This is a genomic window from Pontibacter sp. GD13, assembly GCF_058216355.1.
Genome location: NZ_JBYZMQ010000014.1, coordinates 1 through 57,671, shown reverse-complemented (window position 1 = coordinate 57,671; position 57,671 = coordinate 1). Strand labels below are relative to the sequence as shown.

At 49.7% G+C, this 57,671-nt stretch carries 40 protein-coding genes and 1 rRNA gene (1 of these 41 running past the window's edge); 29 read left to right on the top strand and 12 right to left on the bottom strand.

Annotation, left to right across the window (positions count from 1 at the left end; translation table 11 throughout):
• Both cysS and AC4BAN_RS16055 read right to left on the bottom strand, forming a co-directional pair.
• Nucleotides 1-685, bottom strand: partial view of a cysteine--tRNA ligase gene (gene cysS, locus AC4BAN_RS16060; protein ID WP_490565433.1) — the start only. It extends 812 nt beyond the left edge of the window; only the first 685 of its 1,497 coding nucleotides appear in the window; the start codon lies at nucleotides 683-685; its stop codon lies off the left edge, out of view.
• Between the two features lie 105 nt (nucleotides 686-790).
• Nucleotides 791-1,921, bottom strand: coding sequence for an endonuclease/exonuclease/phosphatase family protein (locus AC4BAN_RS16055; protein ID WP_490565432.1), 1,131 nt, complete (start codon nucleotides 1,919-1,921; stop codon nucleotides 791-793).
• A gap of 326 nt (nucleotides 1,922-2,247) precedes the next feature.
• Between AC4BAN_RS16055 and rimP the strand changes: the two genes are divergently transcribed.
• From rimP to infB, 3 genes are all read left to right on the top strand, one after another.
• The gene (rimP, locus tag AC4BAN_RS16050) at nucleotides 2,248-2,721 is read left to right on the top strand and encodes a ribosome maturation factor RimP (RefSeq protein WP_490565431.1); all 474 of its coding nucleotides are present in this window, start codon (nucleotides 2,248-2,250) and stop codon (nucleotides 2,719-2,721) included.
• Between the two features lie 7 nt (nucleotides 2,722-2,728).
• Nucleotides 2,729-3,985: a transcription termination factor NusA gene (gene nusA / locus AC4BAN_RS16045; protein ID WP_490565430.1), complete on the top strand. Its 1,257-nt coding sequence runs from the start codon at nucleotides 2,729-2,731 to the stop codon at nucleotides 3,983-3,985.
• A gap of 119 nt (nucleotides 3,986-4,104) precedes the next feature.
• Nucleotides 4,105-7,206 carry a translation initiation factor IF-2 gene (gene infB / locus AC4BAN_RS16040; protein WP_490565429.1) on the top strand — a complete coding sequence of 1,034 codons (3,102 nt, stop codon included), beginning with the start codon at nucleotides 4,105-4,107 and terminating at the stop codon, nucleotides 7,204-7,206.
• Nucleotides 7,207-7,356: 150 nt separating this feature from the next.
• Here infB and AC4BAN_RS16035 read toward each other — a convergent pair whose 3' ends face one another.
• From AC4BAN_RS16035 to mscL, 3 genes are all read right to left on the bottom strand, one after another.
• Entirely contained in the window at nucleotides 7,357-7,704 is a 348-nt protein-coding gene (locus tag AC4BAN_RS16035) for a hypothetical protein (protein WP_490565428.1), read from the bottom strand.
• Nucleotides 7,705-7,796: 92 nt separating this feature from the next.
• Nucleotides 7,797-8,681, bottom strand: a complete 885-nt coding sequence (locus tag AC4BAN_RS16030; protein ID WP_490565427.1) for a DUF3078 domain-containing protein — start codon at nucleotides 8,679-8,681, stop codon at nucleotides 7,797-7,799.
• A gap of 131 nt (nucleotides 8,682-8,812) precedes the next feature.
• A complete protein-coding gene (gene mscL / locus AC4BAN_RS16025; protein ID WP_490565426.1) occupies nucleotides 8,813-9,256 on the bottom strand; it encodes a large-conductance mechanosensitive channel protein MscL in 444 nt (147 codons plus the stop codon).
• 179 nt (nucleotides 9,257-9,435) lie between these two features.
• Here mscL and AC4BAN_RS16020 point away from each other — a divergent pair, with 179 nt between their 5' ends.
• From AC4BAN_RS16020 to AC4BAN_RS15935, 18 genes are all read left to right on the top strand, one after another.
• Entirely contained in the window at nucleotides 9,436-10,218 is a 783-nt protein-coding gene (locus AC4BAN_RS16020; protein ID WP_490565425.1) for an enoyl-CoA hydratase/isomerase family protein, read from the top strand.
• 25 nt (nucleotides 10,219-10,243) lie between these two features.
• Entirely contained in the window at nucleotides 10,244-11,737 is a 1,494-nt protein-coding gene (locus AC4BAN_RS16015) for a lipopolysaccharide biosynthesis protein (RefSeq protein ID WP_490565424.1), read from the top strand.
• Nucleotides 11,738-11,752: 15 nt separating this feature from the next.
• Nucleotides 11,753-12,202, top strand: a complete 450-nt coding sequence (dut, locus tag AC4BAN_RS16010; RefSeq protein ID WP_490565423.1) for a dUTP diphosphatase — start codon at nucleotides 11,753-11,755, stop codon at nucleotides 12,200-12,202.
• A gap of 108 nt (nucleotides 12,203-12,310) precedes the next feature.
• Nucleotides 12,311-13,318 carry a sugar phosphate nucleotidyltransferase gene (locus AC4BAN_RS16005; RefSeq protein WP_490565422.1) on the top strand — a complete coding sequence of 336 codons (1,008 nt, stop codon included), beginning with the start codon at nucleotides 12,311-12,313 and terminating at the stop codon, nucleotides 13,316-13,318.
• Nucleotides 13,319-13,324: 6 nt separating this feature from the next.
• Nucleotides 13,325-15,088: a tetratricopeptide repeat protein gene (locus AC4BAN_RS16000; RefSeq protein WP_490565421.1), complete on the top strand. Its 1,764-nt coding sequence runs from the start codon at nucleotides 13,325-13,327 to the stop codon at nucleotides 15,086-15,088.
• Entirely contained in the window at nucleotides 15,081-15,833 is a 753-nt protein-coding gene (gene lolB1 / locus AC4BAN_RS15995) for a lipoprotein insertase outer membrane protein LolB1 (protein WP_490565420.1), read from the top strand. Before AC4BAN_RS16000 ends, lolB1 begins: the two co-directional genes overlap by 8 nt.
• A gap of 231 nt (nucleotides 15,834-16,064) precedes the next feature.
• A complete protein-coding gene (locus tag AC4BAN_RS15990; protein WP_490565419.1) occupies nucleotides 16,065-17,240 on the top strand; it encodes a murein hydrolase activator EnvC family protein in 1,176 nt (391 codons plus the stop codon).
• Between the two features lie 811 nt (nucleotides 17,241-18,051).
• Nucleotides 18,052-18,264 carry a Sec-independent protein translocase subunit TatA/TatB gene (locus AC4BAN_RS15985; RefSeq protein WP_490565418.1) on the top strand — a complete coding sequence of 71 codons (213 nt, stop codon included), beginning with the start codon at nucleotides 18,052-18,054 and terminating at the stop codon, nucleotides 18,262-18,264.
• Between the two features lie 29 nt (nucleotides 18,265-18,293).
• On the top strand, nucleotides 18,294-18,506 hold the full coding sequence (locus tag AC4BAN_RS15980) for a Sec-independent protein translocase subunit TatA/TatB (RefSeq protein ID WP_490565417.1): 213 nt from the start codon (nucleotides 18,294-18,296) through the stop codon (nucleotides 18,504-18,506).
• Between the two features lies 1 nt (nucleotide 18,507).
• A complete protein-coding gene (gatA, locus tag AC4BAN_RS15975; protein ID WP_490565416.1) occupies nucleotides 18,508-19,944 on the top strand; it encodes an Asp-tRNA(Asn)/Glu-tRNA(Gln) amidotransferase subunit GatA in 1,437 nt (478 codons plus the stop codon).
• Nucleotides 19,945-19,952: 8 nt separating this feature from the next.
• A complete protein-coding gene (locus tag AC4BAN_RS15970; RefSeq protein ID WP_490565415.1) occupies nucleotides 19,953-21,485 on the top strand; it encodes a lytic transglycosylase domain-containing protein in 1,533 nt (510 codons plus the stop codon).
• A gap of 275 nt (nucleotides 21,486-21,760) precedes the next feature.
• Nucleotides 21,761-24,034, top strand: a complete 2,274-nt coding sequence (locus tag AC4BAN_RS15965; RefSeq protein WP_490565414.1) for an NADP-dependent malic enzyme — start codon at nucleotides 21,761-21,763, stop codon at nucleotides 24,032-24,034.
• The gene (gene ruvA / locus AC4BAN_RS15960) at nucleotides 24,035-24,625 is read left to right on the top strand and encodes a Holliday junction branch migration protein RuvA (protein WP_490565413.1); all 591 of its coding nucleotides are present in this window, start codon (nucleotides 24,035-24,037) and stop codon (nucleotides 24,623-24,625) included. It abuts the gene before it with no gap.
• Nucleotides 24,626-24,854: 229 nt separating this feature from the next.
• Entirely contained in the window at nucleotides 24,855-32,030 is a 7,176-nt protein-coding gene (gene sov / locus AC4BAN_RS15955; RefSeq protein ID WP_490565412.1) for a T9SS outer membrane translocon Sov/SprA, read from the top strand.
• A gap of 59 nt (nucleotides 32,031-32,089) precedes the next feature.
• A complete protein-coding gene (gene gcvH, locus AC4BAN_RS15950) occupies nucleotides 32,090-32,470 on the top strand; it encodes a glycine cleavage system protein GcvH (RefSeq protein ID WP_490565411.1) in 381 nt (126 codons plus the stop codon).
• Between the two features lie 31 nt (nucleotides 32,471-32,501).
• A complete protein-coding gene (locus AC4BAN_RS15945; protein ID WP_490565410.1) occupies nucleotides 32,502-32,876 on the top strand; it encodes a VanZ family protein in 375 nt (124 codons plus the stop codon).
• Nucleotides 32,877-32,895: 19 nt separating this feature from the next.
• Nucleotides 32,896-34,170 (top strand): M28 family metallopeptidase, encoded by a 1,275-nt coding sequence (locus AC4BAN_RS15940; protein WP_490565409.1) that lies wholly within the window; start codon nucleotides 32,896-32,898, stop codon nucleotides 34,168-34,170.
• A gap of 184 nt (nucleotides 34,171-34,354) precedes the next feature.
• Nucleotides 34,355-37,003 carry a S8 family serine peptidase gene (locus tag AC4BAN_RS15935; protein WP_490565408.1) on the top strand — a complete coding sequence of 883 codons (2,649 nt, stop codon included), beginning with the start codon at nucleotides 34,355-34,357 and terminating at the stop codon, nucleotides 37,001-37,003.
• 322 nt (nucleotides 37,004-37,325) lie between these two features.
• Here AC4BAN_RS15935 and AC4BAN_RS15930 read toward each other — a convergent pair whose 3' ends face one another.
• The 3 genes from AC4BAN_RS15930 to AC4BAN_RS15920 form a co-directional block, all read right to left on the bottom strand.
• Nucleotides 37,326-38,129, bottom strand: coding sequence for a M57 family metalloprotease (locus AC4BAN_RS15930; RefSeq protein ID WP_490565407.1), 804 nt, complete (start codon nucleotides 38,127-38,129; stop codon nucleotides 37,326-37,328).
• 316 nt (nucleotides 38,130-38,445) lie between these two features.
• Complete coding sequence (locus tag AC4BAN_RS15925) at nucleotides 38,446-39,246, bottom strand: M57 family metalloprotease (RefSeq protein ID WP_490565406.1); 801 nt, start codon at nucleotides 39,244-39,246, stop codon at nucleotides 38,446-38,448.
• Nucleotides 39,247-39,724: 478 nt separating this feature from the next.
• The gene (locus AC4BAN_RS15920; RefSeq protein WP_490565405.1) at nucleotides 39,725-40,603 is read right to left on the bottom strand and encodes a YicC/YloC family endoribonuclease; all 879 of its coding nucleotides are present in this window, start codon (nucleotides 40,601-40,603) and stop codon (nucleotides 39,725-39,727) included.
• Nucleotides 40,604-40,731: 128 nt separating this feature from the next.
• Between AC4BAN_RS15920 and purQ the strand changes: the two genes are divergently transcribed.
• Together purQ and AC4BAN_RS15910 are read left to right on the top strand one after the other, a co-directional pair.
• Nucleotides 40,732-41,424 (top strand): phosphoribosylformylglycinamidine synthase subunit PurQ, encoded by a 693-nt coding sequence (gene purQ / locus AC4BAN_RS15915; protein ID WP_490565404.1) that lies wholly within the window; start codon nucleotides 40,732-40,734, stop codon nucleotides 41,422-41,424.
• Nucleotides 41,425-41,937: 513 nt separating this feature from the next.
• Nucleotides 41,938-43,479 (top strand): SulP family inorganic anion transporter, encoded by a 1,542-nt coding sequence (locus AC4BAN_RS15910; protein ID WP_490565403.1) that lies wholly within the window; start codon nucleotides 41,938-41,940, stop codon nucleotides 43,477-43,479.
• A gap of 107 nt (nucleotides 43,480-43,586) precedes the next feature.
• Here the strand turns inward: AC4BAN_RS15910 and AC4BAN_RS15905 are convergent, their stop codons facing one another.
• The 3 genes from AC4BAN_RS15905 to AC4BAN_RS15895 are packed head-to-tail and all read right to left on the bottom strand — an operon-like array spanning nucleotide 43,587 to nucleotide 49,019.
• The gene (locus tag AC4BAN_RS15905; protein ID WP_490565402.1) at nucleotides 43,587-44,738 is read right to left on the bottom strand and encodes a serine hydrolase domain-containing protein; all 1,152 of its coding nucleotides are present in this window, start codon (nucleotides 44,736-44,738) and stop codon (nucleotides 43,587-43,589) included.
• 8 nt (nucleotides 44,739-44,746) lie between these two features.
• The gene (locus AC4BAN_RS15900) at nucleotides 44,747-47,926 is read right to left on the bottom strand and encodes a hypothetical protein (protein ID WP_490565401.1); all 3,180 of its coding nucleotides are present in this window, start codon (nucleotides 47,924-47,926) and stop codon (nucleotides 44,747-44,749) included.
• A gap of 19 nt (nucleotides 47,927-47,945) precedes the next feature.
• Nucleotides 47,946-49,019, bottom strand: a complete 1,074-nt coding sequence (locus tag AC4BAN_RS15895; RefSeq protein ID WP_490565400.1) for an NAD(P)/FAD-dependent oxidoreductase — start codon at nucleotides 49,017-49,019, stop codon at nucleotides 47,946-47,948.
• Nucleotides 49,020-49,102: 83 nt separating this feature from the next.
• Here AC4BAN_RS15895 and AC4BAN_RS15890 point away from each other — a divergent pair, with 83 nt between their 5' ends.
• The 6 genes from AC4BAN_RS15890 to AC4BAN_RS15865 all read left to right on the top strand — a co-directional run bounded on the left by AC4BAN_RS15890 (nucleotide 49,103) and on the right by AC4BAN_RS15865 (nucleotide 57,133).
• On the top strand, nucleotides 49,103-49,738 hold the full coding sequence (locus AC4BAN_RS15890; protein WP_490565399.1) for an MBL fold metallo-hydrolase: 636 nt from the start codon (nucleotides 49,103-49,105) through the stop codon (nucleotides 49,736-49,738).
• Nucleotides 49,739-49,759: 21 nt separating this feature from the next.
• Nucleotides 49,760-50,464 (top strand): CDP-alcohol phosphatidyltransferase family protein, encoded by a 705-nt coding sequence (locus AC4BAN_RS15885; RefSeq protein ID WP_490565398.1) that lies wholly within the window; start codon nucleotides 49,760-49,762, stop codon nucleotides 50,462-50,464.
• Nucleotides 50,461-50,712, top strand: a complete 252-nt coding sequence (gene purS, locus AC4BAN_RS15880) for a phosphoribosylformylglycinamidine synthase subunit PurS (RefSeq protein ID WP_490565397.1) — start codon at nucleotides 50,461-50,463, stop codon at nucleotides 50,710-50,712. Before AC4BAN_RS15885 ends, purS begins: the two co-directional genes overlap by 4 nt.
• Before the next feature lie 104 nt (nucleotides 50,713-50,816).
• On the top strand, nucleotides 50,817-54,656 hold the full coding sequence (porU, locus tag AC4BAN_RS15875; RefSeq protein WP_490565396.1) for a type IX secretion system sortase PorU: 3,840 nt from the start codon (nucleotides 50,817-50,819) through the stop codon (nucleotides 54,654-54,656).
• A 49-nt stretch (nucleotides 54,657-54,705) separates the two neighbouring features.
• A complete protein-coding gene (gene porV / locus AC4BAN_RS15870) occupies nucleotides 54,706-55,821 on the top strand; it encodes a type IX secretion system outer membrane channel protein PorV (RefSeq protein WP_490565395.1) in 1,116 nt (371 codons plus the stop codon).
• A gap of 19 nt (nucleotides 55,822-55,840) precedes the next feature.
• Complete coding sequence (locus AC4BAN_RS15865) at nucleotides 55,841-57,133, top strand: M16 family metallopeptidase (RefSeq protein WP_490565394.1); 1,293 nt, start codon at nucleotides 55,841-55,843, stop codon at nucleotides 57,131-57,133.
• A 423-nt stretch (nucleotides 57,134-57,556) separates the two neighbouring features.
• Here the strand turns inward: AC4BAN_RS15865 and rrf are convergent.
• Nucleotides 57,557-57,668, bottom strand: a 5S ribosomal RNA gene (rrf, locus tag AC4BAN_RS15860).
• Nucleotides 57,669-57,671 lie beyond the last annotated feature (3 nt).

Below are 57,671 nucleotides of genomic sequence, written 5' to 3'. Positions count from 1 at the left end.
TGGCCGAGCACTCCAGGTGCCAGCCCGGGAAGCCTTCGCTCCAGGGCGAGGGCCAGCGCATGATGTGGCTGGCAGAGGCTTTTTTCCAGAGCGCAAAATCCAGGGGCGAGCGTTTTTCCTCCTGCCCTTCTGTGGCGCGGGTGTTGCTCATCAGGTCCTCGATCACGCGCCCGGACAGCTTGCCGTAGTTATGGTGCTGGTTGTAAGCGGGCACATCAAAGTATACCGACCCGTTCGACACGTAGGCCATGCCGTTGTCGAGGATCTCCCGTATCATCTCGATCTGCTCGATGATATGGCCGGAGGCGCGGGGCTCAATATCAGGGCGCAGCACGTTTAGCTTATCCATTTCCTGGTGGTACACATTGGTGTAGTGCTGCACCACCTCCATCGGCTCCAGGTGCTCTATTTTCGCTCTCTTCTGGATCTTATCCTCTCCCTCGTCGGCGTCATTCTCCAGGTGGCCCACATCTGTAATGTTGCGCACGAAGCGCACTTTATACCCTACAAACTTCAGGTAGCGGTACAGCACATCAAACGTGACGGCACTGCGCGCGTGCCCCAGGTGCGGTTCGCCGTAAACAGTTGGCCCGCAGAGGTACATGCCTACAAAGGGTGCGTGCAGCGGTTCAAAATCCTCTTTCTTTCGCGTGAGCGTGTTGTATAGTTTCAGTTTCTGTTGCATGTTTCGTATAAAGTATAAACACCTGCTGGTGCCGCGCCCCTGTTTATGAATGGCGTCGGTTGCTGCGGGCCATAGTTCAAAATTACCACACGCCGGCCCTATCTCCTACTGGGTTTCTGTGGCCTTCGGCTCCAGCAGATACCGGGCAGAAATCGGGAAATGGTCTGAAAGCCCCATCTCGTAATGCGTTTCAAAATCATAAGCCTGCAGCGATTTGCTGTAAAACTGGTTGTCAATGCGCAGAAACGGGAGCGGCCCGTTGTATGTTGCCCCTACCCCGTTGCCGGCCCTTACAAAAGCATTGTCCAGCTCCTCAGCCAGTTGGTTGTAAGTATAACTGAACGGAATATCGTTAAAATCGCCGCACACAATAACCGGGTAAGGCGACTCCCGGATGTGCTCCAGCAGCAGGTTTACCTGGTGCCCACGGGCAATAAACCCTTTCTTCAGACGCCTGGCCAGGTTGCGGCCTTCTTTCTTAAAGCTTTCTTCGTTGCCAATGGCCGAGTAGGTGTTTTCGATGTCCTGTGATTTGATGCTCATCGATTGCAGGTGCGCGGTGTACACGCGCAGGGTGTCGCCGGCCACGTCCACATCCACCCAGATCCCCCGGTTTGAGTTGGACTCTCCGAAACGGATCACTCCCTTGTTAATGATCGGGTACCTGGAGAAGACAACAATCCCTATATCGGCCTTGTTCCGGTCCACATACGAGACCGAGAAAAATCGTTGCTTGTTGTAACGCGTGCCTATTTTACTGATCGTGTTGTAAGTGTTGGAGCCCCGGTTGCTGTAAAACTCCTGCAGGCAGATAATGTCTGCGGGATGCGTGGCCACCCAGTCCACCATATCCATCGAGGCCTGCCCCTCGCTTCCGTCCTTATCGGCATAGGCATTGAATACGTGGGTATTGAAGCTCAGCACTTGCAGCGTTTTGCTGCTGGGGGCGATGTCCTGGGCAAAATTAATGGCGACAAAGCGCGCGTAGTAATTCCAGCCCAGCATCAGCACCGCCAGGGGCAACACAAACAACCAGGACCGGCGCACAGCCCAATACAGCAGGAACAGAAAGTTGCAAACCAGCGCAGCAGGCAGTGAAAAGGCGATGAATGCGGCAGGCCAGAATTCGTACGGGGGCACCTGCAGGCAGAGCACGCCCACCAGCACCCAAAACACCACCCCCATGTTCAGGATGAGCCAGATTCGTCGTCTTATTTTTTTGAAGGAGGCCGCCACAGGGGCAAACTTACAAATTATGCCATTATCTATACCATGTCCTCTGCCAGAATATCTTTATAGCTGCATGGGCGAGCTGCTCAATCAATGTGTATTTCCTGTATCCCCGAACCATGGCGCTTACTTTTTTGTTGATTTTTAGTTAGCACCTGAAAAGTGGAAACGGCGGGGCATAACTTTTAAAAAAACTGGAAATTATTATTTCCTTAGCTATACTAAAGGCACTATGTTGTTTATATAATGTTTTTGTAGTAAATTTGCAGCGTTATATCCAAAGAGGTGAGGGGACATAAAAAGTCCCCTTCTTTATTTCTCAAGCAGCAACTATGGCACTTACCGCGCAAGTAATAAGAGAGATGGCAGAGGCAAGCCTCCCCGAAGAGGACTTGTTCGTCGTAGATGTGTCTGTTTCGTCTTCGGCTGTTCGCCCTAAAATTGTGGTGCTGGCCGATGGAGAGCATGGAATCACCATTGAGCAGTGCGCCAAGATCAGCCGCCGCATCAACAAGCAGATTGAGGAGCAGGAGGGAGAAGAAATCAGTTATGTACTGGAGGTGAGCTCGCCGGGCGTTGACTTTCCACTGACGCAGCCCAAGCAGTTTCAGCGAAACATAGGGCGCAGCCTGAAGCTAAAAATGCAGGACGAGACAGAGAAGACAGGCAAACTGGAGGAGGTCACAGAAACCGGCATTAACCTGCTGGAGGAGAAAAAACAAAAAGGCAAAAAGGCAACGTATGAGCCTGTGCAAATACCCTTCGGGGAGATTGTAAAAGCAAATGTTGTAATATCTTTTAAATGATAAACAAATGAACAGTTCAGTCCTGATCGAGTCGTTCGCTGAATTCGCGAAATTCAAGAACATTGACCGTCCGACCATGATGCGCATTCTGGAGGATGTTTTCCGCACTATGATCCGCAAGAAGTGGAGCACCGACGAGAACTTTGACATTATCCTTAACGTGGAGAAAGGTGACCTGGAGATCTGGCGTAACCGCGAAATCGTGGACGACAACTCAGAGGATATCTGGGACTATGACAAGATCAGCCTTTCTGAGGCCCGCAAAATTGAGGCTGACTTTGAGGTTGGCGAGGAAGTGTCGGAGGAGATACAGCTAGAGGATTTTGGCCGCCGTGCCGTTCTGACAGCCCGCCAGACGCTGATCCAGCGCATCAAGGACATGGAGAAGGAATTGCTTTTCCAGAAGTATAAAGACCAGGTGGGTGAGATCATATCGGGCGAAGTATACCAGGTATGGAACCGTGAGGTGCTGCTGCTGGACCAGGAGGAGAATGAGCTGCTGATTCCGAAGGCAGAGCAGATACCAAAAGACCGCTACCGTAAAGGCGACCAGGTGCGTGCCGTTGTACAACGTGTTGAGATTGTGAATGGTAACCCCAAGATCATACTTTCGCGTACCTCTCCTACTTTCCTGGAGCGCTTGTTCGAGAACGAAGTACCGGAGATCTTCGACGGCCTGATCGCGATCAAGAAAATTGTGCGTGAGCCGGGTGAGCGCGCCAAGGTGGCTGTAGAATCTTTCGATGACCGCATTGACCCGGTGGGTGCCTGCGTAGGCATGAAAGGATCGCGTATCCACAGCATCGTGCGGGAGTTGGAGAACGAGAACATTGACGTCATTAACTATACCGACAACCTGGAGCTCTACATTCAGCGCGCGCTTAGCCCTGCTAAGATCAGCAGCATGAAGATTGACGACGAAACAGGTCGTGTGTCTGTTTTCCTGAAGCCTGACCAGGTTTCCCTGGCCATTGGAAAGGGAGGCCAGAACATCAAGCTTGCCAGTAAGCTGGTGGACCTGGAGATCGACGTTTTCCGTGAGTCCGAATCGTATGAAGAGGATATCAGCCTGGAAGAATTTACGGATGAGATCGAGGATTGGGTAATTGCCGAGTTAAGGCGAATTGGCCTTGACACAGCCAAGAGCGTATTGGCTGTAAGCAAAGAAGACCTGCTTCGCCGCACAGAACTGGAAGAGGAAACTATCGAAGATGTGCTAACCGTTCTTCGCGAAGAGCTGGAGGAAGAAGAAGAGAATCAATAGTTGCTTGTTGTGCGGTGTTAGTATAATTTTGAAGAAGTTTTACGGCACCGCATAATAGATCGTCTGGCAGGGCAGCTATACGTAATATTAGAATTAAAAAGACAGCATATTAGAACAACATGGCAGAAGAAAAAACAAGGAGGCTTAAACAGGTTGCAACTACGTTAAACATTGGTACATCTACCATTGTGGACTACCTCTCTGCTAAGGGTTTTGACGTAGACAACAAGCCTACGTCTAAAATCACAGCGGAGCAGTTCGGTATGCTGGCTAAAGAATTCGCCTCCTCTATGCAGGACAAGCAAGAGGCTGAGGAACTGAATATCGGCAAGAAACCGCAGAGCAACCAGGTTATCGAGTCGGAGAAGCAGCCTGAAGTTACAAATAGCAGCGAGCCAGAGGAAGAACTTCAGATAAAAACAGTACACCAGCCTAAGGCTGCCGCTGAAGAAGCAAAGCCAGTTCCAGCAGCGCCTGCTACACCAGAGGCCCCTGCCGTTGAAGCCAAGCTTCCGGGCATTAAAGTAATGGGCAAAATTGAACTGGATGCCAAAGGGCGTCCGGTAGCGCCGAAGCCTGCCGTAAAGCAGGACGAGACACCAGCGCCAGCCGCGGCACCGGCACCTGCTGAAAAGGCCGCTCCAGCGCCTGAGGCTCCGAAAGCAGCGGAAACTTCGAAAGTTGAGGCTCCGAAGGCAGAAGAGGCCAAGGCAGCTACACCGAAACCGGAAGAATCTCCTACAACAGTAACAAAGGCAACAGAGGCCCCTCAGGCAGAAACACCTGCCGCTGCCCCTGTTGTCGCAAAAGAAAATGCAACTGAGCAGCCTGCCGCTACGGCTCCAGCCGCAAAGGCTCCGCAAACACCGGAAGCCGCGAAGCCAGAGGCGGCAAAAGCAGAGACAACAACACCGCCTGCTGCACAGCAAGCACCTGCAGCACAGGAACCCGCTACGCCGGCAACTCCTGGTACAGATAACGATAAGGAAAGACCAATAGAAACGATTACAGGAAAAGCCGACCAGCTGAAAGGCCTGACGGTGCTCGGTAAGATAGAATTACCAACCGAGTCCCGCAGGAAAGGATCGAAGCCGGTAGCATCTTCGGACGAGAAGAAAGGCAAGAAGAAGAAGCGCAAGCGCATCATGGTTGCTACCGAAGGGCAGCAGCCCGGACAGCAGGGCCAACGCCCAACCGGACCGCCACAGGCAGGAGGCGCACCTCGCCCCGCCGACAGAGGGAACCAACGCCCTGTTAAACCAGCAAAAGGACGTGGCAACATGCCTGTTGGAAGACCAGAGAAGAAAGAGGTTACCGATAAAGAAATTCAGGAGCAGATCAAGGCTACGCTGGCGAAGCTTAGCGGTGGCAAAGGCAGCGGAGGAAACCGCGCCAAATATCGCCGTGAAAAGCGCTCGGCCATTGCAGATGCAACGGAAGAGCGCCGCATGGCAGAGCAGGCAGACTCTAAGACACTGCGTGTAACAGAGTTCGTTTCTGCTAACGACTTAGCCGCCCTGATGGATGTGAGTGTGAACGACGTCATCAAGGTGTGTATGCAACTGGGCATGTTCGTTTCCATCAACCAGCGCCTCGACGCCGAAGCCATCACCATCATTACAGATGAGTTTGGCTACGACGTAGAGTTTATTACTGCCGAGGAAGAGCAGGGGCTAGAGGATATTATTGAGGAAAACGAGGAAGACCTGGCCGACCGTGCCCCGATCGTGACCATCATGGGTCACGTTGACCACGGTAAGACCTCGCTTCTGGACTACATCCGAAACGCCAACGTAACAGCCGGCGAAGCAGGTGGTATCACGCAGCACATTGGTGCCTACAAAGTGAAGACAGAAAGCGGCCGTACGGTTACTTTCCTGGATACACCGGGTCACGAGGCCTTTACAGCCATGCGTGCCCGTGGTGCCAAGGTAACAGACGTTGTTATCATTGTGGTAGCAGCAGACGACTCGGTGATGCCTCAGACAAAAGAAGCCATCAACCATGCACAGGCTGCCGGTTCACCTATCATCATTGCGCTTAACAAAATAGATAAGCCTGGCGCCAACCCGGATAAAGTTCGCGAGGAACTTTCTCAGATGAACATCCTGGTGGAAGAATGGGGCGGTAAATACCAGTCGCAGGAGGTTTCAGCGAAAACCGGACAGGGTATATCAGACCTGTTAGAGAAAGTGTTGCTGGAAGCAGAACTGTTAGAACTTAAAGCAAACCCGAACCGCCAGGCAATTGGTACTGTGATCGAAGCCTCTCTGGACAAAGGCCGTGGCTATGTGGCCACCATGCTGGTGCAGACAGGTACCCTCCACATTGGCGATATTGTGTTGGCCGGCTCGCACTTTGGTAGAGTAAAAGCCATGACAGACCACCGTGGCCGAAAAATGAAAGAAGCCGACCCATCTACACCGGTACAGTTGTTAGGTTTAGATGGTGCCCCGCAGGCAGGTGATAAGTTTGTGGTGATGGAATCAGAGCGTGAAGCACGCGAGATCGCCTCCAACCGTTCGCAGATGCAGCGTGAGCAAAGCTTGCGTACCCGTAAGCACATTACCCTGGATGAGATCGGTCGCCGTTTGGCAATCGGCACGTTCAAGGAACTCAACGTGATTGTGAAAGGTGACGTGGACGGGTCAGTGGAAGCACTTTCTGACTCTTTACTGAAACTGTCAACCAACGAGATCCAGGTCAACATCATTACAAAGGGTGTGGGAGCCATCTCCGAATCCGATGTACTGCTTGCTTCCGCATCAGATGCCATTATCATTGGTTTCCAGGTACGCCCTTCTCAGAATGCGCGTAGGCTGGCCGAGCAGGAGCAAATTGATGTGCGCCTGTACTCTATCATCTACGATGCGATAAACGAGGTGAAGGATGCCATGGAAGGCATGCTGGCCCCAACGCTGAAAGAAGAGATCCTGGGTAACGCCGAGGTAAGGGATGTGTTCAAGATCACGAAAGTGGGTACCATCGCAGGTTGTATGGTTACCGATGGCACGATCCAGCGAAATGCCAAAGTACGCCTGGTGCGGGATGGCATAGTGGTGTTGGATGGCGAGATCCTGGCACTGAAGCGTTTCAAAGACGATGTATCTGAGGTAAGACAAGGGTACGAGTGCGGTATCAGCCTGAAGAATTACAATGACATTCAGGAAGGTGATATTATTGAGGCATACGAAGAGAAAGAAGTGAAGCGTAAGCTTTAACCAGAACATATCTTAAACAGGGGCGCCCCTGTTGTGTATTCAGCCGGGGCGCCCCTGTTTAAGATAGCCTACAAGTATAAGCACTAAAAAAAGGAAAGGCTGCCCAACTCACGGGCAGCCTTTCCTTTTTTTGACGGTATTGAATGAGGGTTAATGTCTTCTCCTTTTCTTGCGCTCCAGCCTTTTTTTATCGCGCTCGTGCTTTTTCATCATCTCCTTTTCCTTCTTCATAATTTCCTTCATCTTCTTACTGTTCCTGATCCGGAGTTTATCGTAGCTTCGCTTTCGGTTAGAGGTTTCTTCGTAGGTATTGAACCGCTTGTCAAGGCCTTGCCCCCTGTTGCCCACAGCATCAGCTGTGCTGCCTTTGTCCTCCAGCTTAGCTGTTCCCCAATACTCATCCTTCGATTTACTGCTTTTAGAGGTCGACTGCGCCTTAGCTTCGGGAAAAGCGAAGAAACAGATGAGGGTCAGGGTAAGTAAGGCTATTTTTTTCATTCTTGTTCTATGGGTTCAGCTTATACAACGCAAAAAACGTGCATAGTATATATTTTTTGTTTACAACATGCTGTAGGAGTGCAAAAGTTCACCTACTTAAAGTTGTAGGAAATCCCAATCCCCAGGGTTTCCTTTACCTGTAAGCGGGGTCCCTTCCCATCAATTTTATTATCGTTATTCCTGTCTACATCAATGTTGATATCATCATCATAAATAAGATGCAGGAACAAGCTGGCGGATATGAGTTTGTTTACTTTAAAATTCAGTAAATTCTCCCAGTTAACATCTACATTTTCTGGGTTTCGGAGATAGTTGGAGAACAGGTCGAGCTTAGACTGGAAGATGATGTTCTGCAGGATCTCATTTTTATAGCGCACGTTCACATACCCTCCGAACTCTTTGCGCAGGTGCTGCCCTGTGCCCGGTATAATGTTACCAAAAGCATCTGTATCGGCTGCGTTTACACCAAAAGCGCCCCGATCTGCCAATCGCTGGCTTTGCACGAAGGTAAACTTACCGGTAAGCGGGGAAATGAACACCGACAGCTTTTCATTTGGCTTGTAATCCATACCGAGAGAGGCCAGCACAAAGGCCGGTGAAAAGAAGCTGGAGATCAGGGTGTCGCGGGAGGCCGTGTACGTGGGAGAAAGCTGCGTTTTCAGGTTCAGCTGGGCCGTATAGAACCAGTGCTCGGTGGCCCGGTGGCCATACTTCAGGTTAAGCTCCAGCTTGTCGTCGCTTTTCTGCACGCGCTGTTTCTCCAGCTTTACCAGCCCGTAGATCACATCCAGCGAGTTATTCCAGGTATTGTCGCCGTGCTCGTAGTTGGCATATAGCCCGGCAATGCCCAAAACGGAAATCGTATTTTGGCCACCGGCAGCCCAATTATTCAGGCTTACCTGGCTAAAGTTCAGCGTGCCGGTGCCGCCCAGGTCCCAGACGGTGCTGGTATCCGGTTCGGCGGTGGTCTGAGCCAAGGCTTGAGAAGAGATTGTCAGGCAAAGTATAAAAGCAAGAATAAAATAATAACGTGTAAAAAAAACCATAGGCAGTCATAAAGTATAAGTGCGCGGGCGCACAGTTGGGTAAAAAGAAGGGATACGTGCGCTTATACCACCTTGTTTTCGGGTGCCACGGCGCCATCGGTGTTACGGAGTATATCCCGGATCTCTGCCAGCAGCACCTCCTGCTTGTTAACCGGAGGGGCCGGCTTGGCAGCCTCCTTTTCGCGCAACCGGTTCACCGACCTCACCAACAGGAAGATAGCCAGGGCAATGATCAGAAAATTAAATATGGCCTGAATGAAGTTGCCGTAGTTCACTGTTACGGCTTCCGATACGACATCCCCGTTCTGGACCACAGCCTCTTTAAGCACGAGCTTCAGCCGGGTAAGGTCTACGTTACTCACCACAAGCCCTAGTGGCGGCATAATAATATCCTTCACCAAAGAATTGGTAACTCCACTGAAGGCGGCACCAATCACCACACCAACTGCCAGGTCGATCACGTTGCCTTTGACTGCAAACTTCTTGAATTCTGAAAAAAAACTCATTGGGTTATGTGTAAATTAAAAATTAAACATTCCTGAAGCTAACTATGCGACATCTTTGACCTTCTGTGCAGGCTTTCTAGCGTTATAAGATAACGTCATTACCAGATTGCCGCCAAAGGATTTGATGAAATTACTATATTTGTAAGAGAAACCAAGAATCTAAAAGAGCTAAAGAAACTATGGCCATATACGAAAACCTGCTGCTGGAGCTGAACAACGGCATTCTAACGATTACAGTTAACAGGGCAGAAAAACTGAATGCGCTGAACATTGATACCATCAAGGAAATAAAAAATGCGATTCAGCACGTGTATGACGACGCGGAGGTAAAGGGAGCCATTTTTACTGGCGCGGGTACCAAAGCGTTTGTCGCCGGTGCGGATATCGCTGAAATAGCAGAGCTGAACGAGGTTACCGCGCGTAATTTTGCCGAACGTGGACAGGAGGTTTTTGCCATGATCGAGCGTTGCAATAAACCTGTGATTGCGGCAGTAAACGGCTTTGCACTCGGCGGCGGATGCGAACTGGCCATGGCCTGCCATATGCGCATTGCCAGTGAGAATGCCCGTTTTGGCCAACCCGAAGTAAACCTTGGGGTTATACCCGGCTACGGCGGCACGCAGCGCATGACCCAGCTTATAGGTAAAGGGAAAGCCATGGAGCTCATGATGACCGGCGACATGCTCACGGCAGAGGAGGCCAGGGCACTTGGCCTGGTGAACCATGTAGTGCCCCAGGAGAACCTATTGCCGAAATGCACGGAGCTGATGGAGAAAATCATGGGCAAGGCGCCCCTGGCTGTGGGCCTGGTGATTGAGTGCGTGAATGCCGTTTACAACAAAGATGAGAACGGCTACCAGACAGAGGCTAATTCTTTTGCCCGCTGCTGTACCTCCGCCGATTTTGTGGAAGGCACCAATGCCTTCCTCGAGAAACGCAAGCCTGCTTTCAAAGGAATCTGATCATTCGCCATCCGACCCTTTCTATATGAGTGTAGCCAAAAACCTGGTCGGACAAACTGCTGCCTACGGTTTAAGCAGTATTGTAGGCAGAGCCCTTAATTACCTGCTGGTTCCCATTTACACGGCTGTATTCCTCCCCGAGGAGTATGGGGTGGTCTCGTACCTGTACGCTTTTGTGGCTTTCTTCAACATCCTGTACACCTACGGAATGGAGACGGCCTTTTTCCGTTTCGCCAATAAACCAGGGGCAGACCGGAAGCAGCTTTACAACCAGGTGCTTAGCATTATAATGTGTAGCAGCGTGGTGCTGTCTGGCATCATCATACTGGCCTCCGGCACCATCGCGCAATACATCGGTTACCCCGAACAACAGAAGTACATCGCTTGGCTGGCTGTGGTTTTGGCCATCGATGCCACCGTGGCCATACCCTTTGCCTGGCTGCGCCTCCAGAACAAAGCCATTAAATTCGCCTCCTTAAAACTGGTGAATATCCTGCTTACGGTGGGGGCAAATTTATTCTTTCTGGTGCTGTGCCACGGTATTTACCAGGGGGAGTATCTACAGAGCCTCAGACCATGGGTCGAGAAGATTTACAACCCAGCGTTTGGAATAGGCTACATTTTCCTGATCAACCTGATCGCCAATGCCCTCCTGATCCCGATGCTCTGGAAGGAGTTCTCGATCTTTCGGGTTCAGCTGAACAAAGCGCTGCTCAAGCCCATGCTGGTCTATGCCTACCCCCTCCTGTTTATGGGGCTGGCAGGCATGGTGAATGAGGTGATCGATAGAATACTGTTGGAGGAGTGGCTTCCTGAAAGCTTTTACCCGGGTATGAGCAACATGGCCGCTGTCGGTATTTACAGTGCCTGTTACAAGCTCTCCATTTTCATGACACTGGCTATACAGGCTTTCCGGTATGCAGCAGAGCCCTTTTTCTTCTCGCAGGCACAAGACAAGAACTCGCCCAACACCTTTGCCTTGATCATGAAATGGTTTGTGATCGCCTGCGCCTTCATTTTCCTGTTCATCTCTGCCAACCTCGAAGACTTCGCCTTGCTGTTGCGGCGTGAGTCGTATCGGACAGGCATCATGGTGGTGCCTGTTCTGCTGCTGGCTAACCTGTTCCTGGGCGTCTACTATAACCTGTCGGTGTGGTTTAAACTAACTGACAAAACAAAGTATGGCACCTACATCAGTTTCGGCGGAGCCGCCATCACAGTCATTTTTAACCTGGCGCTTATTCCCCTACTAGGGTACCTGGGCTCAGCCATTGCCACTTTTGTCTGCTACTTCAGCATGGCCCTGATCAGTTACCTGATGGGGAACCGCCACTACCCTATTCCTTATCCCGTAAAAACCATTTTGGGCTATATCGTGTTTGCTATAGCATTGGTGTGGCTGGCACTGGGCCTCGAAATAGATAACTTCTGGCTGCGCCATGCGTTTCACCTGGCAGTATGCGCTGTTTTCCTGGCCGCTGTCTGGGTTCGTGAGCGCCCCCGCTTCCTAAAATTTTAGACCTTATTTTCAAAGATGAGCAAAAGAAACCCGGTGGTAAACGTCATTAACCAATCCAAGCACCCACTACCCTCTTACCAAACACCGCAGGCGGCAGGCATGGACCTGCGGGCCAACCTGGAGGCCCCGGTAACCCTAAAGCCCCTGCAAAGGGCCCTGTTACCCACAGGGCTGTACATCGAATTGCCCGAAGGGCACGAGGCGCAGATCCGGCCACGGAGCGGGCTGGCCTACAAGCATGGCATTTCTATTGTGAACAGCCCGGGCACCATTGATGCCGATTACCGCGGAGAGATCAAGGTACTGCTTGTAAACCTCTCTGACCAGGATTTCGTGGTAGAGGACGGGGAGCGCATTGCCCAAATGGTGGTAGCTGAATATGCCCGTATCACGTGGTCGGAGGCACAGGCCCTGAGCGATACCGAACGGGGCGCAGGGGGCTATGGCAGCACAGGCACCAAATAAATCTTCTGCACCCCTTTTTCATCAGGGATTAAAAAGAAGAAACACTACGTATACATGCTACCGCAGCAGCGGTGGTCCTAAATAAAGTTTGAAACCAAATAATCAGTTATGAGGATCATAATACCGATGGCAGGGATGGGCAAGCGCATGCGCCCCCACACCTTAACCGTTCCGAAACCACTTATCCCGATTGCAGGCAAGCCTATTGTGCAGCGCCTGGTAGAGGACATTGCCAAAGTATGCCAGGAGCCTATCGAGGAGGTAGCTTTTATCATTGGCCACTTTGGGGAAGCAGTAGAAAAAGACCTGGTGCGCATTGCCGAGAAAGTAGGCGCTAAAGGAAGCATCCATTACCAGGAGGAAGCGTTGGGCACGGCCCATGCTATACTCTGCGCCCAGCAAGCCTTGGAGGGCAAAGTAGTGGTTGCTTTTGCAGATACCCTTTTTAAAGCCGACTTTAAGCTGGACACCGATGCAGACGGCACCATCTGGGTGCAGCGCGTAGAGGATCCGCGCCCATTTGGCGTTATCAAGCTGAACGATCAAAACGAGATCACCGACTTTGTAGAAAAACCGCAGGAGTTTGTTTCTGATCTGGCGATCATCGGCATTTACTATTTCCGCGACGGGGAATACCTGCGCAGCGAGCTGCAGTACCTCCTCGACAACGACATCAAAGACAAAGGGGAGTACCAGTTAACCAACGCGCTGGAGAACATGAAGAACAAAGGCACTACCTTTATTCCGGCCGTGATCTCAGAATGGCTCGACTGCGGAAATAAAAACGCCACAGTTTATACTAATCAACGCTATTTGGAGTATATAAAAGATGAGGAAGGCTTAGTAGCCGCATCGGCGAAGCTAGAGAACACAGTGATCATCCCTCCAGTGTATATTGGTGAGAACGCCCGGATAACGAACGCTGTTATCGGGCCGCATGTTTCTATAGGAAGCGGCACCATTATAGCTGACTCGGTGGTGAGCAACTCTATTATTCAGGAGAACACGAACCTCAAAAACGGCAACATTGCAAACTCAATGCTAGGCAATTTTGTTGTGTATGAGGGACGCCCTACTGATCTCAGCTTAGGCGACTATAACACGCTTATAGACTAGTATACCATGAATACTTTCAGAAATTTTCTCCTGGCAACCAGCTGCATGGCTGTGCTTACAGCAGGAGGCGCCAATGCACAATCTTCCCGCAAAAAAGGCAAGGCTCAAAAAGAGGCCGCCGCTGGTGTTATACAGCAGGCACCGCAGCCCACCGAGCAGGAATTACAGATCAGCGAGGCGTTATTTCTGGATGGTATGAAGTATTTTATGCTGGAGGACTACCAACAAGCCCTCCAGCTATTTCAGAAAGCCTATACGATTACGCCAAGCAACTCCGGCCTGAACTACAAGCTGGGCGAAACCTACCTGGTGCTGAAAGACCCCAAGTCGGCCATGCCGTTTGCGCAGGCGGCCGTGTTACAAGACGCCAGCAATCCCTATTACTACCTCCTGTTAGCTCAACTGAATACAGAGCAGCAACAGTACGATGCCGCGGCACAAGCCTACAACGACTTGCTGCGCAACGTGCCCGGATCCGATCAGTACCTTTTCAACCTGGCCGATTTATACTTGTCGCAGTCGCGCTACGAGGATGCCCTAAAGACCTATGAGCGCATCGAGAAGCAGTTTGGCGCGGTTGAGCAACTGTCGGTAAGCAGGCAACAGATTTACCTCAGGCAAAAAAACATGCCCAAAGCCATTGAAGAGGGCGAAAAGTTAATTGCCGCTAACCCCGACGAAGCCCGCTATTATCTTGCGCAAGCCGAGCTATATAACGCCTCCAAAAAGTTAGATCAGGCGATTGCCACCATTGATAAGGCGCTGCGTGTTGAGCCCAACAACCCCTTTGCGCACCTGATGCTGTCGGACCTGAACCGGCAGAAAGGCAATACCAAAGAGGCTGAAAAACAAGTGAAGCTAGCCTTCGCCAGCACCGACCTCGACATAGATACCAAGGTCCGCATCCTGGTGGACTTTATCCGCCAGCTTCCGAACCCTGCCATTGAGGGCGTATCGCTTGAACTGGTAGACCTGACCATCGCAAACCACCCGGATGAGGCCAAGGCATATGCTGTGGCCGGCGACCTGCAAACGATTGTCGGCAAAAAAGAGACTGCTCGCAACAATTACCTGAAAGCCGTAAAGCTTGATGACTCACATTTTAAGATCTGGCAGCAGATCGTGCTCCTGGATGCGGAGCTCTCGCAGGCTGACTCTATGGTGGTGCACTCCGAGCAAGCCTTGGAGCTTTTCCCGAACCAAGCCGTATTCTGGTTTTACAGCGGCACAGGCCACATGATCGAGAAGAACTATGCCAAGGCAGTGAAGGCTCTGGAACACGGCAAGCGTCTTTCGAGTGGGGAGGCCGAGCTTCTCACGCAGTTCAACATGCAGCTCGGCGACAGCTATAATTCCTTAAAAGATTACGCCAAGTCTGATGAGGCTTATGATGCAGTGCTCACACAAGACGCCGACAACGAGCACGTATTAAACAATTACAGTTATTTTTTATCATTACGCAACGTAAAAATGGACAAGGCTAAAAGAATGGCCGAGCGTCTTGTAAAGCAACATCCCAACAACCCCACTTACCTGGATACCTATGCCTGGGTGCTCTATAAAATGGGTGCCTACGCGGAGGCGCGCAAATACCTGGAGCAGGCAGTGGCTATTTCAGACGATGCCACCATTGTAGAGCATTATGGCGATGTGTTGTTTAAAATGGGTAAGAAAGAAGAAGCCGTTAGCCAGTGGCAGAAAGCCAAGTTAAAAGGAGAAGCCTCCGCCTATATCGACAAAAAAATAAAAGACCGAAAACTTTATGAGTAAACACCTTTTGCTTTGCCTGTGCACGCTTCTTTTGCTGGCAGGCTGCAAAAAAGACAACGTTCCCACCACGGCCACGGAGGCACCCACTACGGTAGGGCGCGTAACAGTAAATAACCTGAACTTTAACTTTTTCAGCTCAAAGGGCCAGATCACCTTCAACGATAAAAACGACAACCTTTCTTCGGGCATTTCGCTGCGCATCAAAAAAGACAGCGTTATCTGGGTATCGGTGCAGCCTGGCCTCGGCATTGAGGCCGCCCGCATGATGCTTACCCAGGACTCTGTGTTTATGATCAACCGGCTGCACAAGGAATACATTGCCACCGACTACCGTTTTCTGCGAAGCAAACTGAATGTAGATGTTACATTTGATGTACTGCAGGCAATATTGTTAGGCAATTACCAGTCGCAGGGCATAGAGAAAATATTGGACGAAGGCAGTTTGCAACACATACAGCAAATGCGCGAGAATCTGCTTTTCGATTATTTTATTGGTTTGCAGAACAGCAAGCTCCAGCAACTGAACGTGCAGGATAAAAACACCAGCAACACCATTACGGTAAAGTATAATAGTTTCGATGCCATTGGCGCTGTACCTTTTGCCCATGCGCTGGCAGCCCAGGTGCTGCAGCAGGGGCAAGTCACTGATTTTACGCTAAAGCACAGCCGCGTTTCCATAACCGACGAAGTACTTGCCTTTCCGTTCGCCGTGCCTACGGATTATAAACACCTATCTTTTAATTAAATCGGAGGTGCTGTTGGTTCTTCATTCATAGTTTTAGCATATTTGTAGCGAAGCGTGCACTTGCACTTCACTTCCGGGGCAAAATTTAATCTGATAGGTTTCTTACTGCCCGTTTACCTGCGCAAGTGAAGCAACTTAAACATACGCTCCTATAGACCAATCCCTAGTTAGATGAAGGCCCTTTACAGATTCGCCTTTTTTTTGCTTCTACTGTCCTTTCCCCTGGCCACTTTGGCACAGAAACATAAATCAAAGGCACAGCTGGAAAAAGAGAAAAAGGAAAACCTTACCCGCATAAAGCAGGCAAACCAGATCTTACAACAGACCAAGAAGCAAAAAGAAGCTTCTTTGGGCCAACTTACGGCCATCAAGGAAAAAATTGATGTTCAGAAGGGGGTGATCACGAATATTTCCCGCGAAATAAATTACATAGCCTCTGATGTGCAGCAAACGGAAGGGATGGTAAAGGCCCTGCAAAACGACCTGGCAAAGCTAAAGGCCGAGTATGCAACGATGGTGTACGCTGCCGCTAAAACAGCCAATAGCTACAACAAGTTGATGTTTCTGTTTGCCTCTGATTCCTTTAACCAGTTGGTGATGCGCCTGCGCTATTTGCAACAGTACACGGAAGCCAGAAAGCAACAGGTAGAGCAGATCAACAAAGTACAAGTGGTACTTACAAGCCAGTTGGCCAGCCTGGAGTCTAAGAAACAGCAAAAGCAGAACTTACTCAACAAACAATTAACAGAGAGTAAGAACCTATTGAGCTTAAAAGTACAACAGGACAGCGTGATTAACCGGCTCAGCAAACAGGAAAACAACCTGATGGAGGAGGTGGCCCGGCGCCAGCAGTCTGTAAAGAAACTGGACAAGTTAATTGCCGACATTGTACGGGAAGAAATAGCACGGGCCGCCAGAGCGGCCCGCGAAGCCGGCAAGAAGTCGAGTGGCAGCACCAGTAAAATGACCTTAACGCCCGAGGCTGCTCTTATATCCTCTTCTTTTGCAGGCAACAAAGGTCGCTTTTCGTGGCCCGTTGAAAGGGGCTTCGTTTCGCAGAAGTTTGGCCGGCAAAACCATCCGGTGTTAAAAGGAGTGATCGTAGAAAACCGGGGGGTGGATATCCAGACCTCCCAAGGCGCAACAGCCCGGGCCATATTTGAGGGCAAAGTGCTGACTGTGGCCAGTGTGCCGGGCATGAATAACATTGTGATGGTGCAGCATGGGGAGTACTTTACGGTATATGCCAAACTAAAATCAGTGAGTGTAACAACCGGGCAAACCGTGCACGTGAAGGATGTGATCGGCACTGTTTACACAGACGCTGATGGAACGACAGAACTCCAGTTCCAAATTTGGAAAAACAGCAGTAACATGAATCCTGAGTCCTGGCTTAGCAGCAAATAAGACTTTAACCAGCCTAAAATCAAGAAGATCAAATTCGGAGCCAGGGCCCCGAATTTGATCTTCTTGATTTTAGGGGAATACGATAGCCTGGAAACAAAAAAACACCCTACAGTGCAGGGTGCCTTTCCAAGCTATGAAAACAAACTTAATATTTTATATTAATTAGTGTCTTGGTTTCCTGTCAACACCAATCTTATATTCTAATTTTAATTTATAACCTTTTCAACCAATAAACAAACCGTTAGTATGTATGGTTTTAGGTTAATTACTCTATTGCTATACTACTATTCTTAACTTTTGTTTCAACCCTATCGCGCTTTATTATTAGCTAGCGGGTTTCCAGAATAATTTAGCTTCAGAAATTGAAAAAAAGTGGCGTATCCACTATTTTTGACTTGGGTCAGGGACAGGTAAGCAGCTTATGTGTCCATGTTCTGAATAGCACATATTCAAGTTTGGTGCCAAAAACAGCCAAACTTGTAACCCCTTGACCAGTAGCATAAAACTCATGATAGCACCTCTCAGAATTTCCCAAATATGGAGTCATTCTCCTTCACGATTCCCATTTTGAAAACCAGCTTATAACAGAAGCTAGAGCGAGGCCTATGTCCGTTGAAAAAACCTTTTCCTCTGCCAGCCCTCTGGCAACCAGTGCATCAGGAAAGTATAGGGTGCATATACAATCTGTATCTTGTTTCATTACGTACCTATCTACACAACATCGGTTACAGATTAAACTTATCTGCGCTGTTGTGGGTTTAATTAAAATATTAACTCTAATTTTGTACCATACATTTTAAATATTAAGAACATGGTTTTAACTAACATTTTCTTGTTTCTTGGAGGCCTTGGAGGCACAGAGGTCCTATTAATCCTGTTAGCTATCTTGCTGCTTTTCGGAGCCAAGCGCATACCGGAACTTGCCAAAGGTCTTGGCCGTGGCATTAGAGAATTCAAAGACGCCACGAAAGAAGTAAAGAACGAGATCGAATCTTCCGTTAAGGACGACAACCACTCTAAGTAATCCTCTTATCATAAGCGTTTTATAAGGCTATGTACTTAGGTACTGTTTTCCTTTTCCTGGGGGACTTGGGAGGAGGAGAGATGCTCGTTATATTAACAGCAGTGCTATTATTGTTTGGGGCAGATCGCATTCCTGGCCTGGCCCGCTCTTTAGGCCGGGGAATCAGGGAATTTAAGGAGGCCACCAATGAAATCAAAAACGAACTAGAACGTTCTATCGACGACGACAAGAAGTCTAATTAGATTGAAACAGTATAACTCGCTACACGACATTCGCGCTGCCATTACCGGGGGGCAACTGACCTGCCGACAATTGGTGGAGCATTACCTTCAGAATATTAAAGAAAAAGCAGGATTGAACGCTTTTTTAGAGGTGTTTGAACAAGAGGCTTTTACACAGGCAGATATTGCAGACCATAAAATTGCCAACGGCACTGCCGGTAAACTGGCGGGCATGGTTATCGGTATCAAAGATGTGCTTGCCCTGGAGGGGCATAGCCTGCAGGCCTCCAGTCAGATCCTGAACGGTTTTAAGTCGTTGTACACAGCTACAGCTATCCAGCGCCTGCTTGCCGAAGACGCCATTATTATTGGTCGCCAGAACTGCGATGAATTTGCCATGGGCGCCTCGAACGAGAACTCTTCCTTCGGGCCTGTGCTTAACGCAGACGACAACAGCCGTGTGCCCGGAGGATCTTCGGGTGGATCGGCAGTGGCAGTGCAGGCAGATCTGTGCCTGGCCTCTATCGGTTCCGATACGGGGGGCTCTGTGCGTCAGCCGGCGTCTTTCTGCGGAGTGGTCGGTTTAAAGCCCACCTATTCCCGCATTTCCCGCTATGGCCTCATCGCCTACGCATCCTCTTTTGATCAGGTAGGCATCATCACCAAAAGCGTGGCCGATGCGGCCCTGTTGCTCGAGGTGATGGCTGGCAAGGATGACTTCGATAGCACAGTAAGCGCGCGCGCGGTTCCTGCTTACAGCGAGTTGTTGCAGACCGACAAGAAGTATAAGATTGGCTATATCCGCGATTGTTTCGAAAGCGAGGGCCTGGAAACAGAAGTAAAAGATGCCATCCTGGGTGTAAAGGACATGCTAAAGGATGCCGGGCACGAGGTGGAGGCGGTAGAGTTTCCGTACCTGGACTACATGGTACCTACCTATTATATCCTGACAACGGCAGAGGCCAGCTCTAACCTGGGCCGCTACGATGGCATAAAGTATGGCTACCGTTCAGACAATGCCACAGACCTTACGTCGTTATACAAAAAGACCAGAGCCGAGGGCTTTGGTCCTGAAGTACAGCGGCGCATTATCCTGGGTACCTTTGTGCTGAGTGCTGACTATTACGATGCCTACTACACCAAGGCGCAGAAAGTAAGGCGACTGATCAAAGAGAAAACGGACGAGTTGCTTCAGGCATATGATTTTCTTATATTGCCTACCGCTCCTACCACAGCATTCAAAATAGGAGAGAATACAGCAAATCCTTTGGCTATGTATTTAGCCGATATTTTTACCGTACAGGCCTCGTTAGCGGGCGTACCGGCCATATCTATACCAGTTGGCCGAGATGCCAACGGCCTTTCCATCGGGTTACAGTTGATGACCCGCTCATTTGAGGAGCCGCAACTGCTTGCTTTCTCGAATTACATCCTGGATAAGATAACCGTTGAAGCATAAAGTTAATCATGATTTACACCAGACTCTTTACAGTTTTGGCGGCTATAGTCGGCAGCTGTTGGGCCGTATGCGCTCAGGCTACCGACTATAGCCGTTTTATTGACCCGTCTGCAGCCAAGGACACCCTCAAACCCCTGCTCGGCACCTCCCCCCTTTCGCCTGAAGAGCTTGCGCTGCTGATCGAGTACATCCCCAATGAACCTAATGAGGTCATTCAGGACCGAATCAGCTGCATTGAGTCAGATATCCCAATGGAGTTCAATACTTTTGTCAGGAGCCATATCGATTACTTCACCATCCGGAACAGAAAGTATACCCGCACCATGATCACGCGGCAGAACGTATACTTCCCGCTGTTTGAGAAGTACCTGCAAAAGTATGACATGCCCCAGGACCTTAAGTACCTGGCTATTGTAGAGTCCGGGCTTAAGCCAACGGCCAAATCGCCGGCTGCCGCCGTGGGATTGTGGCAATTTATCAGAACCACGGGCCTGGAGTACGGCCTCGAGCAAAATCAGTATGTGGATGAGCGCATGGACCCTGAAAAGTCGACGGATGCGGCCCTGCGTTTCCTGCGCCGTTTGCATAAAACCTACGGGGACTGGGAACTGGCCCTGGCCGCTTACAACTGCGGCCCCGGTAACGTGAACAAAGCTATCCGGAAAGCTGGCGGGGGCCAGAGATCTTTCTGGGAAATATTCCCTTACCTGCCGCGCGAAACCCGCAGCTATGTGCCTAACATGACAGCGGTGATCTACTCGATGAACTACGCGGCCGAGCATAATATTTTCTCTGACTCCCTTCTCTACGAGCCCAAAGTGGCCTACCTGGAGGTTACCAAGGCAATAGACCTGGATAAATTAGCCCTGGAACTGCATTTGAAGCCGGAGGAACTGATGGCGCTGAATCCAGAACTGCAGAAAAGGGAAGTTCCCGAGCATCTGCGCAACTACAAGTTGCGCATTCCGGCACAGCGTGCCCAGTTGCTAGCCTCGGCATCCGACAAAGAATGTATCCTGATCGCCTCTGCTCCGGTCAAAACCCCGGAAAAACTTTCTGAACCAGCTAAGAACCCGGTTATGCTGGCCACTACAAAGGTTGAAAAAGAAGCTCCGGCACCCACCCCGGCTGAAAAGGACCTTCCTGAAAAAATAAGCTATACGGTAGTGCGCGGCGACAACCTGACCGCCATCGCCAACAAACACGGGGTCACCATCGAGCAGCTGAAAGATTGGAATGATCTGAAAGGAAACACCATCAAGTATGGTCAGAAACTTGCTGTGCTACAACAGCCCTCTGTTCAAGAGGAGGTTGTAGTGGTCACCGCCCAGCAGGCAGCTACCGCTTCTAAACAGGCAGGTGCTAAATTAGCCGTTGAAAAGAAGATACAGCAAGAGCAAACGATTTACCATGTTCAGCCCGGCGACACGCTCTGGAATATTTCGCAGCGCCACAACGGCATTACGGTAGAGCAGATCAAAAAACTTAACAAGCTCAGAACAAATGAAATAAAGCCCGGCCAAAAGCTTATTTTAAGCTGAACGCCATCGGCAATAATTCTAAAAGGGCACCCTGGTAAACAGGGTGCCCTTTTGTTTAGGATGCTTAGCCATTCCCTTGTCCTGCAGCAGCTGGAGATGCACTAAAAATTTGCATTTTCTGCTTTGCAATGCCTTCAGAGCGCTTATCTTTGAAGGTTGGCTTTTGGATTAACGCTTATTTCTTATGAAATTGGTCTTTAGCCTCCCAATCAGGCTAATACTGACTAAAGCCTTACCAAGGCCGAACATAAATTACACGAACAACAGCGCACAAAATGATCAAAGTAAATAGAGAAGACGCCTTAAATTACCATTCGCAGGGGCAACCCGGCAAAATAGAAGTGGTGCCAACCAAAATGCTGAGCACACAGCACGATCTTGCCCTCGCCTACTCTCCTGGCGTTGCCGAGCCGTGTAAGGAAATTCACGCCGACAAAGACAACGTGTACAAGTACACGGCAAAGGGGAACCTGGTAGGCGTGATCTCTAACGGCACTGCCGTTTTGGGGCTCGGCAACATCGGGCCAGACGCTTCAAAGCCGGTGATGGAGGGCAAGGGTGTGCTGTTCAAAAAATTTGCGGGCATCGATGTTTTCGACATTGAGATAGACTGTTCTGACCCGGAAGAGTTCATACGGATCGTAAAATCGCTGGAGCCTACTTTTGGCGGCATTAACCTGGAAGACATAAAGGCCCCGGAGAGCTTTAAAATCGAGAACGCCTTGAAGGAACAGATGACGATTCCGCTGATGCACGATGATCAGCACGGGACGGCCATCATCTCGGCGGCGGCACTCTTAAATGCCCTGGAGATAACCGGCAAAAAGATAGAGGAGATACGCATGGTTATGAACGGGGCTGGTGCCGCGGCCATTGCCTGCGCCAAGCTTTACGTGGCCCTGGGTGTGAAGATGGATAACATTGTCATGCTGGATAAAGAAGGCATTATACGCCCGGAGCGAAACGATCTGGACATATACAAAGCCCAGTTTGTAACCATGCGAAAGGTAGACACCCTGGAAGACGCCATGCGCGACGCCGATGTTTTCGTAGGCTTGTCGGCTGGCAATGTGCTACCCGCCGAATACGTGAAACTTATGGCCAACGACCCCATCATTTTCGCGCTGGCAAACCCCGACCCTGAGATTGCCTACGACACCGCCATGGCCACCCGCGAAGACCTGATCATGGCTACCGGCCGCTCCGACCATCCGAACCAGGTAAACAATGTGCTGGGCTTCCCCTACATTTTCAGAGGGGCGCTGGACGTGCGCGCAAAAGAAATAAATGAGGCCATGAAGCTGGCTGCCGTGCGGGCACTGGCAGACCTGGCCAAAGAAACCGTGCCCGAGATGGTGCACAAGGCCTACGGAGACAATACCATCGCCTTCGGGCGCTTTTACCTGATCCCTAAACCCCTGGACCCACGCCTGATCACGACTGTATCGCCGGCGGTGGCGAAAGCAGCCATGGACAGCGGCGTTGCCCGCTTGCCGATCACGAACTGGGAGCTGTACGAGCAGGAGCTGCAGGAGCGCATCGGTGCAGACCAGAAGCTGATGACCCGTATCACCAACCAGGCGAAGAAGAACCCGAAAACGGTTGTTTTCGCAGAGGCGGATCATTACAAGATTCTGAAAGCAGCCCAAACGGTTAACGACCAGCGTATCGCCCACCCCATCCTGTTGGGTAACCGGAAGCGTATCCAGGCCATCATCGAGGAAAACAACCTCGACCTGGATGGAGTGCGGATCATCGACACCTTCGAGGAAGACGAGAAGCGGGAAGAATACGCGCACTTGCTGTATGAGAAGCGTAAGCGCAAGGGCCTGACCCTTTTTGATGCAAGGCGCCTGATGCGCGATCGCAACTATTTTGGCAGCATGATGTTGAATACCGGCGAGGCAGACGCCCTGATCTCCGGCCTTACCCGCGACTATTCTAAAACCATTGCCCCAGCGCTACAAGTAGTTGGTGTGGAGGAAGGCATTAACAAGGTGGCGGGCATGTACATCATCCTCAATAAAAAAGAGCCATACTTTTTTGCTGATACCACTGTAAACGTGAACCCGACCGCCGACGAACTGGTGGATATCATTGGCCTGACCGCCCGCACGGTACGTTTCTTCGACACTGAACCGCGCATAGCCATGCTGTCGTACTCAAACTTTGGCTCTGTGATGGGGGATATACCCAATAAAGCGGCCGAAGCGGTGCGCAAAGCGAAAGAAAGATATCCTAACCTGTTGATTGATGGTGAAATGCAGGCAAATACAGCGCTGAACCGTCAGTTACTACGCGAGCACTACCCATTTAGCGAATTGGCAGAAAAGGGGGCAAACACCCTTGTGTTCCCTACACTGGCCTCTGGCAACGTGGCATATAAGGTGCTTCAGGAAATCGGCGGGGCTGAGGCCATTGGTCCAATCCTGATGGGGATGCGCAAGCCGGTGCATATTTTGCAGTTGGGCAGCTCAATACGTGAAATTATAAATATGGTGGCAATAGCTGTTGTAGATGCACAGAATTATAACAATCAACATATATAGATGATAGCCTATATTGATGGTAAACTCGCGCATAAAGACCCGACGTATGTTATAATTGACATCAATGGCCTGGGTTACCAAATCAAAATCTCGCTGAGCACGTATTCTTCGCTACCAACCGGAGAGCGTTGTAAGCTATACACCTACTTAAATATTAAGGAGGATGCGCACACCCTCTACGGTTTTACCACTGTGGCAGAAAAAGAGGCCTTCCTTCACTTAATATCTATCTCAGGCGTGGGTCCCAATACGGGCCTCATGATCCTGTCTTCCCTTTCGGTGGAAGAGGTGCAGCAGGCAATCGTGCGCGAGGATGTGCGCACGATTCAGAATGTGAAAGGAATTGGGGCTAAAACAGCCCAGCGTATTATATTGGAGTTAAAGGATAAATTAAAGAAAGAGGTATTGCTTACGGATAGCTCGGCACCTTCTGCTGCATACAATACAAACAGAGCAGAAGCGTTATCAGCTTTAGTTACGCTCGGTTTCGCAAAAAATGTAGCCGAAAAAACGTTGGACAATATCATCAAAAGAGAGGGCAATGGCCTGAATGTGGAAGAACTGATAAAGTTCGCGTTAAAGTCATCTTAGAACTTGTTTAAATTTCGTTTCAGGGAGTGAGAATTGACCATAAAAGACGCTGACGAAACCTTTTTGGCGCGTTATAGCCGCGTGGTGAGGCAAGGATGATGGCTTCGTCCGATCTTTTCAGGGAAAGGTAACGGCAGGTTTCCCAAAATGTTAAGGAACAGAGAATTTATGGACACCATGCAGCCTGAAACATAAACGTAAAACATGATCTAAATAGATTCTACCCAATTTGATCTGGAAAAGTAAAAAAAACAACCTGCTGCTGGTTACGGTTGCTGCTATCTCTATGCTGGCCTGGTGGTCCCAGGCGGAAGAGGTGCGCTCGCGGACCAGAATTAGCTTCACTATTCTCCAAAACCTGCTGGCCAGGCAGGACACCGTTAAAAAAGACACGGCCTATATCCCAAGCCGCAGGCCCACCTTTGTGCCTCGCGACCGCAGGGGAAATCCTTTCAGTACCCGTTCCTCCGCATCCCCGTTGCTGCTGGGGCAACCAAACAACCTCAAGCTGAACGTAGAGCTTGACGACAGCCTGCAACAGTACAACATTACGGAAACCCTGGGCGATATCAACTACCGGCCACCTTCCGCCATGACGATGCAGCAGTACTCGGAGTGGCAGCAGCGGGAAGCCATCCGTAGCTACTGGCGCGCAAAATCAGCTGGCCTCGACGGGGAGAGCGTGGTGAGCAGCAACCGCCTGATCCCTAAGATTTACATCAGCCCGGTGTTTGACCGTATTTTTGGCGGAAACTATGTGGATATACAGCCAAACGGCAATATCTCCCTCAAATTCGGCGCGCGCTTTAACCGCAACCAGAACCCCACTATACCGCTCCGCCAGCAGCGCACCGGCGACTTCGACTTCGATCAGAACATCTCTTTGAACCTGGTAGGCAAGATCGGGGAGAAAATGCGCATCAACTTTAACTGGGATAACAACGCCAACTTCGACTTCGAGAACAACATGAAGCTGGACTACACCGGGTATGAGGAAGAGATCATCCGGAAAATAGAGGCTGGAAATGTTAGCCTGCCCCTAAATAACTCCCTTATATCAGGTGCCCAGAACCTGTTCGGCATTAAAACCCAACTGCAGTTTGGCCGCCTGGGCGTTACCACCATCGCCTCCAACGTGCGCGGGCGCAACGACGAAGTGGTGATCCAGAATGGCGCCCAGAACAAGCCTTTTCTGATTCGGGTAGACCAATACGACAAGGACCGCCATTTCTTTCTTGCTCAGTTTTTCCGCGACCGCTATAACCAGGCCCTGGCCAAGTTGCCGCTGGTAAACTCAGGCATCGTAATCCGACGACTGGAGCTGTACGTGACTAATAACAACCGCTCTACCGAGAACCTGCGCAACATGGTGGCCTACATGGACCTGGCCGAAGCCGACCCTTACCGCGACCAGTTTGAAAAGGGGCGCCCCCCAACCGCCCCTGCCGACAATGACGCAAACTCACTTTACAGTATCCTGACAAATTCCACTGCACGCGATAACACAAAAGTGGATGAGTACTTGCGGGCCCGTGGCTTGCAGAAAGGCATTGACTTTGAGCACGTTCGGGCCCGAAAGATGGACCCGCGCGAGTATAAATTCAATCCGCAACTAGGATATATCTCCCTTAGTACCGCCCTCCTGCCCGATCAGGTGCTGGGCGTAGCTTTTGAGTACACTTATAATGGCAAAACCTACCAGGTAGGGGAGCTCATAGATGATTATCAGAACCTGGATGACCAAAAGGTGATCCAGATGAAATTGCTTCGCGCCACCAACCCATCCCTGGATTACCCCACTTGGGATCTGATGATGAAGAACGTGTATAGCCTGGACGCCACGCAGCTAAACCGCCAGAATTTTCAGCTACAGGTAATTTACAAAGACGATGAGACCGGAGTAGACATTACCAGCTTAAAAGAGCCCAGCCCCATCCAGAACGTACCGCTGGTAGAGGTGCTGAACCTGGATAACGTAAACTCAAACAACGACAAGCCAAGCGACGGCAATTTCGATTTTCTACCGGGCATTACAGTGGACCCTGAGACTGGTCGCATCTTCTTCCCGGAGGTGGAGCCTTTTGGCGATTACCTGGCCCAGAAACTTGCCGGCAGGCCCGAGCTGATCGATCGGTATGTGTTTCAGGAACTCTATGACCAAACCCAGACAGATGCCCAGCAGAACAGTGTAAAAGCCAAATTCTTTCTGAAAGGGCGCTTTCAGGCAACCTCAACGGATGAGATCATACTTCCGGGTTTCAGGATTGCCGAAGGTTCGGTGGCAGTATACTCTGGCGGCACCAGGTTGCTGGAGGGTACAGACTACCAGGTGTTTTACGACCTGGGCCGCATCAAAATACTGAACCCCAGCTACATCAGCTCTGCCAGCGACCTGCGGGTCACGTACGAGAAAGCCGAACTGCTTAACATTCAGCCCCGCGCTTTGCTAGGGGCCCGCTTCGATTATCGGTTGAACGAGGATGTGAACCTGGGGGCCACAGTGCTGCACCTAAGTGAGCAGCCCTACATTAACCGCGTAAGTATAGGCGACGAGCCGACCAATAACACCATTTACGGCTTTGATGTGAACGTGCAGAAAGAGTCGCGTTTTCTGACCAAAATGACAGATGCCATACCGCTAATCCAAACCAAGGTGCCCTCGCTGGTATCTTTCAGCGGTGAGTTTGCGCAGCTTGTTCCTGCCAACACTAAATCGGCGGTGAACGAAGACGGCGCCTCTTATATTGATGATTTTGAAGGGGCCGAGACGCCCTATAGCCTGGGGGGCTTTAACAATTCGAGCTGGAGGTTAGCCGCCACACCTACCCCCTTGATTCCCGGTGCCGGCCTGGCTTACTCCTACAACCGCGCCAAATTAGCCTGGTACACCATAGACCAGATATTTTACCGCGACTCAGATGGCATTAGGCCCAAGAACATCACCAAAGAAGAACTCCAGAACCATTATGTAAGAGGGGTACGCCGAAACGAAGTCTTCCCGGGCCGTGACCCTGAGATTTCGAACACTTTTGAATATACTTTTGACCTGGCCTATTACCCATCCGACCGGGGGCAGTATAACTATAACCCGAACTTAACCCCGCAAGGCCGCCTGGCCGGAGATCCGCGCCAGAACTGGGGCGGTATTAGCCGCGACATCTCCTTTGACACCGACTTTGACAATGCCAACATCGAGTACATTGAGTTTTGGCTGATGGACCCCTTCCTGACAGGGCCAAACGGCAGAAAAGATGCACAGGGCAACCCGGTTAACAGCAACGCAGGGGGCGACCTGGTGCTGAACCTGGGCAGCGTGTCTGAAGACATCCTGAAAGACAACCTGTACGCCTTTGAGAATGGATTACCAACCTCGGGAGATAACCTGCAGAATATCCAGCAGACTATCTGGGGCCGCATCACAACACAGCAGTTCCTGACAGATGCTTTTTCCGGAGTGCCGGGGGCACGTCAGTTTCAGGATATCGGCCTGGATGGCTTGAATGATGCCGACGAACGTAGCTACTTCCAGAACTCCTTCCTGAACCTAATACCAGGCACACCACCGCAAACAGTTCTCGACGACCCTTCTGCCGATAACTTCCTGCACCACCTGGACCCGGCTTACGATGGCCAGAATGCCGGCATACTGGCCCGTTACAAGAACTTTAACGGCATGGAGAACAACTCACCGGAGAATAGCCGCTTTTCTAATTATGCCTTCCCCGATAAAGAGGACCTTAACAAAGACAACGTGATTAACGATGTTGAGCAGTATTATGAGTACAAGGTAAACCTGCAGCCAGGGCAGTTAAATGTAGGGCAGAACTACATTGTGGATGCCGTACAGAACAACGTGAACGGACAGGCAGTAACCTGGTACCAGTTCCGCATCCCGGTGCGCCAGCCAACGGGCACCGTAGGTAACATCAACGGTTTTAAGTCGATCCGGTTTATGCGCATGTACATGACCGACTTTGCCGATCCGGTGGTGCTCCGCTTTGTGCAGTTCCAGTTTGTGGCAAACCAGTGGCGCCAGTACGTGCAACCGCTCACCGACGGCAATCCCTGCCTGACTTGTACTAACGATGCTAAATCGTTTACCATCTCCACCGTTAACATCGAGGAAAACGGACAGGCCGTGGAAGGGGAAATACCTTACGTGGTGCCCCCGGGCATCCAGCGCCTCCGCGACTACGCCTCCACCAACGATCGCCGCCAGAATGAGCAGTCGCTGCAACTGTGCGTGGAAGAGTTGAAAGACTCCTTCTCCAAGGCTGTTTACAAGAACATCTCCCTGGACATGCTGATCTACAAGCGCCTGAAAATGTATCTACACGCCCAGAGCCCCGACCCAGGCTTGCGTGACGGTGAGATGCAGGCCTTCATCCGAATAGGAACTGACTTTACCCAGAACTACTATGAGTATGTGGTTCCGCTGGAGATAACGCCTCGGGGCAGCACAGCCCCTGAAGCGATATGGCCGGTGGGGAACCAGATCGATATCGCCCTGGAAGACTTTGTGGACGCCAAAGTTCAACGGAACCTAAACCCTAATTTTGACCGCTTCCGCCCTTTTGAGGTAACCGTGAACGGAAAGACGATTCGGGTGGTGGGCAACCCGGACTTCAGCGAGGTGCAGGGCATTATGATCGGTATCCGCAACCCGAGCAACGACAGCCAGCCGCACTCCTTGTGTATGTGGGTGGATGAGCTGCGCGTAACCGATTTCAGAAACCAGTCGGGATGGGCAACCAACGCCAGGCTCAACACCAAACTAGCCGACTTTGCCAATATCACGGCCACCGGCGCTTATACCACCGTAGGCTTTGGAGGCCTGCAGCAGAAAATTGCCCAGCGGTCTCGGGAGAACACCGCCCTCTTTGATGTTAGTGCCAACGTGGTAGCCGACAAGTTCCTGCCCGAGAAACTGGGAATCAGGGTACCGCTGTCGGTGCAGTACGGCACCATGGTCAGCGAACCACAGTTTGACCCGCTCGACAAGGATGTGCTGCTGGAAGAATCGTTGACAAGATTCGATTCAAAACAGGAACAGAAGGAATACCGCCAGGAAGTAACCACCCGTGAGACCCGAAAAAGCATCAGTTTGTTAAACGTGCGCAAGGAACGCACTGACCCTGAGGATAAGGTAAGGCTTTACGACATCGAGAACCTTTCCTTCTCCTACTCTTATGCCGAGCGCGTGTTTACAAACATCGAAACAGACCGGGACTTCACCAAGACCTATAATGGCGCTGTGGCTTACAACTATACGGCCGTCCCAAAAAATTATGCTCCTTTCGCCAAGAGTGAGGGCTTTAAATCGCCTTACCTGCGCCTGATCAAAGACCTTAACTTTACACCGTTACCCAGCAGCTTTGCATTCCGGGCCGACCTGGACCGCCACTACAACGAGACGTTTTTACAGCGACGGGATCCGGAGACAGGTTTAATCACCACGCGGGGCCTGGCCCCTACGTTCCAGAAGTATTTTTACTTTAACCGCATCTATGACCTGAAGTGGGATTTAAGCAAAAGCCTGTCGCTGGATTACACAGCTACTAACCGCGCCGTGATTGATGAACCGGATAACAGGATTAATCACGACATCGACTCTTTGGCTTATAAGAATAAAGTTATCTGGGATAACCTGAAAGACTTTGGCCGTAACACCAACTTTAACCAGTTGGTGGCGCTCAACTACAAACTGCCGCTCGACAAGTTCCCGTTAGTGGACTGGGTGGGCGCGGAAACACGCTACGCCGTTACTTACATTTGGACAGCCGGATCGACGGCCCTGAATCAGGAAGCCGACTTCCAGTTGGGCAACACTGTAGAAAATAACAGCGAGTTTAGCCTGAATGGAAAGTTTGACATGGTGAAGCTGTACAACAAGGTGAAATTCCTGAAAGCGGTGAACTCGCCTGTGCCAGTCGGAAAGCCCCTTGCCCAGCTTCCAAACGACACTACTGCTACTGCCCAGGCGCAGAGGCCCGCGTCGGAGATGAAGTTTGTGAAAGGCCTGGCCCAAGTGCTGATGATGACCCGCTCCATTAACTTTACCTACCTGGAGAACCGGGGAACTTTGCTGCCGGGCTACCTGCCTAAAACAAAGCTCTTTGGGTTTGATGATGGCTTTGATGCCCCGGGTCTGCCCTTTATTCTGGGCAAACAATACGACCTGGACGAGCTATACTTTAAGGCCCGCGACAATGGCTGGTACACAGACAGCAGCCAGTACCTGAACACGCCGTTGAGTTCTATCCTGACGGAGACCTTTACAGGCCGCGCGAACCTGGAGCCTTTCAGGAGCTTTAACGTGCAGTTAGATGCGCGCCGCACCAAGTCTGTGATCGAGGAGATATTCTACCGGAAAGAGTTTGACGACTTTGGTGAAGTAGGTGTTACCGACCAACGGCAAAACCCGTTTAACACGGGCGCCTTCAGTACCTCTTTCCTGGCTATTGGCACTTTGTTTGAGTCCTCGGGCGCGGGCACATCCGAGGCCTTCGATAATTTTATCCGGAACCGCTATGCGGTACGGGAAAAGCTTTCTGCTGTAAACGCGGCAGCCGGCGACTCGGGCTACACGCTCAACTCGCAGGAAGTGCTCCTCAAGTCGTTCCTGTACGCCTACCAGGGCAGAGACATAAACGGCTACAAAGCAGCGCCGGATAATCCGTTCAAGCGCCTGCCCATCCCGAACTGGCGCCTGGACTACAACGGCCTGTCGCAGCTTCCTTTTTTCCAGAAATGGTTCAGCCAGGTAAACATCACCCATGCCTATAACTCCAGCTATAACGTTACCAGCTTTACCACATCGCTGGCTTATGACCGCGAGCCCGCCGGATTCCCGACGGAGAAGAACAATTTCGGCCAGTTAGTGCCCTATTACATTGTAAACCAATTAACCGTGGCCGAGAGGCTGGCTCCTTTGCTGGGCATAAACTTCCGGACCAAGACAAACTTCACGGGCCGTATCGAATATAAGATTGAACGCAACCTGTCGCTTAACCTTACCAATGCCCAGGTAACGGAAACCAATGTGAAAGACTATGTGGTGGGCTTTGGTTACAGTACCAGCAATTTCCGGATACCGTTCAAGATCGCCGGCCAGCGCCGCGTGCTGGACAATGAACTGACCATGCGCCTGGATTTCTCGGTACGGGACAACCAGACCGTGCAGCGTGCCATCGCCACCGATGACCAAGGCATAGAAAGGAGCCAGAACCAGATAACCAACGGCACCCGCCAGTTACAGCTACGCCCAACCGTAGACTATGTGCTGAGCCAACGGGTGAACCTGCAGTTCTATGTGCTGCGCACCGTGTCCGATCCTAAGATTTCTACTTCGTTCCGAAACAGCATGACAGAAGGCGGCGTTCAATTGCGAGTTAGTTTGCAATAAACTTTTGGCATTGCGAAAAAGGGCGTATTTTTGAACAGTAATCTTAACCAGAGAAATAAATGAACTTACCAGAAAACCTAAAGTATACCAAGGATCACGAGTGGATACGCATTGAGGGTGACGTAGCTTTTGTAGGCATCACTGACTTTGCGCAGGGCGAGCTTGGCGACATCGTTTATGTAGACATCGACACGGTGGATAAAGAAGTGAGCCAGGAAGAAGTTTTTGGAACCGTGGAGGCCGTGAAAACCGTATCCGACCTGTTCAGCCCTTTGAGCGGCACCGTACTTGCGTTTAACGACAAACTGGAAAGCAACCCTGAACTGGTAAACTCCGATCCTTATGGTGATGGCTGGATCATCAAAATGTCAGTTAGCGACAACAGCCAGGTAGCGGGCCTACTCTCAGTAGATGCCTACAAAGAGCTGATCGGCCAGTAATTCTAATGCTTCAAAAAAAACCAAATAGGTAGTGATCTTACGCTTTAACCTATTTACCATACTTTGGGCAGCAATGATCCTGTTGGCAACATTGCTGCCCTCTACCTCTATGCCGCCGCTTTCGATCTGGGAACTTTTCTCTTTCGACTCGTTTGCGCACGCGTTCTTATTCTGCGGACTTACCTTTCTGATGATCGTGGGACTAACCAAGCAGTTTACCTACCTCAAGCTCAGGCATTTTGCGATTAGATCCAGCTTTCTAATAAGCACCATGTTTGGAATCTCCATCGAACTACTGCAACATTTTTTTATCTATGGTCGACAGGGTGATATTATTGACGTGCTGGCAAACACCACTGGGTGCCTGGTAGGCATCCTACTTTTTAAATGGGTTTATATTTGGTAGAACGGCTTACTGTAAAAGGATGAAGCGCGTTTATACTTTCCTGCTTTTCTTTACCCTGCTCCTGCCTGCTGCCTTTGCCCAGAATATGCAGCGGGTACGCCAAACCATCGATACGCTTACCTCTCCCTTTTTCCATGGCCGTGGGTATATTTACGAAGGCGATTCTAAAACAGCCGCTTACCTGCAGGGCAGGTTTAAAGCAATGGGCCTTAAACCCCTGGGTGAGAATTACTTCCAGAGCTTTCGTTTTCCGGTAAACACCATTGTAGCAACTCCCCTTTTGCAGGTAAACGGCAAACCCTTAATACCCGGCAGGGATTTTGTAGCTAACGCTTCCTCAGGTTCAGGCAGTGGCAAGGCCAATTTAGTTGTGCTGGACACCGCAGTATTTACCAGCCAGTCAGCGGCCCGCAAATTTTTTTCCGGCAACCTGGCGACAAAAGCACTGGTTTACCGCCAGCAGGATGCGAAGCGCCTGGCTGAACTGTCGCCAGGCCACCAACAAAAAATACAAAAGGCTAAACTGCATATCATACTGCAGCCAAACGCACTGCTCACATCCGTAGCACATAGCCAAGGCCCTTCCCCGGTTCTGGAGGTGCTTGCAAGCGCCTGGCCGCCTGATGCCCGGGAGGTCCGGTATAGTGTTAAAGCTAAGCTAAATCCGCAACACGAGGCGCACAATGTGCTAGCCTACATAGCGGGTAGTGCGCAACCAGACTCCTTCCTGGTTTTCTCGGCTCATTACGACCATTTGGGAGGGCAGGGCAAAGGCCTATACTTTCCGGGGGCAAACGACAATGCCAGCGGCACGGCCATGCTGCTGGAACTGGCCGCCTACTACAGCAAACCGGAAAACAGGCCCAGGTATAGCATCGCCTTCATGGGTTTTGCTGCCGAGGAGGCAGGTTTGCTGGGTTCTTTCCATTACGTAGAGCATCCTGTTTTCCCACTCCTGCAAATACGGTTTCTGCTGAACCTGGACCTGCTGGGCACAGGCGATGCCGGCTTGATGGTGGTGAATGGGAAGATTCACCCGCGGGAGTTCTGCCTGCTGGATAGCCTGAACGCACAGCACAACTATTTGCCGCAGCTAAAGAGCCGGGGCAAAGCCGCTAACTCTGATCACTATCCTTTTTCTGAACAGCAGGTGCCCGCCTTCTTTTTCTACACTTTGGGAGGCACCGCAGCTTACCACAATACCCAGGACTATGCCCGCCAGCTGCCCCTCTCCAGGTTCCCGGAGGTATATCGCCTGCTCCTGGATTTTGCCAAAGAATTGCAGTCACCTTAACCGCCATTCTCTCTTTTTCTGCTATTTCTCCTTCCCTGCAGCAATGCACCCCTCAGAAGCAGGCGCACCGTTAAAATTTATTGTGCGATGCAACAAAGTACTGTTGCCAAACTGAATTCAAATCTTTAGTTTTAGCTTTACATTACATTCTCATTTCCCGAAAAAAGCTTATTCCGATCTTACAATGGCAAACGCTTCTAGGTACTGCTGTAGCCTGCTTTTCCTGTTGGCAGGGTTACAAGGTTTTTTACCTGTAAACCTGCGCGCGCAGCAGCCCACCCAGGAAATAAGCCACCAGTTGCTACAAAAACTCTCCCCCCCGGCACACCGCGCTTTGCAGCTCGGCGGCACCGGTTCGTATCGCGTAAAAGTACAGAGCGAAACTGCCTTTCAAGCCTGGCTGCAGCAGACTCCGGAAACCGTAGCGAGGCCTGTGAAAGGGCATAAAAACACCTACGAGCTTTCCGACCTTACCAAGGCCAAACTAACGCAACTTCTATCTGCCCCATTTGTCACGTTTATTGACCGCGGGAACCGCACCCCGCAAGAGGAACTTAAGCTAAAGGATGCCGACTTTGTGGCGAACAACATTCCGGCAGTGCAGGGCCAATACCCTTCCTTAAACGGGGCAGACATGGCCGTCTCCATCAAGGAAGGAGCCTTTAACCCGGAAGACATCGACCTCAGGGCACGCATCCTTTCGCCTGCCACAATGGCTAAGGAATACACGGTGCATGCCACCACCATGGCTACCATCATTGGAGGGGCAGGAAACTCGGGGCCAAAAGGGAAAGGAATTGCACACAGGATCTTGCTGGCCTCATCCGACTTCAAAGAATTATTGCCCGATAACAGCAGCACACTACTCTCGCAAGGCATTGGTGTTCAGAATCATTCTTACGGGGTGGGCATCGAGAACTATTACGGCCTGGAAGCCGCAGCCTACGACCAGCAAACCTACATGAACCCGCAGCTGCTTCATGTGTTTTCTTCTGGCAACAGCGGAAATATGGCCGATGCAGTGGGCACCTACGCCAACCTGCCCGGCTTTGCCAATTTAACGGGTCAGTTTAAGAACTCGAAAAACACCTTGTCTGTCGGTGCCCTGGAAGCAGATGGCAAAGTTGGCCTGCAAAGCTCACGAGGGCCTGCATACGATGGCAGGATAAAGCCCGAAATGGTGGCTTTCGGAAAAGGAGGAACTTCGGAGGCGGCAGCTGTTGTATCGGGTATAGCCGCCCTGGTGCAGCAGGCCTACAAAATGGAGCATGCCGGAGTGTTACCGCCTGCAGCCCTGGTAAAAGCAGCACTGCTAAACAGCGCCGACGATGCAGGCACAGCGGGTGTGGACTTTGCCGCAGGTTTTGGAAATGCCGATGCACTGGGGGCCATTAGATCGATACAGCAGAATCGCTTTGTGGTGGGCACGGTTGCGCAGGGTGGTAAAGCCATTATACCGGTCAATGTGCCTTCCGGTACGCTTCGGCTAAAGGCAACCGTTGTGTGGCACGACCCGGAGGCCAAGCCCAACGCCGCCATCGCCCTGCTCAACGACCTGGACCTGCTGGTAAGGCACACCACCACCGGCACCACCTGGCAGGCCTGGGTTTTAAGCACCTACCCACACCCCGACTCATTGCTTAGGCCTGCCCGCAGAGGAATAGACCGGATAAACAATGTAGAACAGGTCTCGATAGACCTGCCTGAAGCCGGCACATACGAACTCGTGGTGCAGGCGTATCGACTGCAAGGCGCAGCACAGGAGTTCAGCCTGGTGTATGAGTATGAAAACACGCTGGAGTGGCTATACCCAGGTCAAAGTATAAGTTTACAGGCTGGCAGCAACACACAGCTACGCTGGCAAGGAGGCCACCCCCAAGAAAAAGCGATGCTGGAGTTCCGGTATACCACAGAGCAGAACTGGCGCCCCGTTAAAGAAGTAAGTCTATCGGATGCCTACGCCGCCTGGCAGCCCCCTGACACTTTTGCGGTGGCGCAGCTCAGGCTGCTTACGTCCACCCAGGAGGTTTTATCGGCGCCATTTATCATCAGCAGCCCCTTGAAGTTACAGGTTGGCTTTAACTGCCCGGATTATACTTTAATTTCGTGGCCTGCTTTAAAGGGCGCAGGTGCCTTTCAGGTGTACGGTTTAGGGCAAACGTATCTGGAGCCCCTCTTATCCACTTCTGATACCCTGGCCATACTTGATAAAAACATGATGGCTGCCTCCGGCGGGTTCGTGGCAGTGGTGCCTGTCGTGGCGGGTAAAACCGCTTTGAGCAGCGATGCCATTGCTTTCGAAAGGCAAGGAGTAGGTTGTTATGTCAAAAGCTTTTTACCGGATAGGTTCGTAACGGATACTGTTTCGCTGAACCTGGAGCTAGGCTCCCTCTACAACCTTGCCTCCATTACCTTAGAACGCCGTGTGCAAGGAATTTTTAAAGCAGTTACCACCCTTAAACCCGGCATGCAACTCGCTTACAAGCTGCAGGACCTTAGCCCAGCGGCAGGCAGCAACCTGTACCGCATAAAGTTAGAAACACGGGCCGGAGTTACTTATTACAGCCAGGCAGAAGAAGTAGTGTTTATCAAACCAGGTCATGTACAGGTGTACCCTAACCCTGTGGAAGCAGGCCAGCCCCTTTCCATCGCCGTCAGCCATGACACAGCGCTCATACAACTCTTCGACCAGGTTGGGAGGCTTGTTTTGGAAACAGAAGAAGTTGGTGTGGTAAAAACACTTGACACAACAAACCTAACAAAAGGCTTATACATTCTTCGTTTACGAACTCCGAATGGGGAGCATGTTTCCACCCGGGTTGTCATTTTGTGATGGTCTTATTCAGACAGGCAAGTATGGCAACCGTGCCGAATGCTGGGTTGTGGCTGAGAACCTGTTTGCTGGATACAACTTACTTTGTTTCCGGCTGCTCTGGTAAATCCACCTTAAAATTATTCCTACAAGATTTGCTTCGATGATTAAAATGGGCGAAGTAGGTTCTGGACTCCTCCTCCCTTTGGAATAAGGTTAAGAGGAGAGCCCTTTCTGCTGCGGGTAAAGCTAAGTACTTAAATTTATCAGATAACTTGACCACAGGGCATAAAAAAAGGCTCCCCTAAACATGGGAGCCTTTCTTGATGTGACAGATTGAACACTAGTACAAGTAGTTCAAAGCAATTTTGTCGTTTGAGTTGAACGGACGGTTCTGGCCTGATCCGATACAAGCCAACATCCAGGAGTTAGGATCCTGATCTGCCGGAGTACCCGGTATCTGGATCGCACCTACCGTGCTGGCGCCTTCGTTGGTGTAAGATCCGCCACAGCTGTAGCTTCTATCCATGTAGTCCGTGTGACGGAAACCGATGCAATGGCCCATTTCGTGCGCCAGGATAGTGGCAAACCAGCTGGTGTTTGGTGTGTTACCAATGTATCTGGTTGCTACTTTAATCAGGTTATGCGGATCGCCAGCCGAGGTCGGGAAACCAGCAGAAGCCAGGTACTGTGCATTTCTTGGTGCAGCAACTATATCGATATCACCGCCTGAAGAAACACGCTGCATCGTGATGCTGATGTTCTCTGCGTTGTAACGGGCAATTGCTTCATCCAAAGAAGCGCCATAAGTTGATGGCAACTTCGTGTCCATAGAAACGGTAATTACTCTTGAGCCAGATACTGCTACCAGGTTGGTGGTACGATACTGCTCCACTTCGCCCACACGAAGTGCTTTAGTATTGTGCGCGCCAGTCAAATCGCTTTGCGACAAGAAAATATCTCCTTCCACAACATAACCCCCAGCAACTACCTGTACATTTTGGTTGCTAAAGCCCAGGCTTCTGATCTGAGTAAGAACCTCCTGAGAAGCCTCTTCTTTGTTTGCCACTTCTTCTTCCTGCTGGCAAGAAGTGAAGCCCATGGCAGCTACTACAGCTGCGTAAACTAGTAAACGTTTTGTAAGCATAATTTTTTAATGATTATAAGTTAGACATAAGTGAAATGTAAGGAGGCTTAACTTATCAAACAAACAATTTTTCATTTATTTAAACCTGTATAACCAACTATTTGCCTTCTTAGAAAGGTTTATATATATGGAAACATGTTTTATAACTATTAAAATAATTCACGACTCGTATTTGCCTCTTTGTTGCACTTGCAACACTATAACAAGTGCAGCTACATCTCATTTATGTGAAATAGGCACTAAGCTGGATACCTGACAAAAAGGGGGGCCACTGCTCCCCTAGCAGTGGCCCCCCTACTTAAAAAAAAGACTGGGCTTAATAAAGGTAGTTAAGCGCAGTTCTGTCATTTGAGTTGAACGGACGGTTAACGCCAGTTCCAACACAAGCCAACATCCAGGAGTTAGGGTCAGCACTGGCCGGTGTACCCGGTATCTGGATCGCGCCTACCGTGCTGGCGCCTTCGTTGGTGTAGGATCCGCCACAACTGTAGCTTCTATCCATGTAGTCCGTGTGACGGAAACCGATGCAATGGCCGGCCTCGTGCGCTAAAATAGATGCAAGGTAGTTCGTGCCAGGATCAGAGCCCAGGTAATCAGAGTTAACTTTCACACTGTTGAAGGGGTTACCACCTGAAGGAAATCCGGCAGAGGCTAAATAAGTAGAGCCAGCCGGTGCTTTGGAGAATAGTATCTCGTAGTTAGAGGATACACGCTGGAAACGTATATACAAGTACTCAGCGTTATATCGGCGGATAGCCTCATCCAGCGCTGCTACATAAGAATATGGCAAACTGGTTGTGATAGCTACCCGGATTGTACGGCCTGTTCCTACACTTACCAGGTTATTGGTCCGGTATTGCTCGGCTTCCCCTACACGCAGCGCTTTTGACTCATCGTTGCTGCTTAGCTGCGAGGCAGATAGAAAAATGTCTCCTTCTACCAGGTAACCACCCTCCACGCGTTGCACATTCTGGTTACTAAAGCCCATTTTGGCAATTTGGCTAAGCGTTAACTGAGATACTTCCTCCTTGTTAACTATCTCTTCTTCCTGCTGGCAAGCAGTGAAGCCGCAGGTAAAAACCAGCGCAATTAAAACGAGTAAACGATTTACATTCATAAAATAAACAAATAAAGGTTAAACATATAATTAAACAGAAACTACTTAAAAGGCATGCCTAAGCTGGCTGGCAGAAAAATGTGGCTACCGAAAGCCTTGTACCCTGGCATACATGACCCTACATAAAATAGCAGCAGAAAATTGTGGCAGACTATTAAACTCGGGCCTTTAAATTGAATGTTTAAACTCCTTGTTTACAATCGCTTAGTGTTTCAAAAGTAGGGTGTGGCAGACACTAAAAAAAGGAATGTTTGCCACATAAAGTAACATGGATTTTTTTAGAGGGGAGTGGCGCAAGGATTGAAATTTTAAATGAATTGAGCCAAAAAACACCATTTAAATACGTAAAAGGTAACATCTCAAATTTTCGGGTAACCGATGTTAAATCACTTTTTTTTCGGGATTACCAATCAAAAAAGCCGCCCTTACAACTCAAGTTGGCTGTAAGGGCGGCATATATTTTTTCTGGAACCTGAGATTATAAGATATTATTTATCTGCTCTTTTATTTTTTCTAACTCTTCTTTCATTTCCACCACATAATGTTGAATGGTAGAATCGTTGGCTTTGGACCCGATGGTGTTTATCTCGCGCCCTATTTCTTGCGAAATAAAACCAAGCTTTTTACCTGTTGGCTCAGGCAGGTAAACAGTTTCTGTAAAGTAGTGCAGGTGGTTAATCAGGCGAACCTTCTCCTCGACAATATCAAGCTTCTCCATAAAGTAAATCATCTCCTGCTCGAAGCGGTTTTTGTCAAAATGCTCGGATCCCGATATTTCTGTCAGGTGGCCTTTTACACGATTCCGTATTTGTTCCATCCGAACCGGGTCATGCTTCTCTATCTCGGCCAACAAGATCCTGATCTTATCAATGTATGCCATGATCTCAGTTGTGAGGGCTTTGCCTTCGTCAGCTCTGAAAGCGATGATGTTTTTCAGCGCTTTCTCCAGTATGGGCTTTACAACCTCCCAATCAGCATCACCGGCTTCGTCTTCCTGTTCTTGCTGAAGTACCTCAGGCATATGCAGGGCCAGGCGAAATAGGTCTTGCTTAGATGCTCCTACCGCATCTGCCGCCACGCTCAACTCTTGGTAATAAACCTGTAGAAGCTCTTTGTTAATGTTATTCTTAGCTTTCTGAGCTTTGTTTTTGGTGTAATCTATATTAACAGAAACCTTGCCGCGCACCAGGGCTTTTGTAATCATGTTTCGAATCTCATACTCTTTCTCGTTCAGGAAACGCGGAGTTCGCACACTTAAATCCATCCCTTTCGAGTTTAAAGATCGGATCTCTACAGAAATAGTGTACTGTTCGGAGTCTAGGCGTGCACTGCCAAAGCCTGTCATGGATTGCAACATAAGCGCTAAATGTATGATATGTTGGCAAAATAGCTATAAAAATTCATTTTTGCGACTGCAGCAGCACTAATGCAGGTAATTAGCTGTTTAAGCAGTGTTGCCTAACATAAATTTATTAACTTTACTGCATGAAATTTGGTGTAGTCGTTTTCCCAGGGTCCAACTGCGACCAAGACCTTGTAGATGCTGTCAGGGATGGCATTCAGCAGGAAGTTGTGAGGCTGTGGCACAAAGACCACGACTTACAAGGCTGTGACTTTGTCTTACTGCCTGGTGGCTTTTCCTATGGCGATTACCTGCGTTCCGGGGCTATCTCACGCTTCTCCCCTATTATGCAGGAGGTTATACAGCATGCAGAAGGCGGCGGCTATGTGATGGGAATTTGCAACGGCTTCCAAATCCTGACTGAGGCCGGCCTGCTTCCGGGTGCCCTGCTACGCAACGTGAACCAAAAATTTATCTGCGACAACGTTTATATTAAACCAGCCACTACGGCGCTTTTGCCCACGAGCCAACTAGACCTCAACAAAGCCTACAAGATTCCGATCGCGCACGGCGAGGGCCGCTATTATGCTGATGAGGATACCCTGAAAGCATTGCAGGATAACGACCAGATCATGTTTCAGTACGCCAGTGAAAGCTGTGACATGGGGCCAGCTTATAATTGCAACGGCAGTTTACTCAATATTGCCGGTGTGAGCAATGCCCGAAAAAATGTATTTGGCATGATGCCACACCCGGAACGCGCTGTCGATCCGGAGTTAGGAAATACCGACGGGCTCGCTATTTTTGAATCGATCATGCAGGCTGTTAACGCTTAACAGCTCATGTTTTATACTTTAAGAGCTCCCTTGCCTGACTTAGGCGCGGGAGCTCTTTTCTTTTTAGTGCTGCCCCGACAATGGACGAATAGAAAGGCAAATCTTCCCTTTTCGTTAAAAAAATTATACTTTTGCAGCTACAATGAGACACGCAGTACAGTTTAAAACAATTACTCCACCCTGAATCCTCTTGCCAAACAAGCTTTACGCCCTTTTTAGGGAGAGGAAGAAATTGCCGGAATACTTTGTAAAGTGCTCCAGACTTCTGCCAAGCAAGAAAGCAGGCCACTCCAAGTATTCTATCTGTTCGGAGTTTTCAATTAGTCTTGCTCACCCAGTCCTTTTATCAGTAAATACCTGCCACAACGCGGGCAAAAGCTATTTGCGGGCAAGCAGTAGCCTGCTGACAGTTGCCTGGCCCTGATCATTTTCTTGCCGTCATCCTCAGGATGCACAAGAGGTCAACTTTACTGTAGCCTCTGTTTTAAATTATCGTTTTTCTCATTCTTTCGCATGAAACAATATCTCAGGCTCTTCGATTTCAGCCAAAAAGTAGACTATAAGGTAGAAGTACTGGCAGGCCTTACTGTTGCCATGACGATGATCCCGGAATCGCTCTCGTTTGCTATACTGGCTGGATTTCCGCCGCTGGTGGGCTTGTATGCTGCCTTTATCATGGGTCTGGTTACTGCTGTTTTCGGTGGCAGGCCAGGCATGATCTCAGGTGGGGCGGGGGCAACGGTGGTCGTTTTAATTGCCTTAATGCAGTCGCATGGGTTCGAGTATGTGTTTGCTGCCGTGGCGCTGGCAGGCATCCTGCAAATTCTGGTAGGTGTTTTTAAGTTAGGCAAGTTCATCCGGCTGGTGCCGCAGCCAGTTATGTATGGGTTTGTAAATGGCTTGGCTGTTATTATTTTCATGTCTCAGTTGGAGCAGTTTAAAGTGGTGTCTAACGGCCAAGTAAGCTGGATCTCTGGCAGTTCGCTTTATATCATGGCTGGCCTGGTGGCTTTAACCATTGCCATTATTGTGCTGTTGCCCAGAATCACGAAAGCGGTGCCGCCTTCACTGGTAGCCATTATTGTCGTTTTTTTAATGGTGCTTGGTTTCGGAATCGATACAAAAACTGTGGCAGACATCGCTGCGGTCAGTGGTGGCTTCCCCCCTTTTCATGTTCCTTCTGTACCCCTTAGCCTGGAAATGCTTCAGGTGATATTTCCGTATGCCTTGATTATGGCAGGTGTCGGACTAACAGAAAGTCTTTTAACCCTTAACCTCGTGGATGAGATTACAGCGACAAGAGGACAGGGAAACAGGGAGTGCGTGGCACAGGGAAGCGCGAACCTTTTAAATGGATTCTTCTTTGGGATGGGTGGATGCGCCATGATCGCTCAGACACTGGTGAACCTATCGGCTGGGTCAAGAGCGCGTTTGTCTGGCATTGTGGCCGCGTTTACCATTCTGGCCATTATCCTTTTCGGCGCCCCCGTTATCGAGCTGGTACCGATGGCTGCGCTGGTGGGCGTGATGGTGATGGTGGCGATAGGCACCTTTGAGTGGATCAGCTTCAGGATCATTAACAAAATGCCGAAACAGGATATTTTTGTCGGGGTGCTAGTGGCCGTGATCACGATCTGGCTGCACAACCTGGCGCTTGCCGTACTGATTGGCGTTATCATCTCTGCGTTGGTTTTTGCCTGGGAAAGCGCCAAACGCATCAGAGCCCGAAAGTTCATTGATCCTGATGGCGTAAAGCATTATGAGATCTACGGACCACTATTTTTTGGTTCTGTAACCGCGTTCTCCGAGAAATTTGATGTGCTGCATGATCCGAAAGAGGTAGTAGTTGATTTCAAAGAAAGCAGGGTGGCCGATATGTCAGGGATTGATGCCTTGAATAAATTAACGGAACGGTACTTTAATGCGGGCAAGAAACTTCATCTGAAGCATTTAAGCGAGGACTGCAGGCTACTACTCAAGAATGCTGAGCTTGTAATAGACGTGAACATACTGGAAGACCCGCACTACGCTGTGGCAACCGATAAGCTTGCCTGAAACTGCAAGGGTTGCAAAGTATAAGTGCCGCTGTTGCTCATGTATTGCGCAACAGCGGCACTTATACTTTTATGCGACGTTGTATCGCTTTTAATAAGAAAGCCGTCTTATTTTTCCATTTCGTCAATGGCATCGATCATGGCGAGTACCTCACCAGGGTGTTTCCCGATACGCTCAGCCCGTTCCTTGCCCAGGCGCACGATGATGATGTTCCTCTCCGGCATTACAATAATGTATTGCCCAAGTATACCGCGTGCGTAAAAAATATCCTGCCCTTTGTAATTTGGTATCAACCACCATTGGTATCCATAAAAATCTACTGCACTTTTATCATCTGCATCGATGATACCGCTTGGCGTGATGGAGGACCTTACAAATGCGGGAGTAACAATGGTATCGCCGTTCCAGATACCGTTATGCAAATAGAGCTTACCGAGGCGGGCAAAGTCGCGGGCATTGGAGAAAAAGCAACAGTATGCTTTCTCTATCCCATCCGGCTGGTCTACGCTCCACTCGGCATTTTTCTCCGCACCCAGGGGTTTCCAAAGCTTCTCTTCAGCCAGTTCACTCAGGTTCTTGCCCGTGGCGGCTTTCAGCACAAAGGCTAATACCTGGGTGTCGCCACTTTTATAGCTGAACTCTTTACCCGGCTCTTCCATTGCCTCCAACCTGTTAATGAGCCTTTTCAGGTCGGTGCCATAGTAGGCTTCTGTCGTCATGGAGAAGGGGCTGCTATACGACTCATCCCAGTTAAGGCCAGAACTCATCCAGAGCAAATGCTTTATTTTTATCTTTGCTTTAGCGCCCTTTTTAAATGCAGGCAAAAAATCACCCACCGGCTGCTCCACGCTTTTAATATCCCCCTCCTTAATGGCAACCCCGATCAGCATGCTTACAATGCTCTTGGCCATAGAAAAAGAATTACTAAGCGAGGCATCCGAATAGCCGTTCCAATACTGCTCATATAGTATAGAATCGTCTTTTATAACCAGGAAAGCTACTGACTGCAATTCGTTGTGCAGGTCTTGTAATTTAGAGGGCAACTTTGTTTTATTGTAGCCGGCGGCAAGAGGCCAGGGTTGTGCCGGCGGGGCTGCCGCTATTTTACGTTGCTCGAATATCCGGTTATCATCAATATCCGCAAAATTATAGAACACGGCCTTATATACATAGTTCTTACCAGCCATGTTAATCCAGGCGGCGGCAAGGCCAAGCAGTAGCACTGCCCCAATAGCAAAACGTTTTGTTTTAATGCTCATGGAGTAGCTTAGAAATCGTAGCCCAAGGTAATGTAAAACTTAGGGCCCTTGCTATGATAATCTTCCTCTCCCCAGGCCACATCCAGTTTTCCGTACACGCCGAGCAGGGTGGTGCGTGCGCCCAGGCCATAGCCCACTAAAAACGGGTTGCGATAGTTGATCACGGTAATCTCGAAGGGGCTACCCTCTGTTGCGCTTACTGCACCGCCAACCACCCGTGTGTTTATAGAGTTGTTGCCCGTAAAAGGGTTAGAACCATTATAAGCTGAACCGGCGTCGGCGAAAGCGGTCAGCTGCAGGTTTCTGAAAAAGCCCGATGGGATGGGGCCATTATAGAGATACTGCACAATGGGGATGCGTAGCTCGGCATTTGCCAGCAAGTACTTATTACCATTGCGGGTATTGTAGTTAAACCCCCGGAGAGGCGTGGCATACTCCAGGTAAAATAGGTCGGCAGGAGACTGGATCAGGATATCGTTTTGATCCGAGGCATCGTCTTCATTGGCCAACAACCAGTTATCCATTCCGCCGATCAGGAATTTTTTAGGCGAATTGCCAAAAAAGGCCCCATAGCTTAAGCGGGTGGCAAGTATAATCTGGCGGTGTAGTTTCTGGTAATGGCGCAGGTCTACGTAAAACTTGCTGAAATTAACCGCTGATTCTTTAAAGCCCTTTAAGCTAAGTACGCCGGCTTTCATCCGGGTGCCTTCCAGCATGTTAACACCAGTAGCCACGGAATTATCGTATACCAACTCCACATTCCCACCTCCAAAATTGGTTACACTATCCGGGGTGGCAAAGTTGTTTACAAAAGTAAAGCGTGTGTTCACAAACTTAGGCTGCGCCCTGATACTGGTGCTATGGCTTAAAGGGTATACCAGCGTAGGAGAGAACTCATTCTTTGCAAAGCGCAGCACGGCGTTCGTTTCAGGTACTTGCGTTACAATGATGTCACGCCTGAACTGCATGCCCAGGTCCACCCGGTTTTTCAGGTTCATGTACTCTGCCCAAAGGCGACTCGTTTCCAGATCTGTCCGCAGGAAGGCACTGCCACGGATATGATGATTCTCAAACAGATCGCTCATGTTGACACCTGCCACAATACCAAAGCCCAACTGCGGGTCTGCATAAACAGAGGTCACAATCTCATGCACGCTAAAGCGCAGGTCATAATCAAGAGGACCTGAAATCTGCAGGTTGTTATCGGCTGTGGCCGCCTTTAGAATGGAAGTTCTGGGTGCTGACTTGGCAGGTTGCTCCGCCTTATCGAACTCGTAATTCTCAATGTTCACCTCCCCTTTTGCCCGTGTGGAATCCTGTTTACCCGCCTGATTTCCGAGTAGCTTGCGGGTAGCCGCTTGCTGGGGCAAGCGCACACGGGTCTCCAGAATAATCTGGCGTGAGGTTTTAGGGAGCTTCTCTAAACTAGTGGGGGCAAAGCCAGGTAGCAGGTATATGAACTCAACTGACCTGTCTTTGGCCGATAAAGCCAGCGTGTTGTTGGCCGCTACGTAATCGTAATCCTCTATGCCCTGAATAAAGTTTGTGAGAGGCTTGCTTGTGTTCGTACTTAAATCGTAGCTGTACAGGCTACTTATGCCGCTTTCCTCACTCAGGTAAAGTATGTTCCCATCCTCGGTGGAGCGTGGGTGCAGCTCGCTGGCTATAGAATGCGTGATCTGCCGCAAATTGGAATTAGGCCCTTGCCGCTCCAGTAAAAAGATATCATAGTTGTTTACAATACTGGAGAAAGATGGGGCAGCTGCCCTGCCCGTTGTGTCTACCCAGCGGTTGGAACTGAACACGATGTTGTTCGATCCTTTTACAAAGTCGGGGTGGATATCATCGTAAATATCTTTGGTGAGTTGCTTCTGCAGACGGCCACTGGCACTCAACAGGAAAATATCCGTTTGCCCATCCTGGGTAGCGCTTATAACCAGTTCCTGCCCGTTTTCGGAGTAGTTCATGTCGTACACCTGCGTAAACTGCTCCAGGGCAACGGCGGCCGTGGTCAGGTTCTCATATAAAGGGATCAATGAAAAGCGATCTGTGGCGTTTACCTGCCGGAGCGTCATTTTACCCCGGCGCGCCTCTATAAAGCCCAGCTGGGAGTTAGTCCGCCAGGCCAGCACAGGAATCGCATAGTCCACCATTTGATCCATGGTTTTATAGCCGCCGCGCCATACCACCCTACTGCGCTTAGAGCGCACATCCTGCACAATGATCTTGAAGTTGCCATTGTCTGTTTCGGCATAGGCCAGCAAATTGCCGGCAGGGTTCAGCACCGGTTCTGTGTAATGATGCAGCTGTTTGTTCTTTTTGATCAGCTTGGCAGCTTCCGGCATACTTACCAGTGGGTTATCGGTGCTGCTGTTGATCTGTAGATAGTAGTTGTACCAATCCTGTAAAAACCGCTTGTACGGGATGTTCAGGCTACTAGTAATGCCGATTTCCACATCCCGCGTGATACGGGTCAGGTTTAGGATATTCTGGATAGATGTGTAGCCATAGCGCTCGGCAATATAATTCCAGACAGACTGGCCAGCCAGCTCCGGGTTTCTGGCAAAGAACGCTTCCGGACGCTGCTTGCTCTCCAGCAGCATATCGCGCATGAAATTGTCCATCCGAATGCTCCAACCCTCTGCCGTGTAGGCTGAGGCGCCGCTAATAAACCAGTCGGGCAGGCGCAGGAGATAACTGCTTTGCAGCGCTTCTTTCAGGCTTCCGCCATACATCATATCATTTAACAGCAGCTCGGTCAGGTTATAGCTCAGGTCGCGCTTAAAATCGGTCTGGCTCGAATTGAAGGCCAGCTCGATCTTATTTTTCATGAACAGCGTTTCGCCACCGGTCTGGTATTGATCGCTGTTCAAGCCTATATTGCTCTGCCGCAGGTCTGTGGTGGAGTTGTAGAGGATAACCGTTATTTTGGAGTAAGGGTAATAGCCGATTAGGCTGGTAATGCGCTTTAGCTCCTTTTCGGCATACTCGGCCGCGTTGAGAGCGGTTTTGCTGCCGCCCTGGTAGAAGTACACATTAAAGTTTTGGGTACTGTACAGCTGCCAGTCAAAGTTCTTGTATTGTATCCGGCTTTTGCCAAAAACATCGCGGCCAGGTTGTGCCTGAAGGGTATTTGCTGCTAGCAGGAACAGCACAAACAGTAACATTAACCTAGTGTATAAACGCATGCGCTCAGGGTTGATAGTTCTATTGTTCTTTGTAGTTGTAATATAACGAAAAATACCGCGAAATATGTATCTCTGGTATCAGGCCGGCTTTGTTTTCAAGGAAATCCGCAAAATTAAGCGCCAGGTAAGGCGCCATCATCACCCCTTTCGATCCCATCCCATTAAAAACAGCTAAGCGCGGGTAGGCAGGATGTTGTCCTGCCAAGGGGTGCCTGTCGCGCACAGCCGGCCTTATTCCTGCACAGTGCTGCAAAATGCTAAAGTTCTGCTTCGTGATCTGACTGAACCTTTCTGCCAGTTCTTCTTCACCGGCAGGAGTTGGTTGCTCATCAGGCTGCCGCCAGTCGTAGGTGGCGCCTACCTTAAACTTTCCTGCTCCTACCGGAACAACGTAAACAGCCTTATTATAGATGCAATCGGCTTTAAATTTATCGGCTTCCACCTCCAGCACCTCCCCTTTGGTAGGCTGCAAAGGCAGCCACTTAAAGTAGGGGTTGTGTATGGCCTGAAATCCCTCACAGAAGATGAGGCGGTTAGCCTCATCTTCTTTATACGTTACTCCGTCCGCTGTTACCTGCAGCTGGCTTATCTCAAAACGCTCGGGTAGTAGAAGGCCTTTCTCCATTAAATCCTGTGTGAGCGAGCGGAGCATTTCAGGCACTTTCAGGTATCCCCCGCGCGCGATCAGGATGCCGCCGTAGGGGTCTTGAATACCCGGCTGCCCTGTGCTTTGTGTATACGTTGCCTCAATGTATCCTTTCCAGCCTGCATCCGCGCTCTTCGCCATCCAGGTGTTCTGCTCGGCTATAGAGGAGAATATTTTATAGATAGGCGCATGAACAAAGAACTCCTGCCCAAAGCACGCTCCCAGTTCCTGGTACAGGGCATCGGCTGCCGGCAGCATCTCATCTGCCAGCCACGACTTGGCAAAGCGCTTTCCGGCAACAGGGTTTACCAGCCCGGCAGCTACATTCGAAGCGGAGTTCGGCTTTGGCTCGTCGATCACCAGCACCCGATGCCCCCTTTTGCGCAGCGTATAGCTCAGAATAGCACCCGCCAGGCCATGGCCCACAACTATAAAATCGTAATTCATAAAGGCAAGTTACAAGATGTACAGGTGAAATTCGTAACTTGGAAGCCTATTTCGTGTGTCAGAAAACAAAACCAGGACAAGCTATGACGATTACCTGCCTTACCTTCAATCCTTTTCAGGAGAACACCTACCTGCTGCACGACGAAACCAAAGCGTGTGTGGTGATAGATCCGGGCTGCTACGAAAAGCAGGAGCAGGAGCAACTGAAGCAGTTTGTGGCGGATAACAACCTGAAGGTGGTGCGCTTACTAAACACCCACTGCCACATAGACCACGTACTGGGCAATAAGTTTATAGCCGACACCTATGGGGTAGAACTTGAGATTCATCCTGATGAAGAGGCCATACTTCGCGCTGTACCCGCCTATTCGCCTAATTATGGTTTTCCGCTGTATGCGGAGCAGCTACCCGGCAAATTCTTAGCAGAGGGCGATACCGTAACTTTCGGCAACACCGAGTTGGAAGTACTGCTTGCTCCTGGCCATGCTCCAGGCCATGTTGTGTTCTATAACAAAAAAGACAAGGTGGTTATAGGCGGCGATGTGCTGTTTAAAGACAGCATTGGCCGCACCGACCTGCCCGGAGGCGATTTCGACACGCTTACTCAAAGTATCCGGACGAAGCTTTTCGTTTTACCCGACGAGGTAACCGTTTATCCCGGCCATGGCCCCGAAACAACCATCGGGTATGAGAAAAAGTATAACCCTTTTCTGCAGTAGCCCTATTACCGCACCCCTTGCATGAAAAAACACATCCCCAATACCATTACCTGCCTTAACCTGTTCTCAGGTTGCCTGGCGCTATACTTTGCCTTTCACGACCAATTGGTTTACACGGCTTACCTGGTGGCGGTTGCCGCCGTCTTCGACTTTCTGGATGGCATGGTCGCCCGCGTGTTGGGAGCCTATTCTGAAATAGGGAAGCAGCTCGATTCGCTGGCAGACATGGTTTCGTTTGGTGTGGTTCCGGGTACGGTTATGTTCATGCTGCTACAGAAATCCGGCGATTTCATAGTTGGCCTGCCTGCAGGGCAGGTTGCGTTCTTTGGGTTCCTGATCACTATTTTCTCCGCTTTACGGCTGGCAAAATTCAACATCGACACCCGGCAAACCACTTCTTTTATAGGCTTGCCTACCCCGGCATGCACCATTTTCGTGGCTTCGCTGCCACTCATCCTGTCTCAAGGCGACCTGATCCACTACGAGATCATACTTAACCCACTTGGCTTGCTGGCTATTACCGCGGTTTTGTCTTTTTTGCTGGTGGCCGAGCTGCCCTTGTTCGCCCTTAAGTTCACCAACCTGAGTTGGCAGGATAACTCGCTGCGCTTTATTTTCCTGATTCTGTCGCTAATCTTAATCGCTCTGCTTAAATTCGCAGCAATACCACTGATCATAGTGGTCTATATCTTGTTGTCCATCATCAAAAAAACCGCACACTCATGAAATTCATTGCCGAAATTGACGTAATGCCTCGCCCGGAGTTATTAGACCCTCAAGGCAAAGCTGTTTTGTTAGGCCTGGAGCACTTAGGGCTTGATCAGGTGGATGATGTTCGCATTGGAAAGCACATCACCCTTAACCTGGAAGCTGAAACCGAGGAGATTGCCCGTGAGAAGGTAGAGAAAGCATGTAGCAAATTGCTGGCGAACCTGATCATGGAGTCCTACAGCTTTGAGCTGAAACTGGCGTAAAGCTGGCTGGATTACAATAATTTAACTGTATATTTGTTAACATACTATGCCCTGCCACGAGCGTTTGGGCACAGCCATGTGGTTTAACAAAAGTACAGTTTAAGATGGCCCTTATCCGACTAGTTTTTGCTTGCTCCTTATTTTTGTTTTGCTTTTTGTCTTTCCGTGCAGAAGCACAAACGAATATTGCGCTAAACTGGGGCGGATATGAAACGGTGCCGGCTACAGGCACCACCCCCGGTAAAGTCCCGACATTTGATGGCGCTACGGTAGATTATACCACGCTCCTGCCTTATTACCGGCTCCGTCTTCCCCTGCACCTTAGTGGCCTTACCCTTACAAACCCCATCTATAAGGCTTTTAACCCCGAAGAACAGAAACTCCTTGCGCAACTTACCATCGCGGCTGATCCCACCATCAGCATCGCCAACTCTTCCGAGAACAAAACCCCTGTGGCGCTGGTATCCATACTTCCCATCCGGCGCAATGCCCAGACCAGGCAGTTAGAGAAACTCATTTCCTTCAGCTATACTTATACTTCAAACCCCGTTAACAGAGCTCTTGCGCGTAACGGTAGCCAAGGCGCTGCCAGTAATTCTGTTTTAAGCAGCGGCTCATGGTATAAGCTGGCAGTTACCTCGTCAGGCGTTTATAAGATCGATAAAAGCACACTGCAGGCCCTGGGTATAACCACCTCTTCCCTGGACCCTCGCACGATCCAGGTTTTTGGGAACGGCGGCGGCATGTTGCCTCAGCCAAACAGCTCCCCACGACCAGACGACCTGACAGAGAACCCGATCATGGTGATTGGAGAGGGAGATGGGCGTTTTGACGATGCTGACTATGCGCTTTTCTATGCGCAGGGGCCGCATGTGTGGCGCTATAACAATGCCCTGAAACAGTTTGAGCATACTTACAACGTATACTCAGATACCGCTTTTTACTTTCTGCGGATTGGGGCTGGCCCGGGTACGCGCATTCGCAGCCAGGCGCAGACTACCGGGTCCGTGCAGACCATCACCAGCTACAACGAGCACTTATTCCACGAAAAGGACCTGAAGAACATGGTTTTTTCCGGGCGCGAGTGGTACGGGGAGGAATTCAGCTCCTTCACTTCATCCCGTGATATAACCTTTCCTGTTTCTGATGCAGTGGCCGGTTCCAGTGCAGAACTAACTGCTTTCCTGATGGCCAACTCTCCTGCAAACTGCTCCTTTTCGATCAAGGTGAACAACCAGAGTGTTGGCAGCCAGGACATCCCGAACAGGGGCAATTATAACTTCCATCCGGAAGGGGTAAACAGCCTGAAGACCTACACGATCAATCAGCAGCCGGGTTCGGAGATGAAGGTAAACCTGAACTTCAATACCGGGGGCAGCTCTACCTCTCTAGGATACCTCAACTACCTGGAATTGGAGTACGAGCGACAGCTAAGGCTTTATGGTGAGCAAACAAGCTTCAGATCCGTGTCCAGCACAACAGCTCCTGTCAGCACCTTCAGTATTGCAGGTGCCCCCGCCGGAGCCATGGTTTGGGAAGTAACCAACCCGCTGGAGCCAGCCCTGCTTGAGACAACAGCCGGAGCAGACCTTCGTTTCAGTACCTCCACGGCAAACCTGCGTGAGTTCGTGGTACTACAAGGCAACATCACGAGCAAGCCATTGGCGGTTGGCAAAGTAGCCAACCAAAACCTGCATAGCCAAAATCTGGATGGCCAGCTTGACTTTGTGATCATCACGCATCCTGCTTTCCTGCAAGAGGCAAACAGACTGGCCGCGCACCGCAGAAACCGAAGCAGCATGCAGGTGCTGGTGGTAACCACTAATCAGGTTTTCAACGAATTTTCATCGGGTGCGCAGGATGTTACCGCTATCCGCGATTTTATGCGGATGCTGTACATGCGCAGTAGCAAAAGCGGCAGCAACCACCTGTACCTCCTGTTATTCGGGGATGCCTCATACGACTACAAAAACAGGCTGGTCAATAACACCAACTTTGTTCCGATCTATGAATCGAGGCAGTCTTTACACCCTATCACGAGTTACTCCTCCGAAGACTATTTCGGGTTTCTGGATGAAGCAGAAGGGGAGTGGCTCGAAAACACGTTAGGGGATCATTTACTGGATGTGGGCATCGGGCGTTTGCCTGCTAAGTCTGCCATAGAAGCCGCCAACCTCGTTAACAAGATTATCGCTTACGATAGCCCTTCGCATTTTGGAAAGTGGCGCAGCAAAGTTACCCTGGTGGCTGATGACGGGGATTACAACGAGCACCAGAACGATGCCGAGTATCTGGCAAACTTCCTGCAAACCAATGCCCCAGACTATAATCTGAATAAAATTTACGTAGACTTGTACCGCCAAATCGCTGTATCGAACGGCCAGCGGGCGCCAGAGGCTAACCTTGCTCTGGATAAGGCCATTGAGCAAGGTTCGTTGATCACGAACTACACAGGGCACGGCAACGAAGTGAGTTGGGCCGCTGAACAGTTGCTCACCATTCCGCAAATAAATCGCTGGACGAACAAGGACAAACTCACTTTCATACTAACTGCCACCTGCGAATTCGGGCGCTACGACGACCCTGCCCGTCCATCGGGTGCGGAGACGGCCTTGCTAAACCCCTATGGGGGTGCCGTTGGCCTCATCACAACAACGCGACCTGTTTACTCGAACGGGAACCGTGTGCTGAACAGAAACTTTTTTAAAGCTGCGTTTACAACCGCAGCGGGTTCTCAACCACGGTTAGGCGACTTGGTGTTGCATACTAAGAATAACAGTATAACAGATAATATAAGTGGATCAAAGGGTGTTAACAACAGGAACTTCTCCCTGCTGGCAGACCCATCCTTACAATTGGCATCGCCTGCCCTGCAAGCGCAGATTACAGAGATAAATGACAAGCCGGTTGCCGCCGACACCTTAAGTGCTCTTGGCAAAGCGAACCTGAAAGGTGCCGTTACAACCCCTTCTGGCGCACTCGCTTCAGCGTTCAATGGCGAATTAAAAATCACGGTTTATGAAAAGCCCGCCAGCCTGCGCACATTCGGAGATGAAGGCTCACAACCCACTACCATTAAGGTACTCGAAAATGTACTGTACGATGGGCAGGCCACGGTAAAAAATGGCCTCTTCGACGTTTCCTTTGTCGTACCCAAAGATATAGCCTATAACTACGGCAAGGGCAAGATATCGCTTTACGCCAATAACCAAACACAAGAAGCGATGGGGGCTAACCAAACGATCGTGATTGGAGGAACTGCCGCTAACGTAGTAGCGGATAACACACCCCCGACTATACGCGTTTTTATAAACGATGAATCTTTTGTATTTGGTGGCCCATCTGGAAAAGATGCTGTACTACTGGCAAACTTGTTTGATGATAATGGAATTAACACCGCAGGCTTGGGAATCGGTCATGAATTAACGGCAGTGCTGGATGAGGACCGTGACAACTTGGTCGTATTAAATGATTATTATACCGCAGCAGCAGACAGCTACCAGCAAGGCCGGGTAAAATATGCCTTCAAAGACTTAGCCGCAGGGCCTCATTCCCTACGGATAAAGGCTTGGGACACGCATAACAATGCTGCCGAAGAATACATAGAATTTATTGTATCTAATGATAGCAAAATTGCGTTAGAGCATGTGCTGAACTACCCTAACCCATTTTCTACTAAAACCACCTTTCACTTTGATCATAACAGGGCTGGCGAGGATCTGGAAATACAGATACAGATATACACAATATCCGGCAAACTTGTAAAAACCTTAGAAACAAAAAGTTATGCCAGCAAAACACATATTTCAGATTTAGTATGGGATGGCCGGGATGAGTACAATGATGTACTAGCAAAAGGCGTTTATATTTATAAAGTGAATGTGCGGACAGAATCCGACGGCTCAAAAGTTTCTAAATTTGAAAAGCTTGTAATTTTAAATTAAAAATTTCCCTAATATTTCTATATTTGGTATAGTTATCAACAAACTACTTATGTATAAAAGAAGTACTTTAATAAAGGCAGTGTCATTTATCATGGCCGTTGCTTCCGCCCCCCTTGCTTTTGGTCAGTCTACTGTAGGTAGTAATGCGGTTACCACCGCCGTGCCTATTTTAACAGTAGCACCAGACGCGCGTTCTGCTGCCCTCGGTGATGCCGGTGTAGCGTTAAGCCCAGATGCAAACACAACTTTTTGGAACCCTGCCAAGCTTGGCTTCGTGCAAAATGACATGAGTGTCAGCTTTTCCTATTCTCCATGGTTGCGGAACCTGGTCGACGACATGTCGCTGAGTTATTTATCAGGATACAAGAAATTAAGCGAGACTTCGGCATTGTCTGTTTCGCTGCTATACTTTGATCTGGGTCAAATTCAATTTATTGACGAGCAACGCAATCCTATACAGGACTACAATCCAAAAGAGTATGCGGTTTCTGTCGCCTATGGCCAGGCTTTAAGCGAAAACTTCAGCTTAGGTATTGGGGCTCGCTTTATTCATTCTAACCTGGCAGGCAACGTTAATGTGGGAGGTTCGTCTTCTACCTTTGAGTCAGAGCCGGGTAACACTGCTGCAGTAGATGTGGGTGTTTACTACAATAAGGACCTCGGCCAGTCGCTCAACCTGGCTTTGGGTGCAAACATCTCCAATATTGGCGGCAAAATCTCTTATACAACCAAAGACGAAAAAGATTTTCTTCCTACCAATTTGAAATTAGGAACTGCTGTAACCTATAACCTGGACGCATACAACAAGCTGACTTTCGTGTTAGATGCCAATAAGCTACTTGTGCCATCTCCGGGTGCTGACAGTACACAAACGGTTTTAAGCGGTATCTTTACCTCTTTTGGTGATGCCGAGGGTGGCTTCAGTGAAGAGCTTCAGGAAGTAGTACTTAATGGTGGCGTTGAATACTGGTATAACAACTTATTTGCAGCAAGAGCGGGTTATTTCTATGAGAACGAAAATAAGGGAGGCCGTAAATACTTTTCACTAGGTCTTGGCTTAAAGTACCAAAAATTCGGCATTGACGCTGCTTACCTTATTCCAAATGATCAAAACAACCCATTGGCTCAAACATTACGTTTTAGTATTGCACTGAACCTGGATTAACTGAACCAAATAACTTATAATGCTTGACAGAACAAAAGCTCCCGAAATACATGAGATCGATGCTGTTTCTTTACAAATTGCAGAAGTCATACAATTAGAAAACGGAGCAAAACTACATATTATAAAAAGCGAAACCCAGCCTGTGATCAGGCTGGATTTTGTTTTTAAGGCTGGCAAATGGTATGAATCTGCAACTGGAATATCTGAACTAGCATCTAAAATGTTGCTGGAGGGAACATTAAACCATACTGCCAAACAAATTGCTGAGAAAGTAGCTTACTACGGTGCCTCCCTGGAAATAAACGCTGGCTACGATCATACTGAATTAACACTTTACTGCCTCTCCAAGCATGTCGGACACTTACTCCAGCTTGTGATGGACGTATTGCAAAATCCTAGTTTCCCGGAGGAAGAATATACGCTCTTAAAAAAGAGAACCCAACAGAACCTTAAAGTACAAAAACAGAAAAATAATTATTTAGCCACACAAAGCTTAACCAAGCTGATTTATGGCGAAGGGCATCCTTATGTGTTTGGACTAGATGAGGAGGCAGTAGATCAGATTGAACTCAAACAACTTCAGGAATTTTATTTGAACCACTATATAACCCAAGAGCTGGAGGTTTTTGCGTGTGGAGCTGTTGATGAGGTCGTACAACGTGATCTAACTAATAGTATTGGCAAATTAGTTTTGCAACCAACCCTCGTATCGGCTAGGCCAAAAGCAGAAAACACGGTCAAAGATCACCAGAAAACCAGCACATACGAGCTCGTAGAAATAGCAAATAGTTTACAGTCATCCATAAGGATAGGCCGTTCGTTTCCTTTGAACAGTGCAGCTGACTATTTAAAGCTTAAAGTAATGAATGAGCTATTTGGTGGCTATTTTGGCTCTAGACTGATGAAGAACATCAGGGAAGAAAAGGGTTATACTTATGGAATATACTCTGCAATCTCCCCAAAGGTGAGGGATACGCTCTTTTTTATCGGCACAGACGTTAATTATCTTGTTACAGATAACACGATTACCGAGATTAAGAAAGAGATTCTGCGGTTGCAACAGGAAGTTATACCTGATGAGGAACTGAACACTGTCCGTAATTACATGCTTGGTAAATTCATTAATGAAATAACAACTATATTTGAACAGGGTGATCGTTATAAAAAAATAGTGCTACATCAATTACCTTTAAATCATTATAATAACTACATCACTACCATCAGGAACATAACTGCAGTTGAAATACAGGAATTGGCAGTACAGTATTTACAGGAAAAAGACTTATACACAGCTATTGCCGGCAGAAAATAGCTACTCCAATTTGTCATATACCAAAGGAGCGCAAACTTGATAGTTTGCGCTCCTTTGGTATAATATCATGCCTTAATACAACTCGTTATAAGAGTATACTGAAGAACAAAGCCGTTGTAGTTTATGTTTACCCCCTCCTATCAGGCGGTTGGCTGTTAAAGCAGAACACCCGCCCCAGATATACCGGGGCGGGTGTTCTGCTGAAGATTCCCTGTACCTGAATTCTTCCATTCGTTTTTCTTTCTTTCACGTGTTTGTGTTACCCTGGTTGCACTGCCGCGTGTTGCTGGCAGGAGGCGCCTATCCGGCAGGGCCCTAGGCAGCCACCCTGCGCCAGTCGGCGTTGCCGGTTGCTGCTGTTTGGGGGCTGGCGTAAACGCAAAGCGGGGCAGGCCCTGTTGGACCTGCCCCGCAGGGGTGTGGGGTTGGCGGCCACCTACTCTCCCGGGTGTGACCCCAGTACCATCGGCGCGTCCGGGCTTAACTTCTCTGTTCGGGATGGGAAGAGGTGCTCACCGGAGCCATAGCCGCCATTCTC

Bases quoted from the DNA above. Each gene is read 5' to 3' on its own strand.
- dut (WP_490565423.1), top strand. From the start codon at position 11,753: ATGAGCAAAAGAAACCCGGTGGTAAACGTCATTAACCAATCCAAGCAC.
- AC4BAN_RS15925 (WP_490565406.1), bottom strand. From the start codon at position 39,246: ATGAATGTAAATCGTTTACTCGTTTTAATTGCGCTGGTTTTTACCTGC.
- AC4BAN_RS16015 (WP_490565424.1), top strand. From the start codon at position 10,244: ATGAGTGTAGCCAAAAACCTGGTCGGACAAACTGCTGCCTACGGTTTA.
- AC4BAN_RS16035 (WP_490565428.1), bottom strand. From the start codon at position 7,704: ATGAAAAAAATAGCCTTACTTACCCTGACCCTCATCTGTTTCTTCGCT.
- AC4BAN_RS15935 (WP_490565408.1), top strand. From the start codon at position 34,355: ATGGCAAACGCTTCTAGGTACTGCTGTAGCCTGCTTTTCCTGTTGGCA.
- rimP (WP_490565431.1), top strand. From the start codon at position 2,248: ATGGCACTTACCGCGCAAGTAATAAGAGAGATGGCAGAGGCAAGCCTC.
- AC4BAN_RS15900 (WP_490565401.1), bottom strand. From the start codon at position 47,926: ATGCGTTTATACACTAGGTTAATGTTACTGTTTGTGCTGTTCCTGCTA.
- mscL (WP_490565426.1), bottom strand. From the start codon at position 9,256: ATGAGTTTTTTTTCAGAATTCAAGAAGTTTGCAGTCAAAGGCAACGTG.
- AC4BAN_RS15905 (WP_490565402.1), bottom strand. From the start codon at position 44,738: ATGAGCATTAAAACAAAACGTTTTGCTATTGGGGCAGTGCTACTGCTT.
- infB (WP_490565429.1), top strand. From the start codon at position 4,105: ATGGCAGAAGAAAAAACAAGGAGGCTTAAACAGGTTGCAACTACGTTA.
- AC4BAN_RS15895 (WP_490565400.1), bottom strand. From the start codon at position 49,019: ATGAATTACGATTTTATAGTTGTGGGCCATGGCCTGGCGGGTGCTATT.
- nusA (WP_490565430.1), top strand. From the start codon at position 2,729: ATGAACAGTTCAGTCCTGATCGAGTCGTTCGCTGAATTCGCGAAATTC.
- AC4BAN_RS15890 (WP_490565399.1), top strand. From the start codon at position 49,103: ATGACGATTACCTGCCTTACCTTCAATCCTTTTCAGGAGAACACCTAC.
- AC4BAN_RS15985 (WP_490565418.1), top strand. From the start codon at position 18,052: ATGGTTTTAACTAACATTTTCTTGTTTCTTGGAGGCCTTGGAGGCACA.
- porV (WP_490565395.1), top strand. From the start codon at position 54,706: ATGTATAAAAGAAGTACTTTAATAAAGGCAGTGTCATTTATCATGGCC.
- porU (WP_490565396.1), top strand. From the start codon at position 50,817: ATGGCCCTTATCCGACTAGTTTTTGCTTGCTCCTTATTTTTGTTTTGC.
- AC4BAN_RS15965 (WP_490565414.1), top strand. From the start codon at position 21,761: ATGATCAAAGTAAATAGAGAAGACGCCTTAAATTACCATTCGCAGGGG.
- AC4BAN_RS15885 (WP_490565398.1), top strand. From the start codon at position 49,760: ATGAAAAAACACATCCCCAATACCATTACCTGCCTTAACCTGTTCTCA.
- purS (WP_490565397.1), top strand. From the start codon at position 50,461: ATGAAATTCATTGCCGAAATTGACGTAATGCCTCGCCCGGAGTTATTA.
- AC4BAN_RS15980 (WP_490565417.1), top strand. From the start codon at position 18,294: ATGTACTTAGGTACTGTTTTCCTTTTCCTGGGGGACTTGGGAGGAGGA.
- AC4BAN_RS15920 (WP_490565405.1), bottom strand. From the start codon at position 40,603: ATGTTGCAATCCATGACAGGCTTTGGCAGTGCACGCCTAGACTCCGAA.
- AC4BAN_RS15930 (WP_490565407.1), bottom strand. From the start codon at position 38,129: ATGCTTACAAAACGTTTACTAGTTTACGCAGCTGTAGTAGCTGCCATG.
- AC4BAN_RS15865 (WP_490565394.1), top strand. From the start codon at position 55,841: ATGCTTGACAGAACAAAAGCTCCCGAAATACATGAGATCGATGCTGTT.
- AC4BAN_RS16020 (WP_490565425.1), top strand. From the start codon at position 9,436: ATGGCCATATACGAAAACCTGCTGCTGGAGCTGAACAACGGCATTCTA.
- AC4BAN_RS15970 (WP_490565415.1), top strand. From the start codon at position 19,953: ATGATTTACACCAGACTCTTTACAGTTTTGGCGGCTATAGTCGGCAGC.
- lolB1 (WP_490565420.1), top strand. From the start codon at position 15,081: ATGAGTAAACACCTTTTGCTTTGCCTGTGCACGCTTCTTTTGCTGGCA.
- AC4BAN_RS16000 (WP_490565421.1), top strand. From the start codon at position 13,325: ATGAATACTTTCAGAAATTTTCTCCTGGCAACCAGCTGCATGGCTGTG.
- AC4BAN_RS15940 (WP_490565409.1), top strand. From the start codon at position 32,896: ATGAAGCGCGTTTATACTTTCCTGCTTTTCTTTACCCTGCTCCTGCCT.
- gcvH (WP_490565411.1), top strand. From the start codon at position 32,090: ATGAACTTACCAGAAAACCTAAAGTATACCAAGGATCACGAGTGGATA.
- AC4BAN_RS16005 (WP_490565422.1), top strand. From the start codon at position 12,311: ATGAGGATCATAATACCGATGGCAGGGATGGGCAAGCGCATGCGCCCC.
- AC4BAN_RS15910 (WP_490565403.1), top strand. From the start codon at position 41,938: ATGAAACAATATCTCAGGCTCTTCGATTTCAGCCAAAAAGTAGACTAT.
- purQ (WP_490565404.1), top strand. From the start codon at position 40,732: ATGAAATTTGGTGTAGTCGTTTTCCCAGGGTCCAACTGCGACCAAGAC.
- ruvA (WP_490565413.1), top strand. From the start codon at position 24,035: ATGATAGCCTATATTGATGGTAAACTCGCGCATAAAGACCCGACGTAT.